Origin of the sequence: Streptomyces hesseae, assembly GCF_031845785.1 — a bacterium.
In the GTDB taxonomy this organism is placed as follows: domain Bacteria; phylum Actinomycetota; class Actinomycetes; order Streptomycetales; family Streptomycetaceae; genus Streptomyces; species Streptomyces hesseae.
The window spans coordinates 1-55,616 of sequence record NZ_JAVRFI010000036.1; the positions used below are offsets into that span (position 1 = coordinate 1).

At 68.4% G+C, this 55,616-nt stretch carries 60 protein-coding genes and 4 pseudogenes (1 of these 64 running past the window's edge); 40 read left to right on the forward strand and 24 right to left on the reverse strand.

Annotated elements, in window-relative coordinates; all coding sequences use genetic code 11:
• Positions 1–186 precede the first annotated feature (186 nt).
• On the reverse strand, positions 187–618 hold the full coding sequence (locus RM609_RS32295) for a hypothetical protein (RefSeq protein ID WP_311615866.1): 432 nt from the start codon (positions 616–618) through the stop codon (positions 187–189).
• Between the two features lie 11 nt (positions 619–629).
• The gene (locus RM609_RS32300; protein ID WP_311615867.1) at positions 630–791 is read right to left on the reverse strand and encodes a hypothetical protein; all 162 of its coding nucleotides are present in this window, start codon (positions 789–791) and stop codon (positions 630–632) included.
• A gap of 652 nt (positions 792–1,443) precedes the next feature.
• Between RM609_RS32300 and RM609_RS32305 the strand changes: the two genes are divergently transcribed.
• Positions 1,444–1,950, forward strand: coding sequence for a hypothetical protein (locus RM609_RS32305; RefSeq protein WP_311615869.1), 507 nt, complete (start codon positions 1,444–1,446; stop codon positions 1,948–1,950).
• A 107-nt stretch (positions 1,951–2,057) separates the two neighbouring features.
• Here the strand turns inward: RM609_RS32305 and RM609_RS32310 are convergent, their stop codons facing one another.
• From RM609_RS32310 to RM609_RS32320, 3 genes are all read right to left on the reverse strand, one after another.
• Positions 2,058–2,309 carry a DUF3761 domain-containing protein gene (locus RM609_RS32310; protein WP_311615871.1) on the reverse strand — a complete coding sequence of 84 codons (252 nt, stop codon included), beginning with the start codon at positions 2,307–2,309 and terminating at the stop codon, positions 2,058–2,060.
• 186 nt (positions 2,310–2,495) lie between these two features.
• The gene (locus tag RM609_RS32315) at positions 2,496–2,960 is read right to left on the reverse strand and encodes a DUF6262 family protein (RefSeq protein ID WP_311615873.1); all 465 of its coding nucleotides are present in this window, start codon (positions 2,958–2,960) and stop codon (positions 2,496–2,498) included.
• Positions 2,961–3,008: 48 nt separating this feature from the next.
• A complete protein-coding gene (locus RM609_RS32320; protein ID WP_311615875.1) occupies positions 3,009–5,795 on the reverse strand; it encodes a helix-turn-helix domain-containing protein in 2,787 nt (928 codons plus the stop codon).
• A gap of 120 nt (positions 5,796–5,915) precedes the next feature.
• Between RM609_RS32320 and RM609_RS32325 the strand changes: the two genes are divergently transcribed.
• Positions 5,916–6,110, forward strand: coding sequence for a hypothetical protein (locus RM609_RS32325; protein ID WP_311615877.1), 195 nt, complete (start codon positions 5,916–5,918; stop codon positions 6,108–6,110).
• A gap of 186 nt (positions 6,111–6,296) precedes the next feature.
• Here RM609_RS32325 and RM609_RS32330 read toward each other — a convergent pair whose 3' ends face one another.
• The gene (locus RM609_RS32330; protein ID WP_311615879.1) at positions 6,297–7,124 is read right to left on the reverse strand and encodes a class I SAM-dependent methyltransferase; all 828 of its coding nucleotides are present in this window, start codon (positions 7,122–7,124) and stop codon (positions 6,297–6,299) included.
• 440 nt (positions 7,125–7,564) lie between these two features.
• Here RM609_RS32330 and RM609_RS32335 point away from each other — a divergent pair, with 440 nt between their 5' ends.
• Positions 7,565–7,831 (forward strand): hypothetical protein, encoded by a 267-nt coding sequence (locus RM609_RS32335; protein ID WP_311615880.1) that lies wholly within the window; start codon positions 7,565–7,567, stop codon positions 7,829–7,831.
• Positions 7,832–8,029: 198 nt separating this feature from the next.
• Positions 8,030–8,299, forward strand: coding sequence for a hypothetical protein (locus RM609_RS32340; protein WP_311615882.1), 270 nt, complete (start codon positions 8,030–8,032; stop codon positions 8,297–8,299).
• Here the strand turns inward: RM609_RS32340 and RM609_RS32345 are convergent.
• From RM609_RS32345 to RM609_RS32360, 4 genes are all read right to left on the reverse strand, one after another.
• On the reverse strand, positions 8,296–8,442 hold the full coding sequence (locus tag RM609_RS32345; RefSeq protein WP_311615883.1) for a hypothetical protein: 147 nt from the start codon (positions 8,440–8,442) through the stop codon (positions 8,296–8,298). The genes RM609_RS32340 and RM609_RS32345 overlap by 4 nt on opposite strands.
• A 139-nt stretch (positions 8,443–8,581) precedes the next feature.
• Positions 8,582–9,151: a hypothetical protein gene (locus tag RM609_RS32350; protein WP_311615885.1), complete on the reverse strand. Its 570-nt coding sequence runs from the start codon at positions 9,149–9,151 to the stop codon at positions 8,582–8,584.
• Between the two features lie 39 nt (positions 9,152–9,190).
• Entirely contained in the window at positions 9,191–10,042 is an 852-nt protein-coding gene (locus RM609_RS32355) for a hypothetical protein (RefSeq protein WP_311615887.1), read from the reverse strand.
• Positions 10,043–10,360: 318 nt separating this feature from the next.
• Entirely contained in the window at positions 10,361–10,954 is a 594-nt protein-coding gene (locus RM609_RS32360; RefSeq protein ID WP_311615889.1) for a DNA-binding protein, read from the reverse strand.
• 56 nt (positions 10,955–11,010) lie between these two features.
• Here RM609_RS32360 and RM609_RS32365 point away from each other — a divergent pair, with 56 nt between their 5' ends.
• Positions 11,011–11,316 (forward strand): hypothetical protein, encoded by a 306-nt coding sequence (locus tag RM609_RS32365; protein ID WP_311615891.1) that lies wholly within the window; start codon positions 11,011–11,013, stop codon positions 11,314–11,316.
• A gap of 124 nt (positions 11,317–11,440) precedes the next feature.
• Here the strand turns inward: RM609_RS32365 and RM609_RS32370 are convergent, their stop codons facing one another.
• Positions 11,441–12,205 carry a hypothetical protein gene (locus RM609_RS32370; protein WP_311615893.1) on the reverse strand — a complete coding sequence of 255 codons (765 nt, stop codon included), beginning with the start codon at positions 12,203–12,205 and terminating at the stop codon, positions 11,441–11,443.
• Positions 12,206–12,211: 6 nt separating this feature from the next.
• Between RM609_RS32370 and RM609_RS32375 the strand changes: the two genes are divergently transcribed.
• The 4 genes and pseudogenes from RM609_RS32375 (at position 12,212) to RM609_RS32390 (ending at position 16,010) form a co-directional block, all read left to right on the forward strand.
• Positions 12,212–12,550 carry a hypothetical protein gene (locus tag RM609_RS32375; RefSeq protein WP_311615895.1) on the forward strand — a complete coding sequence of 113 codons (339 nt, stop codon included), beginning with the start codon at positions 12,212–12,214 and terminating at the stop codon, positions 12,548–12,550.
• Positions 12,550–13,390, forward strand: a pseudogene (locus RM609_RS32380) (IS5 family transposase). The gene RM609_RS32375 and the pseudogene RM609_RS32380 overlap by 1 nt, the downstream one beginning before the upstream one ends.
• A 183-nt stretch (positions 13,391–13,573) precedes the next feature.
• Positions 13,574–14,947: a Vps62-related protein gene (locus RM609_RS32385; RefSeq protein WP_311615897.1), complete on the forward strand. Its 1,374-nt coding sequence runs from the start codon at positions 13,574–13,576 to the stop codon at positions 14,945–14,947.
• Positions 14,948–15,078: 131 nt separating this feature from the next.
• Positions 15,079–16,010, forward strand: a pseudogene (locus RM609_RS32390) (IS5 family transposase).
• 26 nt (positions 16,011–16,036) lie between these two features.
• Here the strand turns inward: RM609_RS32390 and RM609_RS32395 are convergent.
• The 6 genes from RM609_RS32395 to RM609_RS32420 all read right to left on the reverse strand — a co-directional run bounded on the left by RM609_RS32395 (position 16,037) and on the right by RM609_RS32420 (position 22,842).
• Positions 16,037–16,285 carry a hypothetical protein gene (locus tag RM609_RS32395; RefSeq protein ID WP_311615899.1) on the reverse strand — a complete coding sequence of 83 codons (249 nt, stop codon included), beginning with the start codon at positions 16,283–16,285 and terminating at the stop codon, positions 16,037–16,039.
• Between the two features lie 143 nt (positions 16,286–16,428).
• Positions 16,429–16,857, reverse strand: coding sequence for a hypothetical protein (locus RM609_RS32400; RefSeq protein ID WP_311615901.1), 429 nt, complete (start codon positions 16,855–16,857; stop codon positions 16,429–16,431).
• Positions 16,854–18,923, reverse strand: a complete 2,070-nt coding sequence (locus RM609_RS32405) for an integrase (RefSeq protein ID WP_311615904.1) — start codon at positions 18,921–18,923, stop codon at positions 16,854–16,856. Before RM609_RS32405 ends, RM609_RS32400 begins: the two co-directional genes overlap by 4 nt.
• Positions 18,920–20,833, reverse strand: a complete 1,914-nt coding sequence (locus RM609_RS32410) for a hypothetical protein (RefSeq protein WP_311615906.1) — start codon at positions 20,831–20,833, stop codon at positions 18,920–18,922. The genes RM609_RS32405 and RM609_RS32410 overlap by 4 nt, the downstream gene beginning before the upstream one ends.
• A complete protein-coding gene (locus RM609_RS32415; protein ID WP_311615908.1) occupies positions 20,817–22,283 on the reverse strand; it encodes a site-specific integrase in 1,467 nt (488 codons plus the stop codon). Before RM609_RS32415 ends, RM609_RS32410 begins: the two co-directional genes overlap by 17 nt.
• Before the next feature lie 106 nt (positions 22,284–22,389).
• The gene (locus tag RM609_RS32420) at positions 22,390–22,842 is read right to left on the reverse strand and encodes a hypothetical protein (protein ID WP_311615910.1); all 453 of its coding nucleotides are present in this window, start codon (positions 22,840–22,842) and stop codon (positions 22,390–22,392) included.
• 73 nt (positions 22,843–22,915) lie between these two features.
• Between RM609_RS32420 and RM609_RS32425 the strand changes: the two genes are divergently transcribed.
• From RM609_RS32425 to RM609_RS32435, 3 genes are all read left to right on the forward strand, one after another.
• On the forward strand, positions 22,916–23,317 hold the full coding sequence (locus RM609_RS32425) for a DUF3592 domain-containing protein (protein WP_311615913.1): 402 nt from the start codon (positions 22,916–22,918) through the stop codon (positions 23,315–23,317).
• Positions 23,318–23,598: 281 nt separating this feature from the next.
• Positions 23,599–24,285, forward strand: a complete 687-nt coding sequence (locus RM609_RS32430; RefSeq protein ID WP_311615915.1) for an APA family fibronectin-binding glycoprotein — start codon at positions 23,599–23,601, stop codon at positions 24,283–24,285.
• Positions 24,286–24,416: 131 nt separating this feature from the next.
• On the forward strand, positions 24,417–24,605 hold the full coding sequence (locus tag RM609_RS32435) for a hypothetical protein (RefSeq protein WP_311615917.1): 189 nt from the start codon (positions 24,417–24,419) through the stop codon (positions 24,603–24,605).
• Between the two features lie 174 nt (positions 24,606–24,779).
• On the opposite strand, the gene RM609_RS32440 is transcribed toward RM609_RS32435, so the two are convergent.
• Positions 24,780–24,983 (reverse strand): DUF397 domain-containing protein, encoded by a 204-nt coding sequence (locus RM609_RS32440; protein ID WP_311615919.1) that lies wholly within the window; start codon positions 24,981–24,983, stop codon positions 24,780–24,782.
• Positions 24,961–25,818 (reverse strand): helix-turn-helix domain-containing protein, encoded by an 858-nt coding sequence (locus tag RM609_RS32445; RefSeq protein ID WP_311615921.1) that lies wholly within the window; start codon positions 25,816–25,818, stop codon positions 24,961–24,963. The genes RM609_RS32440 and RM609_RS32445 overlap by 23 nt, the downstream gene beginning before the upstream one ends.
• Positions 25,819–26,055: 237 nt before the next feature.
• Here RM609_RS32445 and RM609_RS32450 point away from each other — a divergent pair, with 237 nt between their 5' ends.
• The 13 genes from RM609_RS32450 (at position 26,056) to RM609_RS32510 (ending at position 35,117) form a co-directional block, all read left to right on the forward strand.
• Positions 26,056–26,289 (forward strand): hypothetical protein, encoded by a 234-nt coding sequence (locus RM609_RS32450; RefSeq protein ID WP_311615923.1) that lies wholly within the window; start codon positions 26,056–26,058, stop codon positions 26,287–26,289.
• The gene (locus RM609_RS32455) at positions 26,286–26,657 is read left to right on the forward strand and encodes a DUF6415 family natural product biosynthesis protein (RefSeq protein ID WP_311615925.1); all 372 of its coding nucleotides are present in this window, start codon (positions 26,286–26,288) and stop codon (positions 26,655–26,657) included. Before RM609_RS32450 ends, RM609_RS32455 begins: the two co-directional genes overlap by 4 nt.
• Positions 26,654–26,845: a hypothetical protein gene (locus RM609_RS32460; protein ID WP_311615927.1), complete on the forward strand. Its 192-nt coding sequence runs from the start codon at positions 26,654–26,656 to the stop codon at positions 26,843–26,845. The genes RM609_RS32455 and RM609_RS32460 overlap by 4 nt, the downstream gene beginning before the upstream one ends.
• A 106-nt stretch (positions 26,846–26,951) precedes the next feature.
• The gene (locus RM609_RS32465; RefSeq protein WP_311615929.1) at positions 26,952–27,665 is read left to right on the forward strand and encodes a hypothetical protein; all 714 of its coding nucleotides are present in this window, start codon (positions 26,952–26,954) and stop codon (positions 27,663–27,665) included.
• Entirely contained in the window at positions 27,666–28,334 is a 669-nt protein-coding gene (locus RM609_RS32470; RefSeq protein WP_311615931.1) for a dTMP kinase, read from the forward strand.
• The gene (locus RM609_RS32475) at positions 28,331–29,200 is read left to right on the forward strand and encodes an isocitrate lyase/phosphoenolpyruvate mutase family protein (RefSeq protein WP_311615933.1); all 870 of its coding nucleotides are present in this window, start codon (positions 28,331–28,333) and stop codon (positions 29,198–29,200) included. Before RM609_RS32470 ends, RM609_RS32475 begins: the two co-directional genes overlap by 4 nt.
• A gap of 37 nt (positions 29,201–29,237) precedes the next feature.
• Positions 29,238–29,708 carry an NUDIX domain-containing protein gene (locus tag RM609_RS32480; protein ID WP_311615935.1) on the forward strand — a complete coding sequence of 157 codons (471 nt, stop codon included), beginning with the start codon at positions 29,238–29,240 and terminating at the stop codon, positions 29,706–29,708.
• On the forward strand, positions 29,702–30,625 hold the full coding sequence (locus tag RM609_RS32485; RefSeq protein WP_311615937.1) for an NAD(P)-dependent oxidoreductase: 924 nt from the start codon (positions 29,702–29,704) through the stop codon (positions 30,623–30,625). Before RM609_RS32480 ends, RM609_RS32485 begins: the two co-directional genes overlap by 7 nt.
• Complete coding sequence (locus RM609_RS32490) at positions 30,622–31,497, forward strand: nucleotidyltransferase domain-containing protein (RefSeq protein WP_311615939.1); 876 nt, start codon at positions 30,622–30,624, stop codon at positions 31,495–31,497. Before RM609_RS32485 ends, RM609_RS32490 begins: the two co-directional genes overlap by 4 nt.
• A 49-nt stretch (positions 31,498–31,546) precedes the next feature.
• Positions 31,547–33,442 carry a radical SAM/SPASM domain-containing protein gene (locus RM609_RS32495; protein ID WP_311615941.1) on the forward strand — a complete coding sequence of 632 codons (1,896 nt, stop codon included), beginning with the start codon at positions 31,547–31,549 and terminating at the stop codon, positions 33,440–33,442.
• A gap of 69 nt (positions 33,443–33,511) precedes the next feature.
• Positions 33,512–33,655, forward strand: a complete 144-nt coding sequence (locus RM609_RS32500) for a hypothetical protein (protein ID WP_311615943.1) — start codon at positions 33,512–33,514, stop codon at positions 33,653–33,655.
• Positions 33,656–33,751: 96 nt separating this feature from the next.
• Positions 33,752–34,660, forward strand: coding sequence for an aKG-HExxH-type peptide beta-hydroxylase (locus RM609_RS32505; protein ID WP_311615945.1), 909 nt, complete (start codon positions 33,752–33,754; stop codon positions 34,658–34,660).
• Between the two features lie 307 nt (positions 34,661–34,967).
• Positions 34,968–35,117, forward strand: a complete 150-nt coding sequence (locus tag RM609_RS32510) for a hypothetical protein (protein WP_311615986.1) — start codon at positions 34,968–34,970, stop codon at positions 35,115–35,117.
• Here RM609_RS32510 and RM609_RS32515 read toward each other — a convergent pair.
• Positions 35,048–35,368 carry a hypothetical protein gene (locus RM609_RS32515; RefSeq protein WP_311615947.1) on the reverse strand — a complete coding sequence of 107 codons (321 nt, stop codon included), beginning with the start codon at positions 35,366–35,368 and terminating at the stop codon, positions 35,048–35,050. The genes RM609_RS32510 and RM609_RS32515 overlap by 70 nt on opposite strands.
• On the opposite strand from RM609_RS32515, the gene RM609_RS32520 reads away from it, so the two are divergent.
• Together RM609_RS32520 and RM609_RS32525 are read left to right on the forward strand one after the other, a co-directional pair.
• The gene (locus tag RM609_RS32520; protein ID WP_311615949.1) at positions 35,367–35,534 is read left to right on the forward strand and encodes a hypothetical protein; all 168 of its coding nucleotides are present in this window, start codon (positions 35,367–35,369) and stop codon (positions 35,532–35,534) included. The two genes, RM609_RS32515 and RM609_RS32520, sit on opposite strands and share 2 nt — an antisense overlap.
• Positions 35,535–35,820: 286 nt before the next feature.
• Positions 35,821–38,370: an IPT/TIG domain-containing protein gene (locus RM609_RS32525; RefSeq protein WP_311615950.1), complete on the forward strand. Its 2,550-nt coding sequence runs from the start codon at positions 35,821–35,823 to the stop codon at positions 38,368–38,370.
• 90 nt (positions 38,371–38,460) lie between these two features.
• Here RM609_RS32525 and RM609_RS32530 read toward each other — a convergent pair whose 3' ends face one another.
• Together RM609_RS32530 and RM609_RS32535 are read right to left on the reverse strand one after the other, a co-directional pair.
• Positions 38,461–39,336 (reverse strand): phosphotransferase family protein, encoded by an 876-nt coding sequence (locus RM609_RS32530; protein ID WP_311615952.1) that lies wholly within the window; start codon positions 39,334–39,336, stop codon positions 38,461–38,463.
• A gap of 5 nt (positions 39,337–39,341) precedes the next feature.
• A complete protein-coding gene (locus tag RM609_RS32535; RefSeq protein WP_311615953.1) occupies positions 39,342–40,790 on the reverse strand; it encodes a helix-turn-helix domain-containing protein in 1,449 nt (482 codons plus the stop codon).
• A 509-nt stretch (positions 40,791–41,299) separates the two neighbouring features.
• Between RM609_RS32535 and RM609_RS32540 the strand changes: the two genes are divergently transcribed.
• Both RM609_RS32540 and RM609_RS32545 read left to right on the forward strand, forming a co-directional pair.
• Complete coding sequence (locus tag RM609_RS32540; RefSeq protein WP_311615955.1) at positions 41,300–41,785, forward strand: roadblock/LC7 domain-containing protein; 486 nt, start codon at positions 41,300–41,302, stop codon at positions 41,783–41,785.
• An 80-nt stretch (positions 41,786–41,865) separates the two neighbouring features.
• Positions 41,866–42,546, forward strand: coding sequence for an HAD family hydrolase (locus tag RM609_RS32545; RefSeq protein WP_311615957.1), 681 nt, complete (start codon positions 41,866–41,868; stop codon positions 42,544–42,546).
• Positions 42,547–42,686: 140 nt separating this feature from the next.
• Here RM609_RS32545 and RM609_RS34675 read toward each other — a convergent pair whose 3' ends face one another.
• Entirely contained in the window at positions 42,687–43,061 is a 375-nt protein-coding gene (locus RM609_RS34675) for a GNAT family N-acetyltransferase (protein WP_438828591.1), read from the reverse strand.
• A gap of 199 nt (positions 43,062–43,260) precedes the next feature.
• Here RM609_RS34675 and RM609_RS32555 point away from each other — a divergent pair, with 199 nt between their 5' ends.
• The 11 genes and pseudogenes from RM609_RS32555 to RM609_RS32605 all read left to right on the forward strand — a co-directional run bounded on the left by RM609_RS32555 (position 43,261) and on the right by RM609_RS32605 (position 55,330).
• Entirely contained in the window at positions 43,261–44,280 is a 1,020-nt protein-coding gene (locus RM609_RS32555; protein ID WP_311615959.1) for an endonuclease/exonuclease/phosphatase family protein, read from the forward strand.
• The gene (locus RM609_RS32560) at positions 44,277–45,482 is read left to right on the forward strand and encodes a glycosyltransferase (protein ID WP_311615961.1); all 1,206 of its coding nucleotides are present in this window, start codon (positions 44,277–44,279) and stop codon (positions 45,480–45,482) included. Before RM609_RS32555 ends, RM609_RS32560 begins: the two co-directional genes overlap by 4 nt.
• Before the next feature lie 697 nt (positions 45,483–46,179).
• Positions 46,180–46,335: a hypothetical protein gene (locus tag RM609_RS32565; protein WP_311615962.1), complete on the forward strand. Its 156-nt coding sequence runs from the start codon at positions 46,180–46,182 to the stop codon at positions 46,333–46,335.
• 230 nt (positions 46,336–46,565) lie between these two features.
• Complete coding sequence (locus tag RM609_RS32570; protein WP_311615964.1) at positions 46,566–47,267, forward strand: hypothetical protein; 702 nt, start codon at positions 46,566–46,568, stop codon at positions 47,265–47,267.
• Between the two features lie 37 nt (positions 47,268–47,304).
• Complete coding sequence (locus tag RM609_RS32575; RefSeq protein WP_311615966.1) at positions 47,305–48,552, forward strand: class I SAM-dependent methyltransferase; 1,248 nt, start codon at positions 47,305–47,307, stop codon at positions 48,550–48,552.
• A gap of 119 nt (positions 48,553–48,671) precedes the next feature.
• The gene (locus tag RM609_RS32580; RefSeq protein WP_311615968.1) at positions 48,672–49,388 is read left to right on the forward strand and encodes a uracil-DNA glycosylase family protein; all 717 of its coding nucleotides are present in this window, start codon (positions 48,672–48,674) and stop codon (positions 49,386–49,388) included.
• 94 nt (positions 49,389–49,482) lie between these two features.
• Positions 49,483–50,259 (forward strand): hypothetical protein, encoded by a 777-nt coding sequence (locus RM609_RS32585; protein ID WP_311615970.1) that lies wholly within the window; start codon positions 49,483–49,485, stop codon positions 50,257–50,259.
• Between the two features lie 163 nt (positions 50,260–50,422).
• Complete coding sequence (locus RM609_RS32590) at positions 50,423–52,201, forward strand: AMP-binding protein (RefSeq protein ID WP_311615971.1); 1,779 nt, start codon at positions 50,423–50,425, stop codon at positions 52,199–52,201.
• A pseudogene (locus RM609_RS32595) lies at positions 52,198–53,328 on the forward strand (beta-ketoacyl synthase N-terminal-like domain-containing protein); the annotation flags it as partial. The gene RM609_RS32590 and the pseudogene RM609_RS32595, both read left to right, overlap by 4 nt.
• A 165-nt stretch (positions 53,329–53,493) precedes the next feature.
• A pseudogene (locus tag RM609_RS32600) lies at positions 53,494–54,303 on the forward strand (beta-ketoacyl synthase N-terminal-like domain-containing protein); the annotation flags it as partial.
• 40 nt (positions 54,304–54,343) lie between these two features.
• A complete protein-coding gene (locus RM609_RS32605) occupies positions 54,344–55,330 on the forward strand; it encodes a thioesterase domain-containing protein (protein WP_311615973.1) in 987 nt (328 codons plus the stop codon).
• Positions 55,331–55,407: 77 nt separating this feature from the next.
• On the opposite strand, the gene RM609_RS32610 is transcribed toward RM609_RS32605, so the two are convergent.
• Positions 55,408–55,616 carry the 3' portion of a hypothetical protein gene (locus RM609_RS32610; RefSeq protein WP_311615975.1) on the reverse strand. 181 nt of this gene lie beyond the right edge of the window, so only the last 209 of its 390 coding nucleotides appear in the window; the start codon falls outside the window, past its right edge; it ends in the stop codon at positions 55,408–55,410.

Consider the following 55,616-nt stretch of genomic DNA (forward strand, 5'->3'; position numbering starts at 1 on the left):
CTTGCACGGCCCCGAACTTCGGCCACGTCCACCGGGTTGACGATCACTTTCGGGCAACTTCCCGGGAGCCACTCCGACCTTCAGCCATCACTCAGCGTGCGCGGACCACAGAAGTTGAGCCAGAACCGGTTCTCGTGAACAAAGCCACCCGCGGCGGCCGCGTACGCGCGCAGGATCCCCTCCAGGTCACGCCCGATGGTGCGCCGCCCGGTCAGCAGTCGGGCAGCCGTCTCCTGCCGGGCCGTGAATGCGTGGTCGTAATGCCCCCCTTGGGATCTGTGCGAAGTCCACGCCCACACGCCGCAGAGGCCGCTGGAGTGTCTCGGTCAGAGCCTCGCGAAGCTTCTGGGCGGTCTGCGGGGTGTCGTCGATCGCCCAGAACACCCAGCCGGTCCAGCTGATGCTGCGGCCTGCTGTGGATAGGGCCGCAAGGCAGGCGGCCCTGTGGACGATCTCCGGCCGGATCCCGCCTGTCGTGGGGTCGGCCCACTGCGCGGTGGGGGCCAGCCACATCTGCCGGCGCCACCGCTCAAGCTGGTACGGGCTGACGGCGAATCCACATGCGGCGGCCTCGGCGACCAGTGCCCGCTCGACGGCGGATGGCGGTGTGCGGGTCATGGCCGGCTCCTTCAGTCCTGGTGTGCGGTGATGACGCCGTAAACAGCTGCCGCCGTGACGACTGCGCTCGCCCACGCCTGGCTCTGTGCGGCCAAGACCGAAGTGGCGATCACCACCAGCAGTCCCGGCAAGCCGGTCCCGTCGCCCAGCCTGGGCAGGTGCCTCTTCCTCACAGACGATTTCCTCTCACCCGGGGGTGCCCACCGGTGTCCCCGGCGGCACAGGCTGTCCATGCCAGCCGTCGCACGGCTGGCATGCCCATCCAGCCACGCCGTCGGCTGCGGGACGGGAAGAACCTCGCGGGGCACCCCTGGGGAGCAGCATTGGCACACCTGTGCGTAACCGCAAATGGCAACGGGGGCGCTGCTGCTGCCGTCGGCGACCCGGCGGCGACCGGAATGCTCCTGACCTTCCGCGGCCTGGGCGACGAGCCCGCGTGGGAGCGGCGATGCATCCCCCTGGACTGCAGCGGCAGCCTCGTCCCCCTCGCCGATCACCTCCGCATGCTGCGCGAGGAGATGATGCCGCGGGCGGTGGCTGCGGCGACGCCCGGCCCCGAAGGAGCCGACGTCACTGTGGGCGAGCTCGACGACGCCAGCGTCTGGCCGCCGGCGGACTGGGTGCACAACAGGACCTCGGCAAGATTTCATCAGCCTCTAGGACCCTTGAGCCCATGCGCTGTTCAGGGGAGAACACCCGCGGCACCCCACAGAGGGGCCCCTACTCGACGGTGAAGTCCTCGAACGCTAGTGTCACCCGCTCTGCCTGCAGAGCCGCCCCTGCAGTCGGTCCGGGGCGCACGTCGTTACCGGTACCGTCGGCTGTATGCGCATCCCTCTGTCCGAAGCGGTGGACCGCTACCAACGCGAGCCCCACGCCTACAGGAACGCATACGGCTGGTACCTCCGTTCGGTGCGTCGCTGCGGCACTGTGTCGCTCGGCGACCACAACATCCCCACTGTCAAAGTCGGACGGCAGTGGATGGTCGAGGAAGAGGACGTGGACCGAGCCTTGGCGGCATGGCGTGCACGCCTTGCCTGTGCGGCACAGATGACGGCCGACTACAAAGCCCGGGTTCTCCATCAAGGCGCTGTGCGCATCGAGGGCGGCGGCTACACCGTCCAGGGACGGTTTCACTTCGTCTGGAACGATATGTCGCGCGCTCTGCACAAGAGTGATGGAGCCTGGCTGTGTAACACGTGCTGGACCTTGGCGTCGAAAGAGCACGGCCGCGAGGAATGCCGTCGTTGCCGGGAGTGGAGTCCGTGCGGGAACGACTGCACGGTGACGCGGATTTTCTGCTCAACATGTAGGACTTCCCAGCCCAAGTGACATGCCTTCAACACCAAGGACGGATCTGGACTGGTAGGAGAAGTACACATTTGTCCGTAGCTGTCGCCATCTGCCGAACGAGCGGACAACGACAGCTACGCAGACGGTCACTTGTACCAGTAGAGGACCCCACGGTGGTGGGAGCAGGTCCCACTGAAGCGGGCGCTGTAGGAGTAGGTCTTGTCCTTGCACTGGGCGGTTGCTCCGCGTGGGTGTCGGCTGCTCGCTTTACACACACCCGTGGTGTGGTGAGCGCACTTCGCCGTGGCGGCTTGAGCTGCGGGCATCGTAGCTACGGATGTCAGCGCCATTCCCGCGATCAACAGTCCGACTGTGCTCGCGCGCGTCTTGGACAGCATGAGCGCCCCCTTGCTCTGTAGTTGGTGGGGCGATCATGGCTGGATCCAGCCTGTTCCGTGGCCGGTGCCTAGCTTCGGTTACGGGGTTGAGACACATGAGCCTGCGTGCAGGTTCCGCGTTCCGATGTCATATGGTGGGTCCGTGAGCTGTGCGTTCCACTGAATCCGCGCTCCGTGTCGCCTTGATCATTCCGGGTTTCGTGTCACTTCCCCGGGAGGGTGTCTTGGAAGCGAGCGACGGTTCTCCTTCAGCGCGGCCTCCAGTTCCTCTTTGGTCTCCTTCAGCGCCTCTCGCAGCCGATCACGCTCGGCCTCAGTCTCCCGCAGCCGAGTCATGTCCGCCTTGAGTCGGTCGCGCTCCGCGCGCAAGGTTCTGAGTTCGGCTGTGGCCAGTTCCAGGTCGGCTCTCAGCGATTCGGCTGAGGTGCCCGAGCCCGCCTCCACTTCGCGAACGGCCCTGCCTTGTTTCTCGATCGCCTCCTCGATGCGCTCGCGCAGTCCCTCGGCGTATGCCAGCCAGTTCGAGACCCGCGCAGTTCGAGCAAGTCCGAGGAAGGTGATCTTCTCTCCGGCAGTGACCATCTCGTCGAGGGTCTTGAGTACGCGGCCTTGTTTGATCTCGCTGTCGCGTTTTCTGGTCTCGCGCAGCACCTGGGGTGCCGGTAAGAAGCCTGTATCCAGCCGCAATCGGCGGGACCTCTACACAGTGCCGGGCGGTAGGTGCCGGTTCCGTTCAATCGACACAGACGCGCGCCATGGAGATGTTGGTGTGCCGTCTGGGTCCAGGCCATACGGCCACAGCCTGGTGAAAATTCCTGACCTTTCGGCCACGGGGAACATGCCGACGGTACCGTGGTCGGCGGCCTGCTGTGCCAGGGCTTCGGCCCCCTCCCGGTCCCCGGCCTCCTCACGCATCTCGGCCAGGCGGGTCAGGGCGTCGATGTTGCCGTGGTCGGCGGCCTGCCGGTAGAAAACTTCGGCCCCCGCCCGGTCCCCGGCCTTCTCACGCTTCAGAGCCAGGTGGAACAGGGCGTCGATGTTACCGTGGTCGGCGACATGCCTGTAGAGAGCCTCCGCACCGCCCTGGTCTCCGGCCTCCTTCCGCAGCTCGGCCAGGTAGAACAGGGCGTCGGTGCTGCCGTGATCGGCGACCTGCCGTGCCAGAGCCTCCGCACCGCCCTGGTCTCCGGCCCGCTCCCGCAGCGCGGCCAGGCGGAACAGGGCGTAGGTGCTGCCGTGATCGGCGACCTGCCATGCCAGAGCCTCCGCACCGCCCTGGTCTCCGGCCTCCTCCCGCAGCTCGGCCAGGTAGAACAGGGCGTCGGTGCTGCCGTGATCGGCGACCTGCCGTGCCAGGGCTTCGGCCCCCTCCCGGTCCCCGGCCTCCTCCCGCAGCGCGGCCAGGCTGGTCAGGGCGTCGGTGTTGCCGCGATCGGCGACCTGCCGGTAGAGAGCCTCCGCACCGCCCTGGTCTCCGGCCTCCTTCCGCAGCGCGGCCAGGTAGAACAGGGCTTCGGTGCTGCCGTGGTCGGCGGCCTGCTGTGCCAGGGCTTCGGCCCCCTCCCGGTCCCCGGCGTCCTTCCGCCGCATGGCCAGGTGGAACAGGGCGTTGGCGTTGCCGTGGTCGGCGGCCTGCCGGTAGAAGACTTCGGCCCCCGCCCGGTCCCCGGCCTCCTCCCACATCATGGCCAGGCTGGTCAGGGCGTCGGTGTTGCCGCGATCGGCGGCCTGCCGGTAGAAGACTTCGGCCCCCGCCCGGTCCCCGGCCTCCTTCCGAAGCATGGCCACGTAGTACAGGGCGTCGGTGCTGCCGTGGTCGGCGGCCTGCTGTGCCAGGGCTTCGGCCCCCGCCCGGTCCCCGGCCTCCTCCCGCAGCGCGGCCAGGCGGAACAGGGCTTCGGTGCTGCCGTGGTCGGCGGCCTGCTGTGCCAGGGCTTCGGCCCCCGCCCGGTCCCCGGCCTCCTCCCGCTTCAGGGCCAGGTAGGACAGGGCGTCGGTGCTGCCGTGGTCGGCGGCGCGTTCGCGGAGGGAATGGGCCCATTGCAGGCGTTGCCGGTTCTCGGCCTCACGGGTGAGGTTGTTGAGGATGTTGGGGTCGGTGAGGTGGGCGTGGGCGGCGTGCCAGAACGACGCGGGCGGGCACAGGCGCTTGCGGTGGGTGCGGCCGTGCTGTTCGAGGTAGTCGGCGAGCCGGAACACCGGTCCCGCGGCCGACTGAGCCGGGCTGTCAACGGCCTGCGGCGGGGCGGGAGGACGGCGGCGGGTGCGGGGCGTGGTGCGGCGCAGGGGGGCCTGTTTGCCGTGGACGAGGGCGGCGAGTTCAGCGAAGGCCTGCTCGGCCCAGTCGTCGGTGAGCTGGTCGTAGTCGGTGTCGGTGAGGTAGTCGGCGGCGGCGTCGGTAAGAAATTCCTGCGGGAGGTGGAGGCCGACACCGAGGCGGCGGGCGTCCATCGCCGCTTCCAGTACCGCTGCGGCGGCCGGGGTCGCGTGCCGGTAGCGGTTGAGGAGTTCAGGGGCACCGGCGTGGTCCTGGGTGAGCCGCCCGTCGGCGCCCGCGCGGCTGAGGGCATCGGCCCAAAGCCGGTCCCCATCCTCGGCAAGAGCGGTTGCGGCGGTGAGCGCGGGAGCGTCGAACGCTTCGGGGACGGTCAGCATGCGGCCGGCCAGCAACTCCCGCACTCGGCTGTGCGGATCCTCGGCACCCGGTGCAGGCAGGGCCGTGTACCGCGCGGCGTACTCGGGCCAGAGCGTGCCCAGCACCAGGACTGGCCCGCACTCCTCACTCATCAGCAACTGGTGCACGGCCGCCGCGATCTGCTCGCCCGCCGTGCGGTCGCCGAGGTAGTGCTGCGCCTCGTTGAGCCACACCACGGTGCGCGGCCAGACACGGGGCAGGTCCTCCAGGGCGTCCTGGGCTCGGGTGGGGTCGAAGGGATGCCACAGCCGCCATCCCTGCGCCGTGAGCGGCTGTACTGCTTCCCAGCACGCCCGTGTCTTGCCCGTCGACGAACTGCCCACCAGCACCACGGCCCGGCTATGGCCAGCTGCGGCCTCCTTCACCAGTTCGGCCAGGACCCGGTCGTGCTCGCGCCGTACATACCCGGGCATCGCCCTGGCCCCCGGCCTCCCGGGCCCGGGAACAGCGTTACCGGGCCCGGCCGGGTGGACCTCCAGGTCGTGCGGATCCCACTCACTGATCGGACGGCCCGGCACCGGCCGCATCCCACGTTCTGTGCCCTCGGCCGCGCTCCGCTGCAACTCCAGCAGCTCCCCCACCGGCAGTTGCAGCGCACGGGCCAGGGCCGCCACCGTCTGGGAAGAGGGGGCAGGCTTCCCCGGCGAGAGTGCCTCCGACACTGTCGTGCGTCCCAGCCCGGCACGCGTGGCGAGATCCGTCTGGTTCAACCGCATACAGGCCATCGCGGCCTTCAGCACCTTCCGCAGCTCGGTCAGCGCCGCGTCCTGGCCGTCGTGTTCGTCGTGCACGGTGCGCCCCCCAGGACCGTCGTGTTCGCCGGTGTTCATCTTCCTCCGGCGAACCCCGGCGAACACGGATCCCGCGACATTTGACCACGTCAACACCCCAACGCCTACCGGGAGATTGCCGTGATCGCTGTCGTCCTGCTCACCACCGCAGTCGTGACCGTCGTCGCGCTGCTTGCCGCCGCCGCCGCGGGCAAGCTCGCCCGCATGGAAAACGCCAGCTATCCCACGGCCCTCACGCGCGCCGCCACCACCTTCGCCGCGGTCATCACCCTCGCCGCCGTCGTAGCCAGCGCCCTCGCCGCCCTCCTCACCTGACGGCCAGCCCTACTCAGTCGCGCCCCCACCGTTTGCGGCTGCAGACAGAGTTCTTACCGGCACGTCCGCCGTGGGTTCAGTGCGACTGAGGTGCTTTCACCGGGAACCCACGGCGTTTTCGGCAGGCAGGCATGAAAGTGCGGTGGGTCCGTCGCCGCTGAAGCGGCAGGTCCTTCACCACTGGGCTCACTCGGCGCGCTGTCCGACACGGAGGACGCTCAGATAACGGCGTGATGCTCGGTCGCCCATCCGCGTGCGGATGCGCTCGGCTACTGCGTCGAGCAGGGGCTCACGGACGTCGCGGTCGAGCCTCCGGTACAGCGACAACGAGCGAAGATGATCGGCAAAGCCGTCTCCGTTGAACCATTGAACGGTCGGGTACCAGCGCACGATCGTTGGGCCGAACAGTCCTCCGGGATCGTCGACCAGGCCCCAGCCCTCATCGGTGGTGCGCACGTCGTCCTCCAGGGGAGGATGACCCCAGCCGGGGTTCCCGGGGCAGAACTGCTCGTGGAGATCGGCGGTCTCGGCGTATACCTCTGGCTCTCCCGGCCGGCGGACAACGACGTGGCCGAGCAGCGCCATCCAGCCTCCGGGATGGAGCACGTCGTGCGCCCGTTGCCAGCCGATCGACGGGTCGACCCAGTGCCACGACGACGCAGCCACGAGAGCATCGAAGCGTCGGCCGCGGTCGTCCCACTCCTCGAACGTCGACGTCTCGACTTCGACGTTGCGGAAAGATGCGATCCGTTGGCGAGCGAGTGCGGCCATGTCTGCGCCCGGCTCGATGGCGGTCACTGAGCATCCGAGTGCTGCCAGCGAGCGCGTCGCCTGACCGGTGCCGCAGCCCACCTCCAGCACCGACGAGCTGTCGTCCGCGCCGGTGACGGCGACAAGGTCCGCGAACAGCTCGTCGGGGTATCCCGGCCGGACCCGGTCGTAGAGCTCCGGCACCTCGTTGAACACCCGGCCGAGGTCGTGTGGATTCGGGCGCATCTTCGGAGCATCAGTCACGAGTGCACAAGCTATGAGGTTCGTCCACGGGGACGCCACTGGTTTAACGGCAGCTCCTCGACAGCAGCCGTGTCGGTCCTTTCTGTCTGCTCTGCCAGCGTCGTTCGGTCGCGGATCTCTTTGCGGGCGGCCGTCAAGAGCGCCCGCTCTCCCTTCCGACCGCATCTCGGTGGACTCCCGTCTGGTCGTCAAGCAGGTTCTGGGCGATGGCCGCGTAGCGGCTCGCGGCGGTGTGGGACAGGTTGAAGACCAGGGCGAGGTGCAGCGGGTCGGCGCCGACGGCCAGTGCTTCGTGCAGGACCCTGTCGCCGCGGATGCGTTCGAGGTAGACGCCCTGGTGCAGCAGGTGCCGCTTGAGGTATTCGGCACTGACAGGCCCGCTCCAAGAACCCGTGGCACAAGGTCGCGGAGAAGCAGCGCGCCGAGGCACAACAGTGAGCGTGCCGGTGCCCGGCCTGCCGGGCGGCGAGGAGCCTGCTGCGGCGGAATGCTTTCATGTCACGGTGACCTTCCGGGAGAGCGGCCCCGCCATCGAGGGGACCTGGGAGAACGGCACCGTGGCGTTGGGGAAGTTCACTTCGTTCGTGGGTTCGCACGGCGGCGTGGACGGGGTGACGATCACCCTGTGGGCGAAGGCCGGCGGGGACCGCGAGCGGCTGCGGACGTGGACGAAGGACCGGGGCCTGGTGATCCACCGAGAAGCCTGACCGTCGCCATAGCCACATCCGCAGCCGGTTGTTTCGAAGGCTCCACCCTGCGGGCGCGCCTACGAAAGCGGTGCTGCCGACCGGGCTACGCCTGCTGATCCCACAGCGAGCGCCGGACAGCGAGCAGGCGCGGCCGACGTGTCAGTGCTCGGTGGCAGGATCGATCCCGATATCCGCTCACGGATAAGGGGGAACGACGTGACGAGTACGTACCAGTGGCCACGCGGAGCGAGCAGCGAGGACTTCGCGGCTCTGGAACAGTGGCTCGCTGGGCACTGCTGGGAAGTCGACCCGACGGTGTTCATGGCCGGCGCCCGGGGCCCGGCGGTCCAGGTCCGCCGGATTGGCGCCGACTGGCGGTACGGAGAGCCGGGCCTGTTGATCCTGCCGGGCGAGACGGTGCAGTACGACGGCGCCCGGATGTGCATCGCGCCGCGTCCGATTGCGGCCAGCAAATCCGACGCCTAGCCCCGGGCGCGGCCGCGCGCCTTCTTCTCCCTCTTCCGCTCGCTCTTCGGCAGCTTGCTGTGGGGTGCGGGGAGGCAGGCGTCGCCCGGTCGAGGATCCGGCAGCCGGCAGCGTGGGCTGAGCTGGATTTCGTCGAGCAGCACGCGCCGAAGTACGGCCGGCCACCGCAGACGATTGAGGAGTACCGGGCGCAGCAGCTCCAGGGGTTAGGTGTCGGAGAAAAGACAGAACCCCGTGGATATCACGTCCACGGGGTTCTGTGCTGCTTGGACGGTGCGGCGATCAGCTCTGCTGGTTGCAGTCCTTGGCCATCAAGGCCTTCGCCTGGTCGCTGCCAGCGGGGATGAGCTGCACCTGGTCGATCGAATAGGCGAAGGTGTACCCGAGCGTGATCATGCTGTCCGACATCGAGATCGATCCGGATCCCGGGTCAGTGCCTGTCCGGTCGGAGCCGTTGACGTCGTCCCAGAGCACACTGGTCCGGCTGTCGTTGATCGTGCCGGTCGAGAGAACCTGGTACTGACCCTTGTCGGTCTTGCCCTCCTTGACGATCGAGCCGTGCTTGATGTCGCCGAGGGCCTTCGTGGTCAGCTGGCACTGCTGGTCGCCAGCGGTGACGTTGATGTACGTGATCTTGTGGCCGTCGATGGCGGCGATGCCGCCGCGCGCCCCGTCGGTGATGGAGATGTAGGCACCGTCGAAGCTGGAGGCCTGGCTGCTGCTGGGGCTCTGCGAGGAAGCGGCATCGCTCCTCCCGCTGCAGGCGGTGAGTATGAGAGCACCTGCGGCCAGGGCCGCGGCGGACACGGCGGTCCTGGGCCGCGTCGCACGTGCGGTCCTGGTGGGGTTCATGGTGTTCTTCCTTCGTTCGTTCTGGACAGTCGGTTTGGTTCAGCTCTGCGGAGGTTGGACCGGCGGCGTGCTCGGCATCGGCGGAACGGCAGAGGCCTGATGCGGCGGCAGCAGGATGAGGACTGCAGCAGCCAGTATCACGACCGACAGCAGCGCCAGGAGCACCACGCCCGCCCCGACGGAGGCGTAACGGGTGCCGCTGACGAAGCCCATGGTCCCGAATCCGTCGATCATGCCGATCAGGCTGGCGACAATGCCCACGACTCCGGCGGTAATGCGGGACCAGTTCGCCTTGCGGATGACTGCCACGGCAGAGGCAGCGATGGCCACGAGCATGATGAAGAGCAGGAAGCCACCCTCACCTCCGGTCTCGTCGCTGAAGTAGTTCACCGAGAAGCCCACGGCTGAAGCGACCGGCATGAACAGCGAGATGATCGCCAAGAACGCCGCGGCGGGAAGGGTGAAGGTGGCCAGCCCACTCAGCTTGGCCAATTCCGGACGCGAGGTACTCTGCCGCATCGAGCGTGCGGCGCCCTGTGCGGCGGAGGCAACCCGGTTACTGAGGAACTTCTTGGCTCCAGAGTTCTCGACGGCCGACGCGACCTTGGTGTTGAAGAAGCCCCGGGAACCGTTGACGATCTGCTTGGCTCCGTCGGCCATCTTTTGCATCGACGGATCACGGGGCCAGCGCTCGGGAGCGATCAGTCCGGCATGGACAGCGGCCTGGTACTCGGACATCGTCGGCTCGCGGTGATGCGCCTGCTGAAACCCGGCGGCCCACTGCTCGGCCATGACAACGGGCGGAACCTGCGGTCGCGGCGGCACGGCCTGTGAAGCTGTTACATGGCCCTGCGTCGGCTGCTCGGGTAACCGAGGCTGATCCTCGGTCATGATCGCCCCCGTTTCCTCTCGTTCAGTCCTGCGTGTCGAGGTGGTGCCCTCTTCACAGGGACCTGCGTCTCGGCTCCACAGTTCCACACTGCATCCCCGAGACCCGGATCCCGACCACGCCCGGAAGCCGAAGCTGGCCTCCTTGAGGGCCACCCGACCGATTTCCGAGCTTTCTTCTTGTACATCAGCACTTGCGAAAACATTCACAAACGCCCTGTCAGTATTACTGGTTGATGTACCGGATGTGCCACCTTGACGACAGAAGACCAGTCAAAGTCTCCTATGGGTAGTCGACTTTGACTGGACAGGACTCGACTGTCAGATGTCTTCTCGGAGGTTGTCGAGTCGATGCTCAGTCAGCGCCAGTGCGACTTCGGACTGGTTGAGTGCGTGCTCGCCGTCCTGGATGCGTCGCTGAAGGCGCTGCACCGGTGGGGCGTCTGCTTCCTGGAGCGCCAGATCACCGAGCTCGCGCAGCTCCGCGTACGCACCCTGCAGCTGCTCCTCGTGGTGCGCCGACCGGACCCTGAGGCGGGCGACCCGCTCTTTCCACCAGCCCACCCGCGACTCGCGGTCGAGCGTGGTCTTCCCCTCGAGCCAGGCGCGGAGTTCGACCTGGTCGATGTCGCCGGGGAGACCGGTGGCGAGGGGCCCCTCGGGTTCCGGCATGTCAATGGGAATGTGCGACAGCAGCACCGCGGGGGTCGTGTCAAGCACATAGGCAATGGCGACGAGATCGTCGACGGTCACAGGGCGAGCACATCGCTCCATCTCCGCGAGGGCGTCGGCCGAGATCGGGTAATCGAGCATCAAGAGCACGTAGGCCAGCTCATCGATGGTCAGCTCGCACAGCTGGCGGTAGTGGGTGATGGCGTCGGAAACAGCAAGGGACGTGGGAAGGGACGACGGCATGCATCGATCATAGGAGGACCTGGAGGAGATCCTCGCCCGGTGGGGAACGGCCCTGGATGCCGCCGCCCAGCATGGCGTCGACTCCCTCCACCTCCCTCCACCTCCCGCGGGCGCAGATCGACACCGCCTTCCTGACCGTCCGCCAGGAAGTCCACCCGGACGAATTCGACGAGCTACGTGAGCTCGTGCAGTGGCTCGACGTGCGCACCATCACCTTTGGCGCGATCGGCTACCTGCGGCTCCTCGAGGCGGAGGTCCCCGACGTCCTCGTCGCCGATCCCGCCGCCAAGACCGCGCAACGCCTGACGCTGCCGTCAGCACGTTCAGAAGAGGAGCAGCTCATTCCCGATCCCTGGAGCTGAAGGGGTATACCGTCCTGCTAGCGCGTCAGCCGCCGCAATGGCACCCTCGCCGGCTGGCAGGTCCGCGAATGGGAGGACGAGACGGCCGCACCACCGGCGTAGCAGCAACGCCTAACCAGGCCGGTTAAGCCGGACGGAGTCCGGTGTCCGCTCCCCTGCCACGCCCGTTGGTGGTGTGGACCTCGGCGCCCGGGGCCAGCAGCAGGCCGGCCGTGGTGAGGAAGTCGGTGAGGTCGATCCAGCTGCCGTTGGTTCCGTCGTCCCAGCTGGTCCACAGACTCGACTCCTCGCCGTCCCAGGTGTCGACGTCCTCGCTCGGATGCTGCTCGACGCTCCCCTCGCCGTGCCGGTACCGCAGGTACAGGTACTGACCCGTGGTCGTCCAGGCATCCCACTGTGATGGGCAACCCCCGGAGGTCTGCACCACCCGCGCGAGGCTCACATCCTCGTGCAGGTGGGCCTCGACAGCGCCCAGATGCTGGTCGTGGGCGATGAGGAGGTCGTCCACGAGGCCGAGCAGGCGGATGCTGCCGCTGGGGAACTGGAGCGTGAGGCCGGCCGTGAAGCCGACATGGCCGTCGTTGTAGTCGATCTGCCGAACCGAGCGGATCGTCTGTCCGACGAACCGGGTCACCGGAACATCCGGCGAATCGTCGGTCACGGAGAGGCTTCCGTACTCCCCCATCGAGTACGGTCCATGCGGCTGACCGGCTCGCAGGGACAAGCCGGTCGAGGGCGTGTGGAACAGCACCGGGCCCAGACTCTCCAGGTGAAGCCACAGGTGCACCAGTGACGGATCGTCGTCAGCGTAGTGATGCCAAGCTGTGGTCACTTTCAGCAGTCGCCTTCCGATCAGGTCGGCGGCAAACAGCTCCTCATCGTCGATCACCTGCCGATGCTCGCACGGCCTCACCAAGAGGACACGCGAATTCCTGACCGGCTGCTCTCGCCTCCCCTGACCGACAGCCAGTGCGTGCACTGCCAGCAGCCCCTCGACGCGGCCGTGACCGTGGCCGTACGCACCGACGGAGCCTTCCACCACGCCGTCTGTACCCACGCCACGTGCGGGCCCTCCGAATTCGGCCCGCTACCTGCAGGCCAGCCGGCACCCGTGCCCGCCGACGGATACGACATGGCGATGACCGCCGCCGCCGTCGACCACGGCGGCGCCGACCTGCCCGTACTAGGGTCCGTCTTCAAAAGATCCTTTGCGTGTTGGATCACGGTGTCGTGATACGTCGCCACGAACTATCGGACGCGGAGTGGGAGTTGTTGGCCCCGCTCATACCGAGTGCGGTCAGGGGTCGGCCTCGGGTGGAGGATCGCCGGGTCATCAACGGGATGGTCTACAAGATCCGGACCGGGGTTTCCTGGCGTGACCTGCCGGAACGCTACGGTCCGTGGAAGACGGTCTACACCCGCTTCCGCCGCTATGCCATCGACGGGGTGTTCACCCGGGCCCTGCAGCAGATCCAGGCTCGGGCCGACGCCGCCGGCGACATCGACTGGCTGGTCCAGATCGACTCCACCATCGTCCGCGCCCACCAACATGCCGCCGCCACCGGCCGAAAAGGGGGAAGCACCGGACGGACGAACCGGACGATCACGCCCTCGGTCGATCCCGAGGAGGCCTGACCACCAAAATCCACCTCGCCTGCTCCGGCCGAGGCCGACCCCTGGCCGTGCTGCTGACTCCCGGTCAACGACACGACGGCATCTGCGCGCGCCCCCTGCTCGAACGGATCCGAGTACCCCGCACCGGCCCGGGCCGGCCCCGCTGCCGACAAGGCCTACAGCTCACACGGGTTCCGCGCCTACCTGCGCAAACGCGGAATCGGATCCACCATCCCGGAGAAGAACGACCAGAAACGGCACCGCCACAACCGAGGCCGGCGAGGCGGCCGACCGACGGGCTTCGACAGCGAGATCTACCGCCGCCGCAACACGGTCGAAACGCTGCTTCAACCAGCTGAAAGGCTTCCGAGGCATCGCCACCCGCTACGAGAAGACCGCCACCTCCTATGAAGCCGCGGTCACACTCGCATCGCTCCTGCTCTGGGCAAGATCGATTTGAAGTCGGACCCTAGTGAGCCTCACTGTTCTGGGGGAGGCCTTTCGGGCAGCCGCCGGCACCGCCCCGGGCGTGTCACTACCCAAAGTAGCCATCATTTGCCCTATGTCGTCTATCGTAATTTTCGTTCGTGTGCATCGGAATGGCTGGTGGCGGGGGCAGACACGACAGAGCCAGGGAGTGCTGGTGCTGGAAGGCCAAAAGCTGGAAGACGGCGTTACCTACGGACCGCCTGCGGAAATGGCAGGCGCTGACATGAGTGCTCGGATCGTCCAGCGCTACGGCCCGCTTGAACTCGTCTTCTCTTCCCCTGGGTGGGTGTGGCTGGCGTGGTGGGACAAGAAGTCGGGCGCCGCCAAGGACGGGTCGTTCTGGGCTCCGTGGCGCCATACAGTCGGCGACTGGTACCTGGGGTCGATCGGCAAGAAGGGCTACGCCGCCCCGCTGACTGGCCTGATGGTGAGGGAGGTCGACAAGGCCAACGAGATCCTGAAGCCCCCACTGCGCTTCGAATGCATCTGGACTGACCGAGGCACGGGGTCAACCTTGGACGGGTCCGTGTGGCGGCCAATCCCGCCGCCCGGGTACGTCGCGTTGGGTGACGTCTTCACAAAGGGTCACCAGGCGCCCCAGGAACACCACTTCGCATGCGTCCGCAAGACCTTCGAAGGTCGAGAGCTGGTACGCAGGGCGGAGATCGGCAACGAGATCTGGAACGACAGGAAGAGCGGCGGAAAGTACGGCGACGTATCGGTCTGGGAGATCATCACGCCTCCATACCCGGATGGGAGCGAGGAGCGCCTGCTGGTCGCCCCGGGGACGCTGACCGCCGTCCCCAACTACGACAGGCCAGGGCCGACGGACGTCACGTGGGTGCTGGACCTGCCAGCAGTAGTCGAGACGCTCAGCGGCCCCGACGTCCCCAAGATGAACTCGTACGACAAGCCCGTCGACCTCATCGCGAAGCCCGACCGCAGGGTCACCGTCCCCTACACGATGGTCAAGGACGACAGCTGGCCGGAGAAGGACAGAATCCTCAAGACCCCCTTCTACAAGATCGAACGCAGGCGCTGGTTCAAGACGGTGATGCACCGCGACAACCGGAACGGATCCAACCCCGCTGAGATCGGGCACAGGGTCGACAGTGGGGTCACCACCGAGAGGAGCAAGGAGTTCAGTCTCAAGACCGGCATCACCGTCGGCTACGAAGCCGGCGTCCAAGCCCCGGGCGGTATCGCCTCGATGAAGTCCCACGTCAGCCTCTCCCTCGAGCTCGGCTATTCGACGCGGACCAGCGTGTCCATCCTCAAGTCGGAGAGCAAGGAGCAGAAACTCGTCATTCCCGCAGGGAAGGCGGGAGCCCTGTGGGCCCAAGCCCACGAGCTCATCCCATTGCGAGCCAACGGTGATCCGATCCCCGGGGCCAGCGATCCCCTCAGCTTCTCCATCGACTCCTACGTCACTGGCGAGTACCCGCCAAAGGCCGGTGTGCGCCACCTCGCCGACGGCACTGACGTCACCGCGGCCACCCTGCCTGCGGCCGACCCTGAGACTGGGTGACCGTCCCGGGCAGCGGCCTGGGTCTGGCGACAATCGGCATCACACCCAGGCCGCTGCCATGAGCACCAGAACGACTAGGAACTGTCCGGCCGATCATGTGACTACTCCCTGTTCAGGTCGTTGATGTGGTCATGGGGCGGGGTGATCTGAGTGATGCGGAGTGGGAACGGTTGCGGCCGTTCCTGCCGGTCAGCAACAGGCGTTGTGGCCGGTGGCGGGACCGCCGGCAGGTGATCGACGGGATTCTGCACCGCGTGCGGACCGGCGTGTAGTGGCGCGACCTGCCCGAACGGTTCGGGCCCTGGAAGACGGTTTACGAACGGCACCGGCTGTGGTCGGCCGACGGGACGTGGGAGCGTCTGCTTCAGCAGGTCCAGGCCGCGGCCGACGCCGCAGGCGAGATCGACTGGGACGTTTCCGTCGACTCCACTATCGTGCGGGCGCATCAGCACGCGGCCGGCGCCCGCACCGACCCGCCGCCGGTACCCGCCTTAAAGGAGGCCGAACCGTCAGAACACCAGGGCGAAACCGCGTGGCAGAGCCTTCACGCCCGCCTGGTGGAGGTGGTGCTGGAGGTGAGGGCCTGGGCCGCTCGCGCGGCGGCTTCACCACCAAGCTCCACCTGAGTGCAGATGGCCGCTGCCGCCCACTGTCCCTGATCGTCGCGCCAGGTCAGCGGGCTGACTGCACGCAGTTCAAGCCGGTTCTGGAGAAGATCCGGGTCCCAAAGATTGGGCTGGGCAGGCCCCGCAAGAAGCCCGACAGCGTCGCCGCTGACAAGGCCTACAGCAACCGACCCTGCCGCGAGTACCTGCGACGCCGGGGCATCCGGCACACCATCCCGGAGAAGACCGACAGCCAGGCCGCCCGGCTCCGCAAAGGCTCACACGGCGGCCGGCCACCCGGCTTCGACGAAGAGCGGTACAAGAAACGCAACACCGTCGAACGGGCCATCAACCGGCTCAAGCAGCATCGAGCCGTGGCCACCCGCTACGACAAGCGCCGGTACGTCTACCTCGGCACCGCAACCGTCGCAGCCCTCACAATCTGGCTCCGCACGTGATCGCCCGGACAAGTCCTAGCTAATAGCTAGCTGTGCTGTACGACGGGGTCAGCGCCCTCATGCTCGGCGGGCGTCGCGTGCTGGACCGCCACCTGCTCCAGCACCGCGTACAGCGCCTGAGCACGCTGGCTGCGCGGGCTGCCGAAAGTCTTCCGGCCGGTGGTGAGCAGTAGGAGCCAGTGTGCGCCGGTCATCCGCATCCCGGCGGCGGCCCTCACCGCGGACAGCAGATGCCGGTTCTCCCGGGCCGCCAGCGGCCCTCGTGCGGGCGACACCAGCTCCTGCGCGGGCCTCCGGAAGTGTTCTCCACCGTTTGGAACTCTCATGAGATGCCGCTGGCCTGCTGTGGCGGGTTCGTCGGCTGTCGTGATGGCCAGCGAGGGCGGGCGGGCTGAGAGCGGGTCTCTCATCGCGGAGTTCACCCCTGGGGGTGGCGATCGGTCCGGGGCTGTGACGGGAAGGCGACGACGGTGCTCGCCTCGTCCTCGGTCCGCAGCATCTGGTTGTCGTGGTGGAGCGAGGCGATGACCGTCGTGGCGGCGGTCAGCCGCTGGTTGAGTTCGGTGATCTCCTTCTTGGCTGCGGCGAGTTGTCGGCGGAGGTCGTTGATGTCGGCGTCCCGGCGGGCCTCGCCGGGGGTGAGGCTGCCGTGGGTGTCGATGTGTGCGTCCCAGTCGGCCAGGACGGACTTCGCGCGGAACATCGTGGCGGGGCTGACGCCCGCTTCCAGGGCGAGGTTGTTCTTCGTGAGCCGGCCGTCGCTGTGCTGCGGCTTGCCCGCCAGGAGCCGGTCCATGGCCGCGCGGAGCTTGTGCTCGGTCTTGATCGAGACGCTCGTGTCGGTCATCGTCCGGCCTTCCGCAGAACGGCCTGTGCTTCGGATCGCTGCTGTTCGAGGGCCGCGCGATGGCCGGGGGCCAGGCGGCGGGTTTCCAGGAGTCTGGTGAGGGACCGTTCCTCGCTGTCCCAGATCTCGACGTGCTGGGGGCCGATCATGCTGTTGCCGCAGCGGCCCGGGCGGCAGCGGTCTGGCAGGGGACCGGTGTGGCCGGGTGGGATCACGGTGTTCTCCAGGCAGACAGCGCCGGCCGGGTTGGCGGCGTCGAACAGGCAGTTGTTCAGGGTTCCGAAGCGGATGGAGACGCGGGCCTGCTTCAGCAGGGCGTGTTCGACCGTCGCGTCACCGCCCTGGGCGGCGACGGTGTCGCGGATCTTGTCGAAGGTCCTGGTCAGCTGCTCGGCGCCGGGGCCGAAGCCGATCGGCTCGTTCGCCTTGTGGGCGTCGAACAGGTCCCGCAGGCCGCGGAACCGGGCGGCTTCGATCGCCGCGTCCAGGTGCTTGGCCCAGGACGCCGCGGAGGCGGCATAGCCCTGGGTGGCGCGGTTGGCCAGGGCTCGTGAGGCGACGTGCTTGAGCTGGATGCCCAGGGCGATCTCGGAGCCGGGGAACTGGTCGGTCAGCATGGCCATGGTCCGGCGGAACATGTGCGGGGCGACCCGCTCGGAGGGGATGGGCTCCAGGCCGTTGACGTCGGTCCTGGCGTTCACGTGCTCGACGAACGCCTTGATCCCTTCGTTCGCCGTGAATCGCTCCGCGTTCCGGGCCTCGCCGGCGATGCCGGTGAACAGCCGCTCGTGGTGCGGGGTGATCGCCTCGGCCAGTGCGAGGGCTCGGGCGACGGGTTCGATGATCCACCAGTGCTTGCGGGGGAAGTCCTCCTCGCCCTTGACCTCCGTCGAGACCACGGCGGGCGCCCCGAAGCGCTCGACCACCGAGCCCTTGACGATCTCCTGGACCTCGGAGTCGCGCATCATGCTCAGCGCGGTGACGAAGATGTAGCAGGCGATCCGGAGGATCTCGATCTCCCGGTTCAGACTGCGGGATGTCAGTCCGCGGCTCCAGCCGCCAGTAGAGCCATCCATGCGCCTGACCTGCGCATACTCCGGGAGGACGCTGGCGCTCGCGCACTGGCCCCGGTCGACGGCCTCCCTTACGATCTCTCGCAGGCCGCGGTGCTCGTTGAAGATGCGGGCCCGCTTGTCGATGCCGATCAGGAACGACAGCAGGCCCCAGTGGACCTGGCCCGCGTCCGTGATCCGCGGCGGCAGGTGCTCGTCGTGCAGAGGGACGAGGTTGTTCGGGTCGGCCAGCCAGGCCCGCAGCCGGGCCTCCGCGCCCGCTGACGACCGCTTCGCCTCCGCCTGGAGCTGGCGCCAGCGCTCCTGGGCTCGCAGGATGTCCGGAGCGAAGGTGTCGATATAGGTCCAGGCGGCCCGGACCAGCGGGAACCACACCTCCGGAGGGATCACTGGGGTCGACAGCGTCCGGCTGTCGCTCGGTGACATCCCCAAGGCCGCCCGCGAGGACATGCCGAGCCAGGGGTCTCGGGGCAGGCCGCCGCTGGTCAGCAGCGGCCCGTAGCGGTGGAGCTCACGGATGGCCGTCATGTGGCCGACCACGGTGGAGACGGCCCTGCCCTCTTTCAGGCCGGCGACGCGGACGTGCATCTGATGCTCGGGCCAGGCCCCCAGATCCTGCGGCAGTCCCCGCTCCTCGGCCCATGCGGCCAGCGCCCGCAAGGGTCCGAGCCTCTGGATGACCGTCTTCGGCTGGACCGGACGGCGCCGCGTGGTGATCCCGGCGGCCAGCACCTTGGGGTGCCGCGGGTTCAGCAGGATCATGGCCAGCTCGCGGGCCCGAAGGTTCCAGACGTCGGTGAAGGCGTCGAACTTCAGCTTCCACTCGGCCGGGTGCAGGTTCGCCGGACGCCGCAGGACTCCGTTCAAGTTCCACTCGTCGCGCTGCCCGAACACGGGGCTGACCGCGTCCGGCAGCAGGGTGTGTGAGGCCAGGACCGGTTCCTCGGCGCCGAAGACCGTATCGGCCGACAGCTGGGGGGCGATGCGGTTCATGCGTCGAACTCCGCGCGTGCGGTGAGGGGAAGCTGCAAGGTGGCAGCGCCTTCGTCGATGTGCCGGCGGGCGGCGGCGGTCTCCGCCTCGGTCCGTTCCGCGAGGACCGCCGCGAGGTTGTTCGCGGTCTGGCCCCAGAGGGTGTGGAAGTGGACCGGGCTCAGCCGGGTGCGCAACCGGTCCAGGTGATCCGCGAACAGCAGGAGCTGGGGCAGGTGGGAGGGCAGAATCCAGGCATTGCGGCATTCCAGGCAGCGCAACGGCGCGACCGTGCAGAGATCACCGGGGCGGGAGAACGGCGAGTCGAACGGGTCGCGGCAGCTGGTGACGCCCATCTCCATCGCGCCGCTTCGCAGGTCCTCGACCTGCTCGGCACTCAGCCCCAGCTCCGCCAGGGCCGGTGCGGCTTCCTCCAGCGCTGCCTCGGCCGCGGCGTCCAGGACAACCGGGCCGGTGGTGGCCTTGTCGAACCAGGACTGCTGGGCGGTGGTGATCACCTGTCCGGAGATCATCCGCAGGGTGGTGCCCTGTGCGTAGTGGCCGCGGAACGTCTCCTCGTGGTGGTCATCAGCGATGTCCGTGATCCGGCCGCCGAAGGCGACGGCCTTCTCCACCTTCACCGACTTCCTCAGCCGCCGGATGTCGATCCGGCCCTCCAGGTCGAGCCCCATCTCCTTGACCCACCGTCCGAACAGCCGCAGCCGGCCCCGGCCGACGGTGAACTCGAAGGCCGGAAGCAGCGTCCCTTGCAGGAACAGCGGCGCCGGACGTTCGCTGTAGAGGTCGCGCAACGGTGCGGTCACATCCATCAGCTGCCGGACGATCGCCGACACCTCCAGGCGGGGCCGGTCCGCGTACTCGTGAACGTGCTCAACCGCGCGCATCGCGTCGATGCGGGTGAAGGCCCGGCGGTGAATTCTGCGCGCCCTGTTCTTGATCATGGTCAGCCGGACCCCGCCCTCGGTGAACTCCACCGCGTCCTCGGTCAGCCCGGTGACCTCCTCGGGGGAATGGCCGGTGGCGGCGACCAGCAGCACCCGGAACGCGTGCATGTCCCGCCCGTTGGGATAGAGCTGGTTGAGCAGGCCGCAGACCAGGAAGTATCCGCGCATCCCGCAGCTTTTCCCCTCGGTGCGGACTTTGTCGGGGATCAGCGCCGCCAGCTCCGGCGCCAGCGGGAACGGGACCGTCTTGGCCATCTCCCAAGGGGACACGGCCCTGTGGGCCAGGGCCCAGAGCAGATCCGGCATCCGCGACCAGCCGTGCTCGGCCGGGTGCCCGCCGGCCTCGGCCATCTCCCACCCGGCCTTCAGCCGCCTGCGGAGCCGGGCGACGTCGTCCCAGGCCGCCTTGACCAACGCGGTCTTGTCCTTGCGGGAGAACTCGTCCAGCTCCTGGGTGACGCCCCAGGCCAGGCTGTGGTCCTGGCCTGCAATCCGTGCCAGCCGCGGAGCCAGTTCCCGGTCGGGGTGCCGCTGGCGCCGGTTGATCAGGATGCGGATGTTCGCCGCGAGTTCCCCGGGCCGTGTCGACCCGCGCGGCCACTGGGCCGGCAGCGACTGTTCCCAGGCCAGCAGCACCATGGACAGATCCGGGTCCGTCCTGGCCAGGGACGCCTCCCGCGCCCGGCCGACCAGCTGCTCGTCGACGAACGCGCAGAACAGCCGCAGCCCGTGGCGGTGGCTGTTGGCCGTGCCCGTCCTGCGGCTCATCACCTCGATGTATTCGACCCACTCGTCCGCCAGCTCGGCCGCCAGCGTCCGGCAGGCGAACTGCGACGGGTCGAAGTGCAGGACCCGCTTCTTGCCCCTGGCGTCCGGCGTGAGGACCTGCCGGACGCCGATCCTCACCGGCCCCAGGTCGGGGTCCTCGTGCCGGAAGTCCCGGCGGCGTTCACCGCGTCGCGGCATGACCGGCCTCCTCGACCCGCAAGGCCCGAAGCGCGATGTCCGCGTAGGTGTCCCCGTCGCCGGCCGCCCACTGGGCGAACGCGGCGTCGACGTAGGACATCGTGTCCTCCAGGTAGCGCAGGTACTCGTAGGTCACGGCTGGGCTCGCGTGGCCGAGCCGGCGGCTGACGATCAGCAGCGGGTTGAAGGCGATGTGCTCGGCGAGCGTCGCCGTGCCAACTCTCGACGCCGTGTGCTCGCGCTCGGCCGCCCGCCGCATCAGGAAGTCCAGAAGCCGCAGGGCGAACGTGTGCCTCAGATCGTGGAACCGCCAGCGCTTCTGGGGGAGCTGAGGGGCCCGCTCGTCGCCGCGGACCGCCGTCATGCGGTCCCATGCCTGGTAGCGGACGCGGTCCCAGGACGACGAGGTGAGCATCAGGCTGCCGTGGCCGATGAACACCGCCAGCGGCTCCAGCCCGCCCGGCCCCTCATGGACCGTGATCCGCCGCAACCTCGGCGGCATCGCCGACCAGGCGAACTCGCGGTCCCGGCCCTGCCAGCGTCCCCGCAACCGGCGGCGTGCGTAGTCGATCTCGACGACGACGAACAGGTCCCGGTGGCGACGCTCCAGCGTGCGGGCCATGGACTCGGCCATCTCCGGCCGCTCGACCAGCACGAACCGGTCCACCGAGGTCAGCGCGTCCGGCGGCACGTAGGCAACCCGGTGCTTCTTGTATTTCGCGCACGCCTGGAGGTCGAACTCCGTCCCCTCGCCGGGCCGCCGCGTCCCGACCGCAAGCTCCGGCAGCAGCGTCGTGGACCACTCCTGCGGTCGCATCCCCGACGTCAGCGCCAGGTCGGCCGCCGCCCGGCTCCGGTTCGGCGCCTGGCCCCGGAAGGCCCGGTCCACCTCGCCGTCGAGTGTCTGCCCGCCCAGCCCGACGTCCCGGAAGAACACGTACTGCCTCAGCGTCAGGTGCCGGATGTCCATGTCCCGGCTCATCCCGGTGGACAGCGGGTTCGTCGAGCCGACCGCCCGCAGCGGCGACGCCCGGCGCAGGCCCTGCCCGACCATCCAGTCCAGCAGCGTGTTGATCACCGACGCCTCGCGGTCCCAGACCGTCCCGCCCACCGGCGCGTCCTGCAACTCGATCCGCGACCGCCGGTAGGCCACCAGATCGGACTCCGCCGCCGTGCCCAGGTCCCGGCCCCGCTCCGCCAGGAACTCCATCAGCCGCAGCACGATGTAGGCGTAGTGCCGCAGCGTGTCCTCCGGGTCCCGCCCCATGTAGGCCAGGTGGCGGAACCAGGAACAGGCCGGCTCGACCGGCCGCATCTGATCGTCCACGAACACCGGCAGACGATCCGGCAAGGCCCGGAAGTCCAGCCGCCGTACGGCTTCCTCCCCGACCCTGCCGAACAGCCCAGGCCGTTCCTGTACGCGGGCCCGGCTGACGAAGAACAGATCCACTACCCCTCCGGCTGAGAGAATCCACAACCGTCGGAGGTAACGAGAAGGCCCGCACACAGTGCTGGGCGGCCCCTGCGGGGCCGCCCCTCAGTGAGAGTGCATGGAACTACCGGGAGAAGAGCTGCTGGCGCAGATGCAGCGGTACCGTCTCCCACGCCGGGTCGGCCGCCCCGGGCAGCAGTCGGCCCTGGGCAGCCCCGGACTCGGCCAGCAGTGCTGTGGCGGGGCCCGGAAGCGCGCGTTCGTGCTCCTGATCCATCCCAGGTTCGGGTGGGGAGGGGGACTGGTCGACCGGGGCGTCGGTGCACGTGTGGTTGGCCAGCGGCCCGACATACGCGCACCCTGAGCAGCGCACCCAGCCCGCCTCCCGGACAGCCGCCTCGACCACCGAGCGCTCCGGGCCGAAACCCGCCGAGACCAGCTGGTGCGGCAGGCGCAATTCCTCCACAGCGCGCAGGGCGGCGGCCGCGGTGACGTCGTGGCCCTGAACGAACCACCTGCCCATCTCCGCGTTCTCGCCGCACCCGCAAAAACAGCCCCGTTCCCTCTTCTCCGTCACGACCCGGGACCTTAACCGCTTCAGCAGCCCCGGACCGGTCAAGCCACGCCAACTCGCCCCTGGTCTGTTCGCCATGTTGGGCGAGCCGTTCGCCATTCGTGAGATCTCCCCGCCTCACGGGCACGTCAACGGAGTAGGAGTCCGGGCTCGGGGCACAGTGGCGGCCCTGGACTGGCAAGCTGACGGAACGTTCCCGGTGGTCGAGTTCACGCCCTCGGGTGGCACGCCGAGGAGATTTCGGGACTCCTCGGGTTCCGATCCGTCGTCGTACGAGGTGGGCGAGCAGGTCGAGGTGCTCTATCGTGCGGATTCCCCTGGGGACGCACGGATCAATGGGTTCCTCTCGCTGTGGTTGGGGCCTGTGATCGTGGGTGGGATCGGGCTGTTGTTCACAGGGGCCGGCACCGTCATGGCGTTGGTGTCCCGGCGGCTTCCTTGTGGCAGGACGGGTCGGCCGGTCACGGGCTCGTCGTGAGTGCCGGTTGTCAATGCAAGTGCGTACGGTGCCTGCCATGGACTCCGGCGGGGACTGCCGAGGGGCGCGGTGAAGCACATGCTCGCCAGGAAGCGGTGACCGCGGGCGGGAGCCCTGCGATGCGACGGCAAAGCCGGGGCTATCGCCGAGGACAGCACACCGACGATGACCAGCGGCGCCACCCCGCCTGGATCATCCCCTCCCGAACCAGGTCCTTTGAGTATCCGCTCTGAGTACCTGCACTCAGGCCCGATCAGCCTCGGGACGGAAAGCTGAAAGGCATGACGAGCCTGACGCCGACGCCCCCGCAGCCGTTCCACACGCCCCACCCGGCTTACGCGCCCCGCCCGACCCCGCCGTGGCGCGCGAAGGGCACCATGATGGCCGTCGGCCTCACGGCCCTGGTCGTGCTGCTGGCCGGCGTCGGGACGCTCGCCTGGTGGCTGACGCGTGATGTGGACGACTCGCCACTGGCCGGCCGACCCCGGGTGAACAACACCGCGGCGGGCCTGTCCTACGCCATACCGGCGGGCTGGGAGCATGATGCCGCCAAGGATGCCAAGCTGATGAGTGCCTTCACCTCGCAGATGGTCAAGAAGCCGGGCGCCGGAGCGGAAGAAGACGCGCTTGGCGCTGTCGTCATGGCTGGGCGGTCCCGGCAGGTGGTCCCGGCCTCCGGCCTGCGGCAGCAGACCGAGCACGCGGCCCGTTCGAACGCCGAGTTCTTCTTCCCCGACCGGCCCGCGACGCTCGAGGACTCCCATCCGGCGAAGGTCGGCGACCAGCCGGCACACAGCGTCACGCTCAAAATCAGCGGCCCCAAGGGCAGCACCGACCACCTGAGGATGACGGTCACCACCATCGACAACCGCCGCACCTCGTTCGTCATGGGCCTCTACGGCGATACCCCCACCGCCACGACCGGCAAAGAGGTCGACGCGGTCCTGCGCAGCACCGCTGCCCGATGACACGCGAAGGGCCGTACACCGCCCTTGCCGCGCCCGGCCAGTGGCCCGGGGACGCGTCTGTCTCAGATGCCAGACCGGCCTGGAGGGCGACTGGCTGCCCCTCGACTCAGGCGAGAGGGTTCAATGTGGACATGGAGATTTCCCTCTGGGACAAGCTTTCGGACGAAGCACGCGCCGAGGTAGATGAGCTGATCAACAGTGGCCGGACCATCCAAGCGATCGCGTCGATGCGGGAGCACACCGGCCCACCGGTACCCGAGCTCCGGGAGTGTGTTGATCTCCTGGCTGACCGCCAGGCTGTGCTGTTCGGACCGGTCTGAGCAGTGGCGGCCCCACAACAATCGGCCGCCGTGGGCTGCCGGGCGCTGGCTGGTGCGGTAGGGGGCGATCCTCTGCCTTGTGCGGTGACGGCTGCGTACACTGGGGCGTTCCGCGCGGATGCGGTTGTGCCCTCTCCCCACCACTTTTGGGGAGAGGGCACTTCCGCGCTGGGGTCAGCTGATGCGTTCGGCGTGGATCTCGCCGACGAACGCGGCCCAGGCCGAGGCCGAGAACATGATGTTCGGGCCGGTGGTGCGCTTGCTGTCGCGGATGGGGACCGTGCCGGGCAGGTCGTCGGAGACCTCGACGCACTCGGTTCCGTTGCCGCTGTAGGTGGACTTGCGCCAGGTCAGTTCAGTGGTGCTCGCAGTGTGCATGGTGCTCCTCACGTGCCTTGCGGATCAGATCAGTTGATGCCTGTGGCGACAGGACATCGAGATCCAGATGGTCGTAGAAGGACCTGTATACCTCCACTTCCCTCGGCGTCTCCAAGAAAGCGCCGTTGAGGCCGCTCTCCCAGTACACTGACTCGTTTTTACCCGGTCGGGACAGCAGCAGGAGCGCTCCGATGGAGATCACTCCGCCGGGCATGCCTCTGTCGTACGGCAGGACGCGGAACGTGATGCGGGGCCGTGTGGCGAGCTCTAGCAGGCGGGTCAGCTGGGCGCACATCACCTCGTGGCTGCCCACGACTCGATAGAGCGCTGACTCGTCCATGATGCTCCAGAACCACACAGGGTCATCGCGGTCGAGGATGACCTTGCGCTCCATTCGCGCCTCGACCTTGTCTTCGATGTCGCCGCCGAAAAGCGGCGCGGCGGATGTGATGATCGCGCGTGCGTAGTCCTCGGTCTGGGTCACGCCGGGGATGATGTTCGCGAAGTGCTGGATGCGGGTGGCCTCGGCCTCTGCCGCCAGGTAGGCATACGACCAGATCGGATACGTGGCCTGCGTGTGGAGGTCCTTGCGGACGTGGTGCCACATCGCGGCCAGCTCGCCGTTCCCGCCCACGGCGTTGTCGAGGAGCTGGCCGGCCTCTGGGCTGGGGACTTCGTTGCCGAGTTCGATCCCGGCGATCATGCCTTGTGAGAGCGGGATCAGCGCCCCCAGCTGGGCTTGCGTGAGCTTCGCGGCTTTGCGGCGGTCGCGGAGCATCTTCCCGGCGAGTGACGCGAGGTTCCGTAACGGGTCAAGTTCCTTGGCGGCGGGCACAGTTGACCTCCTCGGTGTATTGGCGCGTCAACTGATATACGGCCTGGAACGTCGATACCGCAAGCATGGTGTTCTCGCTCATGGCGGCTCTACGGTGAATGACCTGGCCGGGTCCTTGAACGCTCCGACCGCCGGGGCCCGGCCTGTCCAGCGCGTGGTGGGCCGTCGTCCCCCGAGGCGATGAGAACCGCGGCCCACCATGCCGCCAAGAACTCTCACCCCTTCGTGGAGACACCCGTGACCGTGTTCCCTGGCACCGCCATGACCGGACTCCCGGCCCGCTCCGAAGGCCCGCCGGAGCGCCGGACCCTTCAGCAGAAGCTGCACGCCAGTGCGAAGGCCGCGTCCGACGAGCCGTCGCGGGACTGCCCCGGGGCGGCGTTCGTCAAGGCGCACGGTGACCCGGCGCACTGGCCCGGGGAAACGTGCGACGCCTACCTCGATCTCGTGCACGCCGAGGGCCTGCGGTGACCGCCCCGGTTCACGAGCGCGCCGCGTTCGATGAGGCGACGATCCGGGCGGTGATCTGCCGGGCGCTGGACAGCCTGCCGCTGGCCGTGTCCGTGGACAACATCACCTCATCGCTGGCCTGGCACACCGAGCAGCAGCTCCTTCCCGCCGTCGCGGCGAAGGACTGGGCCGCGCACGGGCAGCACGAGCTCGTGGCCCTGATCACGGGCGAGGTCCGTAAGAGGCTCGGCGCACGCCCCGCTCCCGGCGCGAGCGCCGCCGCGCGGGCCGTGTACTGCCAGGAGCTCGCCCGGACCTGCCGCGCGTTCCTCGCCCTCGCGCTCGCCGAACCCGGCGACGAGCAGCGACTGCGAGAGGCGCAGTTATGAGCGGCCGGCACGTGGACGAGCCGATCGACGACAGAGATCCGGTCCGCAAGGTCCTGCTCCTCCTCGCCGGTGCTCTGATCGCCCCCGTCGCCATCCTGTTCCACGGCCACGCGGGCACCGTCCTGTCCGGCGACGGCGCCTCGGCCCGGCCGGTTGTGGCGATGCCGGACGTCAATCCGGAGGAGTAGGAAGCGCCTTTGGGCCCTGCGGCGGCCAGTACGCTGCTCTACTCGAACCAGCGGAAGGGAACCGAAGTTGGCGCTCGCCCGATGCCCCGCTCCCGCGTCAGTACCAGTGAGTGAATCCTGGGAAATCCTGGCGGATGGCCTGCATTACCAGCGGATCTACCTGCACTTGGACCAGTGGAGGAATGCCGCGGATCTCGATGCCGCGGCCTGCGGACTCCCCGAAAGCCTGATCCCCCGCGAACTCGTGACCCGCCCGGCCCCGCCGCCCGCGCACGCGGTGCCCGTGGCCGAGGATGCGGGCTTGTCCACCTGGTTGTCGGCGCCGCAGCAGCTCGGACTCGATGGCCCCGGCAGCGGGGCTCTCGCGCCGCCCGCCCGGGGCATCGCCCGCACGCTGACGGCCGGCATCGGAGACAAGGCCACCGAGGATGCCGTGGAGGCCGTGTGTGCCGCTGCCGCCTGGTGGGTCGGTGTCCTGGCCATCATCCGTCACAAGCGAGGAGCCAAGGCCGCTCCCGCACCGCTCGGGGACGATGGCGCTCCCGTCAACGTGATCGAGGAGGCGGCGAAGGCCGTCGCACTGGGCGTGGCGACCCGCATCCTGCGGGCCCGGCTCAGGAGCGCCGGCGCCTCGGAGGCGGGCCTGCGGATGGCCTACTGCCGGGCCGTCACCGAGGGCATCATCGTGGAGCCGAAGATGCCGGGCCTGCTCGCCGCTCTCGGTGACCTTCGCCTCTTCGACCTGGTCAGCACCTCGCTTCCGTGGCGGGGACGGTTCACCAAGTACGCGGGCGGTACCGGAGCGGGGCAGGTGGAATAAGTGAACGTGTTCCCCTTCATCGTGGTCGAGGGTCTGGACGGCAGCGGGAAGACGACCCTGCGCAAGGGATTGTTCCGCCTGTTCGAGCACCTATATGGCGTCACGCCGCTGGCCGTGCTGACAACGAACTGGCTCGCCCCCGAGGCCGCCCCGGATCTGGTGGAAGGAAAGTACCGGCCGGCGCCCGAGAACCGGGACCGGTACCTGGCCGCGCTGCGCGCCGACAAGCAAGCGTCGGTGACGCGCCTGATCGTCCCGTCTCTTGCGGCCCGGCCGGTGATCGCGGACCGGTGGCTGATCAGTGAACTCGCGTTCTTCGCCGTCAAGCACGACCAGCCGCCGATGGAGACGTACGCGAAACTCGCGGACGCCATCGATGTGACCCCGAGCCTGACGATCGTCCTGGAGACGGCGACCGAGCAGTCCATGGCCCGAGCGGCCGGGCGGACCGGTGGCGAGGACGTGCGTAAGGACTGGGACGTGATCGACGTCCAGGCGAGGGTGCGGGAGGCGATCGCGGAGATCCTGTCCTGCCCGTCCGCGTTCCCGAAGATCGGGCCGACGGCGCGCATCGACGCCTCGCAGGAGAGGGCCGCGGTGCTGAGGGACGCCTGGGATGCCCTGGCTGGACACAACCTGACCCCTGCTCTGCCCATGGAGGAAGTGTGACCACGGTGATAGGCAAGCGGCCGTCCGACCGCCTGCACGGCGCCCTTGAGAAGGCACAGCAGACCGGGCTGCCCGTGCAGGCGATCGGAGCCGCGAACGCCATGGCGGCCCGTATCGCCGCTGACTCCCGCTTCGATGCCTTGTGGGTGTCCGGCCTGGAGGTGTCCACCGCGTTCGGCCTGCCCGACGAGAACGTCCTCGGCTCCCGCGACCTCGCCGACGTGGTGATGTCCTTGCGCCGGGTATGCGACCTGCCGGTGGTCGTGGACATCGACAACGCCGGAGGATCGGCCGCAACGGCCCGCCGCTACGCCTTCGACCTCACGGCGGCCGGCGCGGCGGCCGTCTGCCTGGAGGACAGCGTCTACCCAAAATGCAACTCGTTCTCCGAACACCGCGCGCAGGGCCTGGCCGACGCCGACCTCGCCTGCGCGCAGATCAAGGAGATCAAGGCGGCCTCCGCCGGGAACGTCCTGCTCATCGCCCGCACGGAGACGCTGATCTGCGGCGGAACTCTCGACGAGGCGCTGCACCGGGCGGAGGCGTACCAGGCGGCCGGAGCGGACGCCGTCCTGGTCCACTCGAAGGACACCACCGGTGATCAGGCCATGGCGACGGCGCATCGGTGGAACGGGGTGCCGCTGGTCACGGTCCCCACCGCCTTCCCGCACATCAGCCAGGCCGTACTCGGCGAGGCCGGGTTCGCCATGGCCATCTACGCCAACCAGCTGTCCCGCGCGGCCATGACGGCCATGCGCAGCGCGGCGGACTCCTTCCGCACCACGGGCATGTTCCGCGCTGATGCCCTCGCCGACGTGCAGGACCTGCTCCGCGTCGCCGACCCCGACGCCCTCGCGTGTCTGTAGACCGTCCGCTATCCGCGACCGCCTTAGGAGGACGAGCATGACCGCTCTGCCGAACATCAGCGTGTCCGTGAAAGCCGCGATCGTTCACGAGGGGAAGATCCTGCTGTTGTCGTACGACAACAGGAGCAGCGGCGGGTCGTTCCACTACAACCTGCCGGGAGGCAAGGCTAGGGAAGGGGAGTCGTTGCGGGACGCCGTGAGCCGCAAGGTTCGCGAGGAGACCGGGCTGGAGGTCCGTACCGTGCGCGAGATGTTCGTCGTGGAGTACGTGCCCGGCGAGTACGGCCGCAACCTGGGGCCGCAGCACAAGACGCAGCACAATTTCCTCGCCGAGATCACCGACGGCCGCACCGAACCCCGTATGTCCGAGCCGGCCGACCCCATGCAGGTGGGATTCGAATGGGTCTGGCTGGAGGAGATCACCACCCTGCACATCCTTCCCCGGGTCGGCCAGCACATCCTCAACGCCCTCAAGGACGACCGCGACGTGCTGGTGGACCGATGGTGAACCGCACCGTCCTCACCGCCCGGGGAGCCGCCGATACGGCCCAGCTCGCCCGCGCGCTCCCCGGGCACGCCGTGCGCGAGTTCACGGACCTGCGCGACGTCCCGCCCGAGGCTGCCAAGACAGCCGAGGTGATCGTGCTGCGCTCCGGGCTTCGGCTCGGAAGGTCCGAACTCGGCGCCCTGCCGTCGCTGCGCCACGTCATCCGTGCCGGTTCGGGGCTGGACGGAATCGATACGGGCCTTCTCGCCGAACGCGGGATCAGCGTTCACCGGAACCCCGGGGCATCCGCCCCGGCCGTCGGAGAATGGTGCCTTACGGCGCTGCTGTCCCTGGCCCGCCGTATCCCGCTCGGCGCGCGAGGCATCGACCGCGGCGAACACCTCAAAGCCGCGTGCATGTCGTCTGTGCCCGTCTCGACGATGAACGTCGCCGTGTGGGGCGCCGGCCCCGTCGGCAGGGCCTGCGCCGACGCTCTCGCACCTCACGTGGCACACACCGTCTTCGCGGCCCGGCCGAGCATCGGCCAAGACCTCGCGCAGATGCCCGCCGAAGACCTGCCGGGCTGGGCGGACGCCCACGTTGTGGCCGTTCCCCACACCATAGCGAACACGGCCCTGGTCAGCACGGACTTCCTTCGCGACTCGGCGGCCCGGAAACCTCTGCTGATCGTCGTGGGACGGCTGGCCACCGTGGACATCACAGCCTGCCTGCGAGCACTCGACACCGGGCTCCTGTCCGGCCTCGCCGTGGACCCGGTCGAAGCATCTGACATCCACCACTTCCCCAGCGGCCCCAAGCCGGTGAACCTGCTGGTGACCCCCCACATCGGGGCGCAGCGCGGCGACGTACGGGAGCGGCTGGACGCCTGGGTCACCGAAACGGCGCGGGCCCTGCTGACCGGGAAGGGGCCGGGATGAACCGGTGGTACGAGCAGCGGCTGCGCACCGCCCGCGTGGTGGCCGAGCAGCTGCGGCAGGAGCACCCGGGCGCGCAGGTCTGGCTGGAGGGTCCCGTCGGGTATGGGGTCGCCCACGCGCGCAGCGACATCGATCTGCGGATCGTCGTCCCGGCAGGGCCCGCTCCGGCGGTGCGGTCCCGGATGGCCGACGGGGTACGTGTTGATCTGGTCTCGTCCACGGCCGCCGACATGGACACGCTCCGCGCCGAGCTGGGCGCCTTCCACATGGTGGCCACCGATCTCGGGCGGTTCCGTGCCATCAGGCGGCAGCTTCCCGCGCTGACGGCGTTGCGGACAGCTCGAGTGATGGACGGCGGCGAGGAGGCACCGGCCCTTGGCGCGGCTGAACGTGACGTCTACCAGAAGTGGGCTCTGGCGGACCGGGTGCATCGTGCGATCAGCCTGGTGGAAGACCTCGACGGGCTGAGCTCGGCTGGCCTGTACGACAGCGCCGGCATGGTGTTGTGGCAGCTGTCGGTCACGGTCATGCAGGCCGAGAACGCGGCGGCCGGTCTCCCGCTGCTCGGCGACAAGTGGACCCCCGTGCTCGCGGGCAAGCACACGGCGCTTCCTTCACCGCTCTGGGAGAAGGCCGAGGGTTCGTCTCCGTGTCCGGACTGGTTCCGGCAGGCCCGGGTGCGGCTGCTGAACGCCCTGCTGGTCGCGTGGCCCGCCGCCGGCAGCCCGGACGCCCAGGTGGACCCGGCATGGGGGCGGTTCGGGTGGCTGCCCCAGAGGTACAGCGACGACTGGTCCCTCCAGTACGCCGACACCCGTATCGCCCTCACGACCGGCCAGTTCCTGGCCTGGGCCGCCCAGGTGGCCAGTTGAGCAAACCCGGATAGAAGCCCCTCCGATGGGGCCGGACGGGAGAAACCCAGTGAACGTCACCCTTGACCCGAGGCATCAGGTTTCCGATCTGTACCGGGCCCTGGACGACTCGCCCGAGACCGACGCCGTGTCGGTGATCGTGAAGGTACGCGGCGAAACCTGCGACATCGATTGCCTCCACTGCTACGAGAAGCGCAAGGAATCCCCGGGAGGGGCCCGGATCAGCGCGGACCAGCTCCGCCTGCTTCCCGGCCTGTTCCCCGGGCGCCCCATCGCTGTGGGGCTGCACGGCGGTGAACCCCTGACGGCGGGCAAGGACCACATGGCCGGCCTGCTGCGGGAACTCGCGGGCATGCCCCAGGTGGTCCGCGTGACGATGCAGACCAACGGCGTCAGCCTGGACGGAGAATGGCTCGACCTGTTCGACGCGCTGTATCCCGAGCTGAGGATCGGGATCTCCCTGGACGGCGACGCAGAGGGCAACCGGTGGCGCGTCGGATACGACGGCAAGCCCACCTATCCAGCCGTGATAGCCGCGCTGGGGCTCCTGTCCGACCGGGGTCGTCAGGCAGGGATCATCACCACCGTTACCCCTGCCGTCCTCGGGCGCCCGGCCGAAGTCCTCGACCACCTGGCCGGCTTCGCCGCCGTCCGCTCGGTCAGCTTCGTCCCCTGCTTCGACACCACCATCACCCGCCCGACCGCTTCCAGCACGAAGCGCACACCGACCAGCCGCATCATGCAGATCCAGGCCCTGAACACGGAGAACGGTCCGGCCTGGTCGATCACCCCCGATGAGTACGCCGAGTTCGTCATCGGCGCCACCGCGCACTGGATACGCGCCGGCCACTTCCGGAAGATCAGCCTGTCCCCGGCCGTGCCGACCATCCGCCGCCTCCGCGGCCTGGACACCTCCTTCTGTCACTTCAGCGCGACGAAGTGCGACCACGTCTTCACCCTGTACCCCTCGGGCCGCATGGGCAGCTGCGACGAGCTTCCGTGGCCGCAAGCACAGCTTGCGGTCCTGGACAAGGACACCACCACGGCCCGGATCACCGCCGCCCAGAAGGGCTCGAACCTCCTCGGCCAGGGTAAGTCGCTCATGAACAAGTGCGTCACCTGCGACTACCGGTCAACGTGCGGCGGTGGATGCATCGCCACCCGTTGGCGCATGAACCTCGGCGGCGACCACGACGCCTACTGCGCCTATCGCATGCGGATCATCGACGCCACCGCCGCGCTCCTCGCCGACCCCGCGCACCCGGAAGGCGCCTGGTGCCAGACCCTGCGATGGCGGCCCCGCAGCCCCAACAGCATGCGGGACATCCCCGCGTTCCTCGCCACCTGGGACGCCCCCGAGGCCCCCCGACACCGGGCCGAGCTGCACACCAGCGCCTACGGCAACATCAACACCAAAGGCCTCCCCGGCGTCCACGCCGCCGACGACCTCGACCCCGCGCACCCGCAGTGGGCGGACGCCATCGAATCGGGCGTCAAACCCCTGATCGACGTCATCACCGGCCACTGGGGCCTGGCCACCTACGACAGCTGCGAAGGCCACCAATACGACAGCCCCGCCACGAGGAACACGCGGCGGCGGCTGGGCATCCTTCCTCGCAATCCCGGCGAGTACGCGGCGGCTGCCGGCGCCTTGTGCCGTACCGCTGAGAAGGTCACCCCGCGCCTTCCCGAGCCGGTGCGCCTGATCATCGCGCGCAGCAACCTGACGTGCGAGACCACCGGCCTCATCACACCGGTACTCGATACCTACCTCGCACCCGCCCCGGCCGCCTCCTGGCCTTCCTACTTCGCGGCGCTGGGCGCCGCCACCGACCTGCTCCGGGACGCCCTCGCGAGCGAGGAACCGTCCCCTGGAGCGTCCTGCCGTTGCCCGGTCCCTCCCGGCAACGGCACCCCCGAACCGCCGGAGACGAAGAACACCTGACCGTCCCCGGCCCACCGGGCGCCGTTCGACCAGCGTCCGGCCGATCACCATCACAGAAGGGAAAAGACAGTGAACACCACCACGTGGGCGGCCGACTTCCTCGCCGCCGTACAGGACCTGCACACCGATGGTGAAGAGGTCCGCTTCACCATCCACACCTCCGAGGAAGGCGCCGACTACTGGCCGGCCGGACAGAGCGACGTCCGTTCCTGACCCGCCACTACCACCTGCCGTGATCCGGCAGGGACGCACCAGGGGACCGGGCCAGAACCGGCCCGGTCCCACCTCCGCACCCCCGCAAGGAGCCCCGTGGACCTCAGCGCACTCTTTCGCCTGCCTGCAACGGAACAGCTCCACCACCGCAAGGCCCTCCACATCCACACGACACTGGGCGCCAGCACCCCCGCCCTCCCCGCCGCGCATCCCGCCGCCCGGTACGCCCTCGCCCATCACGCCCTGGAAGGCGCGGAACGTGCCGCCCGCGACGAAGACGCCGACACCTTCAGGTGGTACGCGCAGCACCTGGACGTCAACGCCGCCTCGCTCACCGAGGAACCCTGCATGTTCCCGGTCGTGCTGGCCCCGCCGCCGAACCAGGTACAGGAATCGCCTACCTCGCATGCTCCGACCTACGTCATCGGCCCCAGCACCACGCCGGCTCCGGACCGTCTTCGGCAGATGACCCGTGTCGCCTACGACCACGCCGCCGAGAGCGGGTTCGGCGCTCTGCTCTCCGCCCACGCTGTCGTGGTGTGTCTGCTGAGCCACCGGCCCCTGACGGGAATCCTGCGAAGCTGGACCACGAGCCGACTGCCCGGAACGGTGTTCATCGACTACACCGACCACCCGGCCGTACTGGCTCGCGACCTCATCCATGAGTCCGGCCACAACTGGCTCAACGACGCTCTGGCCGCAACCGGGATCGAACTCAACGGCGAGGAAGAGTTCTTCTCGCCCTGGAAGAACACCCTTCGCCCCGCCTTCGGGTTTCTGCATGCGTGCTGGGCGTTCCCCCTGATGATGATCTACGCCGCCCGCGTACTCGACAACGCCCGAACCGCACCGGAGATACGCCGCTTCCTCGCCGCCTACCTTGACTATCAACGAGCCCGCCTCACAACCACAGGCGAAAGCCACGCGCGAGCGCTCAATCTCGTCACCGACGCCGAGCTACGACACCGGCTGAGGTCAGCACACCAAGAAGCATCCGCCCTCTAAGTAGCCGTTGCTCTATCGATCTTGGTGATCGTGGGTTCGAGTGTGCCGACTCGGTCGGGTGATCTTTCGGTCGGCAGGGCATGAAAGTGGGGCCTCCCGCACAGCTCGTGGGTGTCGAATCCAGCCGAGCAACAGGAGGCCCCCGGTGCCGCAGTCTTCCGGCTCCGTGACGTTGCCGTCCAACTCTGCACCCCTGTCGCGTGATTGTCTCGCTCACCGGTTCGGGAACGCCGGGGACCGGCCGCACAGGCGTCCGAGGTACCCCTCGGACATGACCGACGCGGAATGGGCGGTCGTGCGCGACGCGATGCCCGTACCCGCCTGGCTGGAAGGCCGCGGCGGGCAGCCGGAGGGCTACTGCCACCGGCAGCTGGTCGACGCCCTGCGCTACCTGGTCGCGGGCAGCATCGCCTGGAGGGCAATGCCCGCGGACCTCTTGTCGGTGTTCGCGGTGTAGGCGAGTTCGGCGGCGGGCTGGTACACGTCCCCGTCCGGGCCGGTGGGGTGCTCGGGAGCGGGGATGAGGTCGAGTGGTCCGCAGCCCTCGCTGCGGGCGAGGGCCTCGGCGACGAAGGCAGTGTGCACGCGGCCGAGGCCGAGCAGGTGGCCGCGCCCGTAGCGCAGGGCGGCCTGCTCGGCGGGTGCCGCAGGCATCGGCTTCGGCGAGCCAGTCGGCGGCGACTCTCCGGGCCACGTGGGTCGGGTCATGGCGGCCTCCTTCGCCGAACGGTCCCGCCGCCGCTCGTCCGGGGCCCTGCGGAACTTCGCGATCAGCACCATCCACCGAGCCGGACACCGCAGCATCGCCGCCGCCCTCCGGCACCTCTCCTACCAGACCCGCATCCGACCACTCGACCTCATTGGCCTGCCCTGATCAGCCAACTACGAGATCACACGACTTTGCAACAGCCCTGGCCGCTGGTAGGGCCGAGATCCCGTCCCCAGCCAGGGATGCTCCGTATCGCCGGGCACCGCGCCCCGGCGGCTTTCTTTGACGCAGGCCCCGCCCCGGCGCGCGCCGGGGCGGGGCCTGCGTATTCTGGAAGAAGTGGGCGGGATCCCTCCTCCCAAGCAGACGGCGCCGAGCTGCCGATGGCGCTCAGCTGTCACACCGGGTGGTGTCTGTTGTGGCTGTTTCCAGTACTTCCACTCTGTCCGCCATGCAGGCCATTCATTCGCCGCGGGCCGGGGATGCCGCCGAAGTGGCGAGAGCCACCTCAGACCGGGACGGTGGCGGTGGGACCTTCTTCTTCGACACCACACACATCACCGGGGCTACGGTCGCTTCGGCCCAGATCACGGAGGCTGGCTTCGACCCGGCTGCCCCCGGGCCGATCGTCATCACGGCCCCTGGCCATCACTTCGTCAGCGGCCAGGTCGTGCTCGTCGAAGGGGTTCGCGGGAACACCAATGCCAACGGTCAGTGGATGATCGCGGTCGACCCGCATAGTCCGGATTCCTTCACGTTGATCGGTTCCAGGGGCAATCGCCCGTACGAGGGCGGCGGCAGGGCTGTGAGCGTCACCGTGACCACCTTCGGGCCACACGGGCTCGCGCCGGGCGGGCGTGCGGTGGTCGACGGGGTGAACGGAAAGGACGGGTTTTCGCTGGACGGTCGGTATCTGCCCGTCGGGGTAACGGCGCCGAACACGTTCACTCTCGCCGTTGCTCCAATCGGCCTCTACTCGAGCGGAGGTTCGGTGGGCGACGAAGGCCTGTCGTTCCCCTGTAGCCGCGCGTCGGGCGCGTCGGGGCGCTGGGTACGGCGGCGTGACGTCGCGGAGCTCAGCGTTGCGTGGTTCGGCGCGGTCGGTAACGGCGCCGCCGATGACACCGAGCCGCTCCTTGCCACGATTCGCGCGACCAGAGCGGTCACCGGTGGTCATGGTGTCTATCTTCCGGGTGGGAATTTCAGGATCACCGCCGAGATCATCACCGGGGTGTCGGACTTTGGGATTTCGATCCGCGGCGCAGGAACGGCGCAACCCGTATTCGGTGGCACCCAGATCACCGCGAGCGGGACCGGCATGCGGTCAGTCCTCTCGATCGGCGCAGGCTGGGTGACGCTCAAGGGCATCAGCCTCAACGGGGCCGGCGTCGCCGATCACGGGCTTCATCTACAAGGCGCGGCGGGGTTGCATCTTGACGATGTGTTCGTCGGCGAAACAGTCAAGGACGGCTATCGGGTGGTGGGAGGTTTTGCCGACGATGGGACGCTCGCGAACAACGACAACATCTATGCGCGAGAGGTGTCGGCCGTGCGGTGCGGAACGATGTTCTGCTCGCCGTCGGTCGCCGACCGGTACTCGAACCTCCGGCTCACGACGCCGGTCGGTGGAGCGGTGTCTTGTCAGGCCGGCGATGTCAAGGTCACCGGAGCCGGGACGGACTTCACGTCGATCCCGGCCCGGCCGGGAGACTTCATCGTCATCGGCGATCACATGGACGACGGCACCCTCGAAAGACTGGAGATCGTCAGCATTGACGGCCCGGACCGGATGACGGTTCAAGCACTCCACCCGCCAGCGCGGACGCTGCCGAACCAGCCGTTTGCCATCGGGGTCGGCGACGGCTGGAGCGACGCACTCGAAGGGGCGGGCGAGGACCTCACGACCCAACTCGACTGCAGCCGGACGCGCATGGACACCGGAAAGTTCACGTCGTGTGCCGGTAGCGGCATTGTGAGCCGCGCCCGATACGGCCCGCTGCTGGAGAACCAGGAGTTCTTCGGGTGTGGATTCGCTGGCATCGTGATCGGCACACTGTCGCCACGGAACGGCTTGGGGTTCAACACGGTGATCTCGCACCCGTACTTCGAAGCCACCCCCTTCCTCGGCGGATGCGTCTTCATCGGCCAGGCCCGAGGCATCACGATCGACCAGCCGATGTGGTTCGGCCACCCCGACCATCGACGTCTGGTCTTGAACGAGGTCTCCGACCGCAACTCCGGGATCATTGGTTGCCTGGCTGACTTCGTGACGGCTGGCGGCGCTACCGGACTGCAACCGGTCGGTTTTACGACCACGAGCGGCATCGACGCCGTACACGGCAACAATTTCACGAACCGAGGCACCTTCACGATGCCCAGTTCAGGGGCGGCGGTGATCATCGATCGAAGTCCTTGGACCACACCGATTCCGGTGGCCGGGCGGAACCTTAGCTTCGTGGCGGATCGGGGCAGCATCGACTCGGCGGCGGACATCACCGCCATGCCCACATTCCTGGCGGGCGCCGATGGACAAGAGATCGCGGTCTGCAACGTCAGCGAACATCCGCTGACGTTCCACGACTGCAGACTCGCCCCTGCCGGCACACTGGGTACCGGCCTCGTCCTCGACTGCGAGCCGGGCGGAAGTGTTTCCCTGCCGCGGGGGCGGATCCTGACCCTCTACTTCTCCTTGGTCAACTCCATGGGCGGGCGGTGGACCCAACGAGGTGCCGTCTCCACCTCCACCCCCGTCATCTCCTCCCTCGATCCGGGAATCGCCCACGTGGCCGGGGGCGACTCAATCACGGTCACGGGGAAGAACCTCGATGAAGCGATTCAGGTCTACATCGGCTCCCTCGCCAACGTCCGCGGGACGATCACCGCGAAGACGTTCGCCTCGCTCACATTCATTACGCCGCCGCTGCCCGCCGGCACCTACAACGTGCTGGTGCTGACCGGACACGGGGCGAGCAACGTGCTGCCGATCAAGACCGTGAGCTGACTACTCGCCATCGTCGGGCCGAGCGATTGCGGGTCTGTACGGTCTTCGGCTCAGTCCCGTAATCGGAGGTAACGAAGGGTGACGGTCGCCTTAGAAGATGTCCCACCGTGCGTGGCGGTCGCCTCGTCGAAGGGATTGCAGCCGGTGGTTGAGCTGGTGCTGGGCCGCCCGGTCGCCTTGGGCGGCTCGTCGGACGAAGGAGCCCAGGGTATGAAGGTCGCGGATCTTGATCAGGGTGAGGAGTCCTGGCCAGGAGCGGGGGTCGTGTCCGTAGGCACTGGCGAATGAGTCGATCTCGCGCGGTGTGCGGCCGAATCGGATCCCCTGGAAGGTGTTGGCCAGGTCGAGTTCGCGGGGGCCCTGTGCGGCTTCGTCCCAGTCGCCCAGGCGTACTGACGTGCCGTCCCAGACGGTATTGCCCGGGTAGGCGTCGCCGTGCACCAGTCCCACGCCGAGCGGGGAGGAAAGGCTGCTGAATTCGGCGGTGAGAGCGTTGATTTGCTCGAGGAGCCACGAAACCGTCTCCGGTGGCAGGATGCCGTTCCCGCCGGCAATGTCCTTCAGGGATTCCAGCGGCCGGTAGGCAGGCAGTTCGATAGGTGGGCTCGGCAGTGAGTGCAGGTCCTTGAGGAGGGCGCCCAGGTGCCCGGCTGTGGGCACGGTGCCCGGTTGGGGGTAGTGCCTCCAGAAGGTGATGGCGTAGGGGCCGTGGAGGAGAGGCTGGCTGATGTCGAGGGGCTCGACGGTGGGGAACTGGTGGGTCATGAGCCAGCGGGTGAGCTGGATTGACGTTGTGATGGCGTGTGCCTTCGAGGCGGGGCTGAGCCGTGCGACGACCTGGGGGCGGGGCAGGAGGTAGACCCCCGTCGCGTGGCGGCGCAGGGGCGTGATGCCGTCGGCCTTGATGCCGATGTCGCGGCACGCGGTGCGGAGGACGTCCTCGGCCGCTATGGGTGTCGTGGTCATCGTGGTCAGGGTAGGGGTGGGGTGGGGCTGGCGGTACAGGCGTGGGTGAGTTCCAGAAGCCGGCGGGCCGCAGGCCTGGCGAGGGCGGCGGGTTCGTTGAGCATGGCCTTGATGCGGAGGAGTCCGGTGCCGAGCTGGCGGATTCTCAGCGCGGGTGGCAGTGAGGCCACGTGGTCCAGTGCCTGGGTGGCTGCCTCGAGGTCGTCCTGGGCCACTTGGGAGACGATGATGTCCACGCGCGCCAGTGCTTCGTCGCCGTAGGAGCGCTGTTCCTTGGGGCCGCTGGCGTACAGCTGGACCGCGTTCCGGGCGTGCTGCTCGGCGTGCTGGTGCTGGTCGAGGAGGCTGTAGGTGCTGCCGGTGTAGTACTCCGTTTTGGCGAGGGGGAAGCTGAGCAGGCCGCCGAAGGCGGTGATCTCGTCGAAGGCCGGGCGCGCTTCGCGGGCTCGGCGCATGCGGTCGAGGGCGGCGAGCGCGCGCTGGCTGTCGCCCAGGCGGGCTGCTGCTCGGGCCTCGATGGCGTGGATGCGGACACGGGATTCCCCGGCCGGCGCGAGGGCGGCGGCGGCTTCGGCGTGGCGCAGGGCGTGGTGGGGCTGGGGTGACCATTCGGCCAGGAGCGCGCGGGTTCCTGTGATCCAGGCGCGCAGTGCGCGGTGGTCGGCGTGGGTGGCGCAGGCCCACGCGGTGCGCAGCTGGGCCATGGCGGATCGTTCGTCGCCGAGGTTCTGGGACGCGTGTGCCATGAGCAGGCAGGTGGTGCCGGTGAGTACGAAGAGTTGTTGAGTGTGGTGGGGGGTCTGGTGGCCGCGCAGGAGGCGGAAGAGGCGGTCGCGCAGGGCGACGAGGTCGGTGAAGACGTGGGTGAGTGGTGCGTGGACGTAGTCGGTGGCGATGCGGCTGACGTCGAGTGCGAGGTATTCCAGCGTGTCGTCGTCGCAGTTGCTGGGGGTGATCAGTTCGGTGAAAGCGAGAGAGTCTTCGGCTGCCTGGGTGGCCAGGGCGCGGAGTTCCGTGCTGTGCTCGAGGCTGTCCTTCTCCGGGTCCTGATCGCTGCACGCGGTGCGGTTTTTCTTCTCCTGCGGGGAATCCGGGATTAAGTCGGCCGGAACACCAAGCGACTTCAGCACATCGGCTTCCCTGGCTGGAGGGAGTCGGCGTTTTCTGGATTCGATGCGGGAAAGGTATGCCTGATCGATGGTGATCATTTCGGCGAGGTCCACCTGGGAGAGCCCGCTGAGTTTGCGCACGGTCCTCAGTAGCGCGCCGTGGTCCCGCTTGGCGAGGGCTTCACGGACGTCCTGATTGCTCCATACCGCTGGCGGCAACTGTGGTACTGGCGGCTCGGCATCACCGATATGTGCGGTGCCTTTACACGCATCGCACAGTGCTCCGTGGCTGTATTTGCCTAACCGGGTGGGGCAGTTCCGGCATTTTCGGACGGCGGTCATCATTCTCCCGGGGTGCGTTCCTGCCCAGCTTCTCTACCATACCCATCTGCTATGACTGATATGACTGTCGTCATATGACAGGTTTCCGTCATATGACATGCCTGTCATATGCGTTCATGCTGTGGGATGCGCTATCTCTGTCTGCGCGTTGGCCTTCGCAGAAATGTGAATGTGCCGGTTGCGCTATCGATGGAGGAGGTGCCGTGGTGGAATCGGTCGTCGCGAGGCTGGCTGCCTGGCACGGCACGACTCATCTCCCGGGAAGTACAGCCCGCACCCTGTTCCCCAGCCAGCCGGCCGAGACCGTGACCTTTCCCTTGCCCGTGGGCAACGCTGGGGTGTCACCTGCGTCGGCCGGAGCACGGGAGCCCTGGGCCGAGTCGCTGGATTCGCTCCCGGGAACTCCGAACGCTGACGCCCCGGCTCGCCGCCGCGCGCAGCGCGTGGCCGGTGCCTTCTTCGCGGGCATTGGTGCCCTCCCCGCCGCCCAGTCGCAAGGATGAGGTTCCGTTATGAGCAGCTTCGCCATGGTTCAGGCTCGTCTGGACCTCTGCATGCAGTCCGTGGCCGGTCTCCAGGGTGTGCTCGTGGCGGGCTTGGACGGTTTTCCGGGCTGTGAGAGCGGCTTCGCGTCGCCGTCCGCTGCCGTCGACGCACACGACCACAAGGCGCGGTCCGCGGCCGCGGACCATCGCGCTGCTGCGGTGAGTGTTCTGGCCGCCGCGGCGTCGCAGGTGGCCCAGCGCCACGGTGCTGCTGAAGCCGGCCGCATCTGTATCGAGACCGAGCGCGGGTTCGTCCTGGTGTGCAAGGCCGGGGAGCAGCATGTGGTCGGGCTCTATGCCGGTCGCGAGGCCCGTCTTGAGGAGCTCGGGTTCACGTTGTCCTCCTTGGCGGGGCAGGTCGGGGAGGTGCTGGCGGTGAAGCGTCCGAAGGCCTCACCGGACGCGGCGAGCGCGAAGGGCAGTGGCTCGCCGCGCCCGTGTGCTGCCGGCTGAGCAGCGAGGTTCCTGCCCATGCGGCGGGCCCGCCCCTGCCGCTCTCCCAGACACTCTCACCCGCGCCCTGGAGCCGCCGCATGTCCGCTGTCAGCAAGATCGTCTTGTTCGATCTCGATGCCACGCTGACCTGTCACCGCACTGCTTTCGCCCAGTGGGCGCAGGGCTTCGCCGAGGAGTCGGGGGTGCCTGTGCACTGGCTGATGGAGACTGAGGAGCGGTGGGCGGGGCGGCGGGCCGCCTTCTTCGACGAGGTGCAGCGCACCTTCGGTATCGGCCGGTCCGTGCTCAGCATGCAGAGCGCCTACCGGCGCCGCACCGCCGAGCTTGTCCCGTTCCGGCCCGAGGTGTGCGAGGCCCTGGACCGGCTCGCCGGGGAGGGCTGGCGGATGGGGCTGGTGACCAACGGGGAGGCCGCCGCCCAGCGGACCAAGCTGCACCGGGCGGGGCTAGACCGGTTCTTCCCCAGTGGGGTGGTGATTTCCTCCGAGATCGGGCTCCGCAAGCCGGATCCCGCTCTCTTCCGTCTCGCGCTCGACGACCTCGGCGCCCGGAACGCCACGGCATACGTCGTCGGGGACGACCTCCAGGCGGATATTCACGGGGCACTCGCGGCCCGGCTCATCCCGGTGTGGGTCTCCCACGGCCGCCAGCTCGACCCCGAGGATCCCCAGCCGGCCCACGTCGCGGAAAGCGTCGTGGAAGCGATCGAGTGGCTGCGCACAGCAGCCACTCAGAATCTGCCGTCCGCGGCAGCGTAGGCCATCACCTCGTGGTCTTTCACGCAGGTGAAGCCTGTCTCAAAGCCCTGTCAGCATCGGACCAGCAGAGCGAGATGATCACCGTAACTGCAGGCAGACAGACCACCTTGAAGGCTGCCTCCCCCTTGGAGCGGCAGCGGCTACCGGTTCCCGGAGATGCCGTGGCTTATCCATTCATCCGCAAGGATGGCGTGGACGACGGAGTCGCGCCATTTGCCGGCCTTGAAGATGTGCTCGCGGATGCGCCCCTCCTCGACCATGCCCGCCTTGAGCATGGCGCGCGCCGAGGCAGCGTTCAGCAGCGAACGTGCGCCCCAGACGCGGTGGAGATCCAGGCCCTCGAAGGCCAGCCCTGCACCGGTGGGACCCCAGCCCGCCACCGGATCCCGTCCCCGTCGTCGCAGAACCGCCGTCGTGGGCGCCGCCTCGGCGGCCCTCGCCCCGACGGCGGCGCGGGCGGGCCCGGCACCGGAGCCGCAGGCCGCACGCCCGACGGCGGCTGCTCCTGTTCGCATGCCCGGCCGCGTTCGGTCTCGGGCTGCTGCTGTCCACCCTCCGGTAGCCCAGCACCCCACGGCCTTTGTCGTTCCTGTCTGTCTGGAAGACCCAAGTCCCGCGGCGCTGACGGGGCCCGAACCACCAGGCGGAACACCCACGCCGGCCCTCGCGCCGGAACTGATCAGTGCAGTCATCGAACCGATCAAGGAAACATCCATGCCTGCCTCCCGCTCGAGTCTCCAGCAGCAGCCCAGCCGCCCCGAGCGGCTGCGTCTTCTGCCCGACCGCACCACCGAGCCCGTCACCGGGCCAGACGCCACACCGTCCCCCGGCACCGGCGGCATCGTGCCGTCGACGAGGCTGGACTTCGCGCACACAGCGCGGATCATCACGTACAACACGCTCACCGGGGGCATCGACTCGGCCAGCGACGAGCAGCGGCGCCAGGGCCAGGTGGACTTCCTCGCGACCCGGGCCCCCGACGTACTAGTCCTCCAGGACCTGAAGGGCTGGGAGGAGGGCGGATGGTGGCGTTTGTGGGAGCTGGCGGACGCGGTGGGCATGGTGGCCCTGCCGCCGGTCCTCTCCACGCGCGAGCGCGGCAGTCACCTGGCGATGCTCTACCGACCCGGGACCGTGCGCGTCGCCGCGTACGACGCCGAGGCCGACGCGGGCGCCTTCTTCCACGGGCTCGCCCGCGCCATCGTCTACATCAAGGACGCCCCGCAGTTACTGACCGTCCTGGGCACCCACCTCAGCCTCCTGGGCGGAGAGGAGCGGCTGGCCGAGGCGCGGTGGCTGGCCCGCTACGGCGACAGCGACGGAGCCATCGACCGGCGGGGGCTGCTGGCCGGTGACCTGAACACCATCGGCCTGGCCGACGACGAACCGGACTGGTCACGGATCCCGGCGAACCTCCGCAGCCGCCACTGCCTCCTCGCCATGGACGGCGAGTTCGGCCCCACCGACCGGCGCGCCATGCAGCTCCTGGCTGCTGCCGGGTTCCACGACCCCTACGAGCTCCTCGACCGGCAACCGCAGCACACGACTGGCTACTGGGCCGACGACGAACTCATCGGCCACCGAAGCGACTTCATCCTGGCCAATCGCCTCGCCGCGCCCGCCGTCCGCGACATCACGGTCCACGAGTCGGCCACCATGTGGAGCCTGTCGGACCACCTCCCCGTCGAGATGACCATCGCGCTCACCCCGTCGGAGACGGAGGGTGAGCTGTGAGGACCGCCAGGATGCGGGTGCTGGTGATCTGCGCGACCGACGGGTTCCTGCGCTCCCTGCCCCTCAACGCCGCTGCCGCGCGGACGCTGGAGCTGAACCGGCACCTCACGGACGGCCGGCACCGGGTGGAGGTGTCGATGCTGCTCTACGACCTCAACCACGACTCCACCCCCACCAGCAACTGGCCGTTCCCCGTCACCTACCTCACCCACACCGACTACTACGACCTCAAGCGCGGACAGCTCAAGCACCTGGTGCGCAAGGCCCAGCCCCATGTGCTGGTGATCTCCGACAGCGCCCTTCTCGTACGCTCCGGCCGGCAGCTGGCCGACGCGGCCGGGGCGGCGCTGGTGTACGAGATGCACGCCCAGGAACGCGTGCCCGCCCTGGCCATGGCAGGCACAGCCGGGCACATGCACGACGGGGTGGTCCAGAGCGCGGCCCTGCGGCTGGCCGATGCCGTGGTCACGCTCACCGGCGACGACGCCCAGCACGCCATCGACGCCGGGGCCGGGCAGGTGATGCACCTGCCCTGCGGCGCCACCTCCAGGCCGGCGGTTCCGGGCGGCAACCCGCAGGGCCCTGTCGTGGTCGCGGCGGACTTCACCCAGGTCGGCAACGCCCAGGCCCTGGCCACCCTCAACGGCTGTATCCCCGAGGACATGCCGGTCGCGGTCTATGGCCGCTACGTGCCCCCGATGCGCACCCTGCTGAACCGGCTGGCCTTTCACGGGCCGGTGCCGGACCTGCACGCGGCCCTGACCACCGCCTCGGCCGGGATCGCCGCGCATAGCGAGCCGTCCGGGATGCGGGCGCAGATCCTGGCCTACATGGCCGCGGGCCTGCCCGTCATCGCCACCCGGCAGGCGGCCACCGGCCTCGAGAACAGCGGCGCCATACTGTTCTCCTACAAGCCGGACATGGCCGACCTCCCAGACCTCCTCGCCAGGCTGCGCAAAGACCCCACACTGGGCCAGGCGCTGGGCCTGAACGGGCACCGCCGCATCGAACAGGTACTGTCCTGGGCCCGTATCGCCGAAAGGGCGGCCTCCGCCTACCGGTCGGTCCGTCCCGAGCGGGCCGGGACTAAAGCCTCGGCTGAGGCCCGGATGCTGTCCGAGCACCCTCCGCACTGGCTCGCCGTACAGGCCAGGCCAGGCCGGGCCGTCCTCTGCCCGCCGACCGCCTCGAGGCGGCGCTGAATGTGATGAGGGATGCCGCCGTCGACTGCGCCCGGATGGGCGCCTCCTGCCGCCTTGGGGCGTATTTCCCGCCACAGGACAGCAGCACCGGTAACGACCGTGTGTCCTTCACAGTCCCTCGTGGCGCTCTGACCGTGTTCTTCCGGTGGCCACGCCAGACGACGGAGCGGACCACGGCCGGGCTCCAACCCGCGGCGCACTCCGGGCGCATCGCCGTTCCCCGTGTCACCGGCCAAGAGGACTTCCCCGGCTCCGCCTCCTGGATCACCCTGACACCGGTCTCCGGCACGCCCGTCGGCGAGTTGGAGGACGCGGCCACGGGAGCGCGCCTCCTGGGAAGCGCCGCCGGGTACCTCCACAGCCTCCCGGAAGAGGCGTGGGCGAGGGTTCCGCGCCTGCACCGGACCCGGACCTCACTGGAGACCGTGCGGCGCCCTGAACGTCAGCGCCTGCTGAGCGTGCTGCGGCGCACCGGACATCACCGAGGTCAATGCAGACGGTCGTTCGTCCACGGCAACCTCCACGCGGGCACCGTGCTCGCCGGAACGGAACCAGCGCCCCGACCTGTGATCACGGAGTTTTCCGCGTGCGGGGTGGGCTGTCCGGACGAGGATCTGGCCACCCTCTATGTCCACCACGCCGCCGACGGGTACTGGGCGAGATCTGGTCCGCCTATGACGAGATCTGCGGCAGGCCGGTGGACCTGACCCATGTCGCCTGGCACGGCGCCCACTATGCCCGCTGGGCCCTCCAGGACGACCAGCCCGCCGACCTCGTGGGCAGGGCCACGGAGGCGCTGCCCAGGCTGCTCGATCTCCTCACCGACGACAAGCCCCTCCTGGACCGCAGTTGACCAGTCACCGTCCCCACCCCTCAACAGCACGATCCCCGAGCGCGAGGAACAGAGCCCCGTGATGACTACCCGATTCGCCACCCCCGGGCCTGCTCTGGCGCACGCCCTGCCCAAGACCGGGCTACGGGCAGACAAGACCATGAACCAGGAACTGCTACTGGCCCCGAGCGTCCCCAGTGTCGCGCCCCCTCATCCGGCCGCACCCACGTACCGCACGGAAGGAGCACGTGATGCCCGTCCCGTACATCACGTTGCGGCAATACGAGAGAGAGGTCCTCTCGCCTCTGAAGGTGCGGCGGGACGGCCGCGGCATCTGCTACGTCAACGAGCAGCCGCCGGACCGCGATCGCCATGGTGTGCTGTGGATGCGGTACTTACAGGCCCTGGACATCGACGGAATGCCGGTCGGCGTACCGGAGTGGTCACAGACGCATCCAGTACGGCAGCGCCGAGCCTCCCAGCAGCTGCTATGCCAGGTCTGCTCCCTGCCTGCCCGCGCCGACGACGGCTGCTTTTTCCTGGAGGTCTGTTCCGGGGAGAACGGTCTGCCGGCCGAATGGCCGGAAGGGCATGTGACCACCGAGCCTCCCCTCTGCCCGGCCTGCCTGCCGACTGAGGCGGAGCAGCGTCGGCAGCTGGCCGGGCTCGGGCAGGCAGTTGTGGTGATGGCGGCGACTCCCCGGCCGTACGGGGTTGCGGGGGTGCTCTTCAGTGCTGCTCCGTCGGGTCGCCGCCGGGTGGCGCTGGAGGAGACCATCGGGGACGTGGTGCCCTACGGCGACTCACGCATCGGCTGGATGCTCGCCTCCCGGCTCGCCCTTCGCCTCACCGACGTGCGCGTCGTTCCCCCTGACAGCCTCACCACCGCCCGGCGGCCCGGGACGTTCCCGGCCGCCAGAGCACAGCCTGCCCACGTCCCCGAGGAGCGATGACACCCCCCGTGCGTGCCTGTGAGAAATGGAGGCCCGGATGAGCCCGAACAGTACCTATTGGATGAACTACGCCATTGGCATCGCGCAAAGGGCGCCGCAATCGAGTCTGCGGGTCGGCGTTGCGCTTGTATCCGAAAACGACGAGTTGATCTGCTCCGCCTTCGAGGGGGAAGTACGCGGCGCATCCTGGTATCGCATTCTGCGACGCAGGGTACAAGAACTCGGCGCATCCAGCGCATACAGCGCATACCTAACGATCAACACCCTGTCAGCGGACCGGTCGTTTGAGCTCGCCGAGCTCCTGAAGGAAGTGCGCATCGACAGGGTCTATATCGGTCTGCCAGACCCCGCGCTGACAAGTTACCTCGATGACGATCCCGTCACTGCACGAGGTCACGTACACCGCTTCCCCGACGAGCTGCAGCGCGAGATCCTTGAGCAGAACCGAGACTTCTACGCAGCGAGCGCACAAAATATCGAGTGCAACCCCCACTACTCCACACATCGCATTAGTGAAGCCGTCTCCACCCGGCTGCAGTCGAGCGGGTTCGTGCTTTCCAGGAGTGATGTCAATGCGAACAGGGGGAGGGTCGCGCTCGCTTCTCTGATCTGCCAGAGGTATGGGATCGAGTACGAAGAGGCTGATCGCGCCGTAAACGACGCCCTGTCCGAAGCGTTTGACGCGAAGTACGGCACTTATGACTACGCGTACGACGCTCGCGCCGCCAACGCGAGGTGGACCGACGACTTCAAGTCGGTCTACGGGAGGTCGTCCGCCAGGTCTCTGTCTACCGTCAACATCCTCAACGTCGGTGTCGGAGGCGGCTACGAGGCAGCAGCTTTGTTTTCAGGTTGCCCGCAGATCACCTTTGTCGACATCGCGGAACGTGGTCTTGCGAATATAGGCGCACGCATTCCATCCTCGAGAACGGTCGTCTCCAGCGCCGAAGACCTGTCTGTCCTACCGGAGAACAATTTCGATCTGTATGTCTCCTTGAGAACGTACAACTCGTCGTTCTTCGACACGTCCGCAGCGGCCTCAGAGGCGCACAGAGTGCTGAAGCCCGGCGCGGTGATTATCGTCTCCGTAGCCAACGGATTTCTGTATACTCAGCGGAGCTGCGTTGTCCCGGGACTGATCGTCCCCGGCACTGACTTCGTCGACATCTATCGCGGGATGGACACATCCAATCTGATTGGCGCGGAGCTTGATCGTATCGGATTCAAAGACATCCGAATGTTCCCAACAAGCACCGAGATTTACCTGTCGGCTGTCACCGCCTAGCGTTTCCACCGCCTCTCCGGCCGGCCACGTTCACGACGTCCCATCAGTTCTGTGGGAGGGATGAATCGCAGACGGCCGGGCGCGACCGGAGTGACCAGCGTGAAGGAAGGACTTCTGCAATGAACGGGCGAACGACTGTTGCCGGTCGGATCCTGCAGTTCAACGAGGAACTTGCGGAAACGACACTTGAACTTCCTCCCGGATTCGCGGTCATCAACCCGTTCAGCGGCCCCCAGAAGGAGCGTGTCCGCGAGGTCACGACGGCGTTCTACCACAAGTACTACGACGACGATAAGCCGCGCCGTCTGGTACTGGGGAGCTCGCCCGCCCGCCGCGGCACAGCCGTGACCGGGGTCCCGTTCGAAGACGCCAAACTCCTCGAAAGCGAAACGGGAGTTGATGTCGACGGCTATGCGGTGAGCCGGCCCTCCGCCGGATTCCTGCACGATGTCATCAGGCGCTACGGGGGCCGCGACAAGTTCTATGCCGATTTCGTCATGAGTTTTGTGTGTCCCCTTGGCCTGGTGAGAACGAGCCCCCAGGAAAGAGAGGTCAACTGCAACTACTACGAGAACAAGAAGCTGCTGGAACTCCTGAACTCTTTCCTCGTGAAAGCCCTGGAGCGCCAGCTGGCATTCGGAATCGACGCCTCGGTGTGCTACTGCATCGGCAGCGGGGAGAACTTCTCGTTCCTCTCGAAGGCGAACGAGGGCCAGCGCTTCTTCAAAAAGATCGTGCCCTTGGAGCACCCGCGCTTCATCACGCAATACAACGGGGCGAGAAAAGAGGAATTCGCCGAGAAGTACCTCAGTGCTCTGCGCGGAGAAGGCGACTAGCTGTGCCGCCCTCCGCTGCGCCTCCCTCGGCTGACTCCCCGCAGGTTGAGGGCTCCCAACGCGACGGATCGAGAAGAAGGAGAACACCACAGTGGTGACGGAGGGCAGGGTCCTGGTCCACTTCGGCTCGGAACGCGTCAGCGTCTACCGCCTCCAGAGCGGCGAGCTGAGCCTGCTCACGAGGGAGCGGCTTCCGTTCGGAGCCGGCCTCGCCGGCGAGGCGCTGGCGGACAGCGTCAGCGAGTTCTGCGCCGGGCTCAAGGAGTTCACCGAGGTCGTCGACAACAAGAGCACGCGAGTGCACGCCACCGGGGTCTTCCAGCAGCTCCCACAGCCGGAAGCGAACGCGCTGGTCAACAGCGTCTACGTCGACACGGGCCTGTACTTCAACATTGTGGGGCCCGAGCTGGAGCGGTTCTACCTGGACACGGGCATGTCCGCATGCGGTTCGAACGACATGCTGGAAGGCCTGGTCCGGCGGGAGTTCCGGACGGCAGTCGTCTGCGGCAGCTTCCAGCAGTCCCTGGGGGACATCGAGGGCACCATCGCCCAGCTGTGCGAAACCGGCACCGAGGTTCTCAGCCCCCGCAGCACCAGGATCAAGCCGGAAACCGAGGGCACCGACTTCATCCTCTTCGACTACCAGGACTTACTGAAGAACGAACGCGACACGTGGCGGCACAAGTACGTGCACATGGACGCGTTCCGACAAGCCGACGCTGTCGTCGTGTGCAACCCGGGCGGTCGCGTCGGAAGCGGCACGGTCTTCGAGCTCGGCTTCATGTCCGCGCTGTCCAAGAGGGTCATCTTCACGGAGAAGCCCCTGGGCGTGTCTGTCTCCTTCCCCTGCGAGGTGGGCCTGGGTGCCTGAGCCCAACCCGCTGAGGACTGCCGCACCCTACCCGGTTCCCGCATCTTCGCCTGGAACGCGTCTCGGTGAACGGCGCAGTCCCCGTAAGCAGGTCGCCTGCTCGTCCTCTCTATCCACCCGATCCTGCTTCTCGGCTACGAAGATATGGAAGGGACTCCCGCCGGTGGAACTCATCGACATAACGCGCGACAGGCTGCGAGAGATCGTGGCGTCTGTCCTTGAGGTAGAAAAGGAAGCCATCGAGCCTGGTGCCCAGTTCTATGAGGAACTCGGCATGAGCTCCTTGGAGAAGGCCGCGGTCGTGGCCGCGATCGAGCGCGAGTTCGGAGCCCTGTCCGCTGAGGAAGCGGCAGCCCTCACCAGCCTGGACGCCGCAGTGTCCGTGCTCAGCGAGCAGGCGGCAAGTCTCCACGGGGTCAACCTGATCGACCGCCTGGTGGCAGGTCATGTCTCCGCCGGCCGGGGTGAGAGCACCAGCTACCTCGACCCCCAGGCGGGGGAGATCGCCTACGCCGCCCTCCTGGAGGCAGCACGTGGGTACGCGGGTGCCCTCAAGGCAGCAGGCGTGCCGAAGGGCGCCCGCGGCCTCCTGGTCGCCGACGACTCCGTGGCGACCGTCGTCGCCGTCCTCGGCCTGTGGTGGTATGGCTGTGTCCCCGTGGTGATCAGCCCGATGCTCACGGACGACGAAGTCCGCTACATCTCCGAAGACTGCGCCGCCGCGATGGTGCACCTCGACGCAGCCCCCCAGCGGCAACGCGCCCTGGAGGAGCTGTTCGAGACGACCACCCGGTTCGCCGGCGCTGACGTCCGCGCTGCTCTGGCAACGGCCGCGACCGGCCCCGCGCACCGCCCGCAGGAAGCCAGCCCCCCGGTCGCGTGGAGCGCGGGCGGTGAGGCGCTCGTGCAGTACACCTCCGGAAGTACCGGCATGCCCAAGGGGGTGCGGCACTCGGCGGGCGCGATCACGGCCATGGCCGACGGAATCGGCACGGTCCTGGCACTGACGCCCGAGGACACCGTGCTGTCCACCGCCCGGATGTCCTTCGGCTACGGCTTCGGCAGCTCCGTCCTGTGCCCCCTGGCAGCCGGCGCCCGCGTCGCGCTCATCAGCGGCACCGTCGACGTCCACTCCCTCGCCACCTCGCTGCAGCGCCACCGGCCCACCGTGCTGTTCTCCGTCCCACGGCTGTACGCCGCGCTGCTGAACGCCTCCGAGACGACCACGATCGCCTCCGACTCCGTGCGGCTGTGCGTGACGGCGGGCGAGAATCTGCCGGGTCCGCTCAGCGAGCGGATCCGCACCGCCTTCCAGGCCGAGCTGCTCAACGGCCTCGGCGCCACCGAGGTGCTCCACATCGTCGTCGGCACCCCGCCAGGGGAGGACCACCCGGGCACCTTCGGGGTCCCGGTGCCCGGGATCACCGCGACCGTCCGCGCTGCGGACGGCACGCCCGTCCCCGACGGGGAGGAGGGGCGGCTCCACATCGCCGGCCCGACCGTTGCCCTCGGCTACATCGGCCGCCCGGACGCCGCAGCAGTCACCTTCGCCGAGGGCGGTGCCTACACCGGCGACTTGGTGCGCCGTGCGCCGGACGGCACGTTCACCCATCTCTGCCGCGCCGATGACCTGCTCAACCTGGGTGGCTACAAGGTCTATCCGCGTGAGATCGAGAGCGTCATCCGCGGCGCTGACGGCGTCCAGGACTGCGTGGTGGTCGGCGGCCGCGACGCTGACGGCCTGGAGCAGGCCGTGGCGTATCTGGTGGCCCGGCCGGGATCTGACGAGGCCATGGTGCGGCGCGCGGTAATCGCCGCGATCCGTGGCGGTCTCGCCGCCTACAAGCGGCCCGCCCGTCTGGAGCTCCTCAACGAGCTGCCGACCACGTCGACCGGCAAGCTGGCCGCCTTCGAGCTGAGGAAGGCGGCGGCACAACCGTGACCTGGGACATCACGGGCATGGCCGCCGTCGCCAACATCGGTGCCAGCCCCCGGGAGATATTCGCCGCGCTGTGTGCGGGCCAGGAGAGCCGTAAGCCTCTGCGAGCGTTCGACCCTGCTAAGTACAGGGCGGCATACGCCTACGAGATCGACGACCGGCCCAAGGGCGGTGGCGACATTCCGCGGCGCGCCACCCGCTGGCTCACCACCGTGGTCCGTCAGGCAGTCGCTGACGCGGGCCTGGACGAGGACCTGTCACAGGTACCCGTGCTGGTCGGGACCACCATGCGCGAGCAGCGCAGCCTCGAGCTGTGGTGGCGCGACCACGCCGACGTCGCCCTCGAGGACCTCCACTTCGGCACCGCCCTGAAGGAGACCTTCGGCGCGTCCACCACGTACACCTTCGCCAACGCCTGCTCCGCCACGCTGTACGCGCTCGGCATGGCTACCGACATGATCGACCTCGGCATGGCCGACACGGTCGTCGTCGCCGGCACCGACGCCGCAACCGAGAGCGGCTTCGGCACGCTCGACCGGGTGCAGAACGACATCCCCGACGCGCTCCGCCCCTTCGACTCCACGCACAAGGGCATGCTGATGGGCGAGGGCGCGGCAGCCGTCGTCGTCCAGCGCACCGGCACCGGAAGAGGGCCCGTTCACGCCCGAGTGCGCGGTGTGGGCATGACCTGCGACGCCCACCACGCCACCGCGCCCGACCCCGACGGCATCACCCACGCGGTCCAGGACGCCTACCGCAGGGCCGGAGTACGGGCGGAGGACATCGACCTGGTGATGCTGCACGGCAGCGGAACCCCCCGCAACGACGCAACGGAGTCGAGCGTCCTGAGACGCATCTTCCACGACGCCGGACCCGGGCCGCGGATGACCGCGATCAAATCGATGACCGGCCACACCCTAGGCGGCTCGGGACTCCTCAGCCTCCTGGTGGCGGTGCTCGCCATGAAGGAAGGGAAGATACCCCCGGTCCTGGGACTCACCGACCCGATCCCCGAGGTCACGGGACTCGGCCTGGTGCAGGGCACCCCCGCAGCCGGCGACCTGACCATCGCTCAGATCGACGCGTTCGGCTTCGGAGGGATCAACGCCGTCGCGATCGTGGAGGCAGCCAGCCCGATGAGCGGGACGAGTACCGCACGGATGAGCACCCCGAGCGCCCGGAAGGTCGTCGTCACGGGCATCGGACTGGCGCTCCCCGGTGTCGCGAAGTACGGCGACCTCCTCGGACCGCTGCCCGTCGAGGGCGGCCTCGACCCGGCCACCGGCCTCCGCGGACGCGAGATGCGCCACAAAGACCGCGCGTCCCGGCTCGCCCTGCGGGCCGCCGAGTCGGCCCTCCACCATGCGGGCCTGACCGACGACAAGGCGACGTTCACGGGCGTGGCCGATGCGACCACCGTCGTGGTCAGCACCAACCTGGGCAACGTGGACAGCGTCTGCGAAGCCACCGACACCATCGCCAGGACAGGCGTCAGGGGCCTCAGCCCGTTGGGCCTGCCACAGACATCAAGCAACGTCATCGCCGGCTGGGTGGCCATCCGCTACGGGCTGCGCGGCCCCAACCTCACCGTCTGCAACGGCACCACGAGCGGTCTGGATGCCCTGGCCTGGGCCCGGAACCTCATCGTGGCCGGGCGCGCCGAAGCAGCCGTCGTCGTCGGCGTCGAACCGGCCAACGAGGTGGCGACGAGGCTGCTCGGCGAGCAGTCCACCGACGCGGCGGTCGCGATCGTCCTCGAATCAGCGGACGAAGCCGCTTCCCGCGGCGCGCGGCCGCGCGCCACGATCGGCGGGTACGCACGGACCCGGGACCTCGCCGCGGCGCTGACTTCCGCCGGTGTGACAGAGAAGAGATCCGTCGGACTGTGGCTCGTGGACGAGGCGGGTGCCGGGGCGGGCCAGCTGCTCGCAGCCACTCGCCGGATCGACCTGGAATCCCAGCTGGGCCCGCTGTCCGGGGCACTGGGCATCCTGCAGTGCGCCGCCGCGGCTGCCCATCTGGAGAGAGACGCCACCGGGAACGTGCTCGCCACGGCTGGAGGCCCTCGCCACGACGCGGCAGCCGCTCTGCTGCTGACCCCTTGACCGACCATTCGTCCATCCACGTAGGAGCCAGAGGACGTCCGTGAACATCGAGGAGCTCCGCCTGCTGATAGCCGACGTACTGGAGATCGAACCCGAGGAGGTCACCGACGAGGCGCACTTCACGGACGAGCTCGACATCGACTCGCTGCTGATGCTCGAGATCTCAACCCGCGTGGAGACCGCGTTCGGTGTCCCGGAGAACACCGTGGTCATCAGCGGTGCCAGCACCCTCGCCGAGCTGCACGCCTTCGTCGTCTCGAAGCTCGTCGGCGAGATGCCGGCCCGGCCGGTCATCCGCCCGAGGCCGCTGAGCGACCCAGCTGTACGCCTGTTCCTGTTGCACCACGCCGGCGGCTCACACCTGCTCTACCGGGGCTGGGCGCAGCACTTCCCCCAGAGCTGGGAACTCTGCCTCCTGGAGGCCCCCGGCCGCGGCCACCTGCAGGCGCTGCCGCTGATCGACGACTGCGACCGGCTAGTCGACTACTTCCACACCGCTGTCGCTCCACTGCTCGACCGGCCCTCCGGGTTCTTCGGCCACAGCATGGGCGCACTCATCGCCTACCAGCTCACCCGCCGACTTCACCACGAGGGGGACCCGCTCCCCACCTGGCTGGGTGTGTCCGCCTACGGCGCCCCGCGAGGTGAGGCCAGCGCCGACGGCCGCCCTCACCTGATGTCCGACGACGAACTGCGCGGCTGGCTGCGGAGCGTCGGCGGCAGCCCACCGCAGCTCCTCGACAACGACGACGTCTGGCGCAAGTTCGCCCCGGTATTCCGCAGCGACTTCAAACTCGTGAACACCTGGGCCTCCCCCCGCGATCCCGAGCCGCTGCCCATTCCGCTCTCGGTATTCGGGGGCCACCGCGACAGGCTGATCGGCGAGGACCGCCTGCTCTCCTGGCGATCGTTCACCACGCACTTCCGCGGACTCGAGATGTACGAAGGCGACCACTTCTACTTGATGAACCACCAGCAGCCTCTCGCTGACGCCATCACAGCCGCCATGCGTTCCGCCGCTGTATGAGCTCGCTTCCACCACCCCGCCACCCGCTGGGTGATCAATCCCAACGGGGTGCCCACGGCGGGCACAGCGGTGGGCCCTCAAGCGTCGGGATCGACTTCGGGGTGCGTGAACCGCACGGGCCTGCCCAGCGACCGAGCGTAGGCGATCTCGGCCTTGGTGCTGTCTCCGATGTAGTCGCCGACCACGAGCACCTCATCAGCGAGCAAGATCTTCGACCGGTGCAGCTCGTCGAGTCGAACCTTCAGCGCCTCAGCCTCGACAGGATCGGACCACAGCTCGTGCGGCG

What these genes read in the sequence shown, in the direction of transcription:
- RM609_RS32525 (WP_311615950.1), top strand. Translation starts at nt 35,821, where the DNA reads ATGCAGGCCATTCATTCGCCGCGGGCCGGGGATGCCGCCGAAGTGGCG.
- RM609_RS32460 (WP_311615927.1), top strand. Translation starts at nt 26,654, where the DNA reads ATGAGCGGCCGGCACGTGGACGAGCCGATCGACGACAGAGATCCGGTC.
- RM609_RS32435 (WP_311615917.1), top strand. Translation starts at nt 24,417, where the DNA reads ATGGAGATTTCCCTCTGGGACAAGCTTTCGGACGAAGCACGCGCCGAG.
- RM609_RS32355 (WP_311615887.1), bottom strand. Translation starts at nt 10,042, where the DNA reads ATGACCGAGGATCAGCCTCGGTTACCCGAGCAGCCGACGCAGGGCCAT.
- RM609_RS32485 (WP_311615937.1), top strand. Translation starts at nt 29,702, where the DNA reads ATGGTGAACCGCACCGTCCTCACCGCCCGGGGAGCCGCCGATACGGCC.
- RM609_RS32510 (WP_311615986.1), top strand. Translation starts at nt 34,968, where the DNA reads ATGCCCGTACCCGCCTGGCTGGAAGGCCGCGGCGGGCAGCCGGAGGGC.
- RM609_RS32570 (WP_311615964.1), top strand. Translation starts at nt 46,566, where the DNA reads ATGCCCGTCCCGTACATCACGTTGCGGCAATACGAGAGAGAGGTCCTC.
- RM609_RS32540 (WP_311615955.1), top strand. Translation starts at nt 41,300, where the DNA reads ATGAGCAGCTTCGCCATGGTTCAGGCTCGTCTGGACCTCTGCATGCAG.
- RM609_RS32410 (WP_311615906.1), bottom strand. Translation starts at nt 20,833, where the DNA reads ATGCCGCGACGCGGTGAACGCCGCCGGGACTTCCGGCACGAGGACCCC.
- RM609_RS32490 (WP_311615939.1), top strand. Translation starts at nt 30,622, where the DNA reads ATGAACCGGTGGTACGAGCAGCGGCTGCGCACCGCCCGCGTGGTGGCC.
- RM609_RS32405 (WP_311615904.1), bottom strand. Translation starts at nt 18,923, where the DNA reads ATGAACCGCATCGCCCCCCAGCTGTCGGCCGATACGGTCTTCGGCGCC.
- RM609_RS32425 (WP_311615913.1), top strand. Translation starts at nt 22,916, where the DNA reads ATGTTGGGCGAGCCGTTCGCCATTCGTGAGATCTCCCCGCCTCACGGG.
- RM609_RS32400 (WP_311615901.1), bottom strand. Translation starts at nt 16,857, where the DNA reads ATGACCGACACGAGCGTCTCGATCAAGACCGAGCACAAGCTCCGCGCG.
- RM609_RS32535 (WP_311615953.1), bottom strand. Translation starts at nt 40,790, where the DNA reads ATGATGACCGCCGTCCGAAAATGCCGGAACTGCCCCACCCGGTTAGGC.
- RM609_RS32480 (WP_311615935.1), top strand. Translation starts at nt 29,238, where the DNA reads ATGACCGCTCTGCCGAACATCAGCGTGTCCGTGAAAGCCGCGATCGTT.
- RM609_RS32545 (WP_311615957.1), top strand. Translation starts at nt 41,866, where the DNA reads ATGTCCGCTGTCAGCAAGATCGTCTTGTTCGATCTCGATGCCACGCTG.
- RM609_RS32310 (WP_311615871.1), bottom strand. Translation starts at nt 2,309, where the DNA reads ATGCTGTCCAAGACGCGCGCGAGCACAGTCGGACTGTTGATCGCGGGA.
- RM609_RS32530 (WP_311615952.1), bottom strand. Translation starts at nt 39,336, where the DNA reads ATGACCACGACACCCATAGCGGCCGAGGACGTCCTCCGCACCGCGTGC.
- RM609_RS32305 (WP_311615869.1), top strand. Translation starts at nt 1,444, where the DNA reads ATGCGCATCCCTCTGTCCGAAGCGGTGGACCGCTACCAACGCGAGCCC.
- RM609_RS32375 (WP_311615895.1), top strand. Translation starts at nt 12,212, where the DNA reads ATGCTCGCACGGCCTCACCAAGAGGACACGCGAATTCCTGACCGGCTG.
- RM609_RS32575 (WP_311615966.1), top strand. Translation starts at nt 47,305, where the DNA reads ATGAGCCCGAACAGTACCTATTGGATGAACTACGCCATTGGCATCGCG.
- RM609_RS32555 (WP_311615959.1), top strand. Translation starts at nt 43,261, where the DNA reads ATGCCTGCCTCCCGCTCGAGTCTCCAGCAGCAGCCCAGCCGCCCCGAG.
- RM609_RS32430 (WP_311615915.1), top strand. Translation starts at nt 23,599, where the DNA reads ATGACGAGCCTGACGCCGACGCCCCCGCAGCCGTTCCACACGCCCCAC.
- RM609_RS32350 (WP_311615885.1), bottom strand. Translation starts at nt 9,151, where the DNA reads ATGAACCCCACCAGGACCGCACGTGCGACGCGGCCCAGGACCGCCGTG.
- RM609_RS34675 (WP_438828591.1), bottom strand. Translation starts at nt 43,061, where the DNA reads ATGCGAACAGGAGCAGCCGCCGTCGGGCGTGCGGCCTGCGGCTCCGGT.
- RM609_RS32440 (WP_311615919.1), bottom strand. Translation starts at nt 24,983, where the DNA reads ATGCACACTGCGAGCACCACTGAACTGACCTGGCGCAAGTCCACCTAC.
- RM609_RS32580 (WP_311615968.1), top strand. Translation starts at nt 48,672, where the DNA reads ATGAACGGGCGAACGACTGTTGCCGGTCGGATCCTGCAGTTCAACGAG.
- RM609_RS32360 (WP_311615889.1), bottom strand. Translation starts at nt 10,954, where the DNA reads ATGCCGTCGTCCCTTCCCACGTCCCTTGCTGTTTCCGACGCCATCACC.
- RM609_RS32365 (WP_311615891.1), top strand. Translation starts at nt 11,011, where the DNA reads ATGCCGCCGCCCAGCATGGCGTCGACTCCCTCCACCTCCCTCCACCTC.
- RM609_RS32515 (WP_311615947.1), bottom strand. Translation starts at nt 35,368, where the DNA reads ATGACCCGACCCACGTGGCCCGGAGAGTCGCCGCCGACTGGCTCGCCG.
- RM609_RS32520 (WP_311615949.1), top strand. Translation starts at nt 35,367, where the DNA reads ATGGCGGCCTCCTTCGCCGAACGGTCCCGCCGCCGCTCGTCCGGGGCC.
- RM609_RS32295 (WP_311615866.1), bottom strand. Translation starts at nt 618, where the DNA reads ATGACCCGCACACCGCCATCCGCCGTCGAGCGGGCACTGGTCGCCGAG.